Below are 57,671 nucleotides of genomic sequence, written 5' to 3' on the forward strand. Positions count from 1 at the left end.
TGAACGAGAGGAACGCGTCGTGACCACGTCCCTGTCCCGGTCGTCGCCGACCCTTCGCTCGCCCGCCGACATCAACGAGCCTTCGCGCAAGGGCCGCCGCCGGCGCGGGTGGTGGCTGCCCTACGCGCTCGTCGCACCGTTCTTCCTCGCGTTCTTGGTCTTCACCGTGGGCCCGCTACTGCTCGCCGCCTACAACTCTCTCTTCGAGGAGCGGCTCATCGGGGGCACCGCGTTCGTCGGGCTCGCCAATTACGCCGACGTCCTCCAGGACCCGAAGTTCTGGGACGGACTGGGCCGGATCGTGTACTACGGGCTCGTCTTCATCCCGCTGACGATCGGCTTCGCGATCTTCCTCGCGCTCGTCATCGACTCGGGGGTGCTGCGCCGCACAGCCGTGTACCGCACGCTGTACTTCGTCCCGTATGTGGTCCCCAGCGTGGTAGCCACCCTCATGTGGGGCTTCCTGTACGGGCCGACGATCAGCCCCTTCACCCAGATGGCAGCCTGGTTCGGCAGGCACCTAAACCTGCTCGACAACGACGTCGTCCTGTACTCGATCGGCAACATCGGGATCTGGGCGTTCACCGGCTACAACATCATGATCCTGCACGCCGCGCTGCGCTCGATCCCGGGCGAGGTCTACGAGGCGGCTGTGCTGGACGGCGCGGGCCGGTGGCGCACGGGCTGGTCGATCAAGCTGCCGATGGTGAAGCCGGTCATCACGATGATCGTGATCTTCTCGATCATCGGGACCCTGCAGCTTCTCACCGAGCCGCTCGTGCTGTCGGCGCTGGCGCCGCGCGCGATCAGCGCGTACTACACGCCAAACATGTACGCCTACGCGCTCGTCTCCACCGGCCAGCAGCTGAGCTACGTGTCAGCGCTCTCGTTCGTGCTGGGCGCGATCGTCGTGGCCTTCTCGCTCGCCTATGTGCGGTTCATCAACCGCGGGACGGAGGACTGACGTGAGGTCCACCCGGACTCCGCTGGGGACTGTGCTCGCCGTCCTCCCGCTCGCCGTCTTCGGCATCTACGTGCTCCTGCCGGTGTACTGGCTCCTGGTCAACGCCACCAAGTCCACGCCTGACTTGTTCTCCACGTTCGGGTTCTGGTTCTCCGACGACCCGCAGTTCTGGCAGAACGTGCGTGACGTCTTCTCGCAGGACGACGGGATCTTCGCCCGGTGGATGGTCAACACCGTCTGGTACGCCGCGGCGTCGGCGTTCTTGTCGACGCTGCTCGCCCTCATGGCCGGGTACGCCTTCGCCAAGTGGCGGTTTGTCGGCCGGGACGCCCTGTTCTGGGTCGTGCTGGCGGCCATCATGATTCCTGGCGCAGCACTCGCGGTACCCACATACCAGCTGGTGTCGGAGCTTGGGCTGATCAACACGTCGTGGGCAGTGATCCTGCCGTCGATCGTGAGTCCGTTCGCGCTGTACATGCTGCGTGTCTACATCGACGGCGCCGTCCCGGACGAGCTCATCGACGCCGGACGGATGGACGGCGCCGGAGAGATGCGCATCCTGCGCAGCGTGGTGCTGCGCATCGTGACGCCGGGGGTAGCCACGGTGGCGCTGGTCGCGTTCGTCGGCTCGTGGAACAACTATCTCCTTCCCCTGCTCGTGCTCTCCGATCCCGAGCTGTACCCGGTCACGCTCGGACTGACGAGCTGGAACCGCCAGTCGCTCTTCCCGAGCATCGGCTCCGAGGTCCTCTACAACGCCGTCGTCACCGGCTCATTGCTCTCGATACTTCCGCTCACGATCGCCTTCGTGTTCATGCAGCGCTACGTGCGCAGCGGACTCACGCTCGGCGCCGTCAAGTAACCCCAGGAGAAGGGCCCTCGCCCCATGCACGAGATCATCGACCTCGACGCGCCCGCACACATCCGCAACCATGCCGAGCTCGCCGCTGAGGTGGAGCGACTCCTCGCAAGCCTCGGCGACATCGGCGACGTCGGGCCATCGCCCGCCGGGCGTGCCGTGCTGACGGGCTGGACGGCGCGGGACGTCGAGCACCGCCCTGCGGCCCCTGCGAGCGTGCCGGACGACGAGCTGTTCCCGGTCTCCCTGCCGCACACGGTCGAGGCGGCGTTCGTGCACCTGAGGTGCCGTGTGCCGGCCGACCTGGTAGCCGGGGAGCGGCCGGTGCTCTGCGTCGGCGCCGCGGACTACGAGGCGTGGGTGTACGTCGATGGCGTGCTGCGCGCCGAGCACAGCGGATACTTCGCTCCGTTCGACGTCGCGCTGACAGCGGCCGACAGGTCCGGGTTCCAGCTCGACATCGTCACCCGGCGCGCCCGCGAGTCGTTCCGGTGGACCGGCGAGAGCGAGGCACCGAACCACGGCGACGCCCATGGCAAGGGCCTCGGCTCGGTGTGCGGCGACGCCGTCGCTGCCGGGGCAGGACTGCTGCAGCCGGTGTGGATCGAGCACCGCCCCGCGACGCGTATCGCTCAGCACCGCGTCGTGGCTGGGGCCGACGGCGTCGTCCGCGTGGAGGTCGACCTGGAGTCGGCAGACTCGGAGGACCCGGCCCCGGGCGCACTGCACCTCCTCGCCGAGATCCTCGAGGGCGACGACGTCGTCGGGTCGTCCGCGGTAACGGCTGCCCGCCAGGGGCGCACGGTGCTCGACGTGTCGGTGGTCGACCCGCATCCCTGGTCGCCGGCCGATCCCCACCTGTACCGGCTCCGGCTCGCTGTCGTCGTCGACGGCGAGCTCCGGGACGAGGTCAGCGGTGCCGTCGGCCTACGGACGATCGAACGCCGCGACGACGGGTCGCTGCTGCTCAACGGCGCACCTCTGTACCTGCGTGGCACGACGACGATCGGATGCTTCTGGGACGCCGCGTGGTCCGGCGACGCTGACGCCGTGCTCCGCCAGCTGCTGGTCGTCAAGGCACTCTTCGGGAACACGATCCGCGTTCACGTCAGCGTGCTCCCGGACCTCTTCTACGCCTGCGCGGACCGCGTGGGGATCCTGGTGTATCAGGACGCTCCGCTGCAGTGGCACTGCTTCGAGCCGCGTAAGGACGACCTCGACGCTGAGCTGGACCAGATCCGCGAGCTCGCCGTCGGGATCCGCAACCACCCGAGCGTGGCGCTCGTCTCGGTCCCGAACGAGATGCACATGGACATCCCGTTCCACGACTCCGACCTCGAGTTCGTTGCTCGCGCACATGCCGTGCTCGAGTCCGATGGTCCGCAGGCGGTTCTCCTGCAGGACTGGGGGGGAGAGGGTCGGGCACGGGTCGCGCACCAGGCGCTGCACGATTACCCGGGCTACTTCCACCACACCCCGGAAGCCGGGAGCGGCGTCACCGACTGGGGAGGCGCCCGGCTCGACCCGGGTGTGCGCGCGATCGTCTCCGAGTACGGCGGTGGGGCAGTCCCGTCGTGGGAGGCGATGCTCCAGTCTCGCGCGGCGGCCGAACGCCGCGGTGAGCCGTTCACGCTCCCGGACACCCCGGACGGCCCGTGGACAGCGGAGGAGGGTGTCTTCGCCCAGACCGGCGAGCTGCTCGACAACCACCAGCGGATGGTCGGCTGGCAGCCGTCGTTCGCCGCCTATCACGCGGCGTCGCAGGCGGTGCAGGCGCGGGTGCTGACGGCGCAGACCGGCCGGATCCGGCGCGATCGTGCGCGCACTTCCGGTGTGATCCACCACTACCTGCAGAATCCGGCGCCCCACTTCTACAACCCGTGGGTCGACCTTCACGTCATCGACAGCGCCGGACATCTCACAGGCGGCTTCGATGCGCTCCGGGAGGCGATGCGCCCGGTAGCACTCGACGTCCTGGGGTTGCCGTACCGCGCCTACGCCGACTCTGACCTGAGAGCGGAGCTGTGGGTCTACTCCGACCTCGCCGTCGCCACGGTCGGCCGGCTCGTCTGGTCCTGGAGCGCCGACGGTCACGTTGTCGACGCTGGAACCACCGACCTCACGATCGGGGCGGACTCCTCGACGCTCGTCGTCGAGCTCGCGCTGCGGGCGCCGTCGGCCGGCGGCGGCGCTCGGCTGAGCGTCGCCCTCGAGATTGAGGACGTGCGCTGGACCGAGAGCGAGGTCACCGTCGGCGTGCACAACCAGCCTGAGACGCTGCCCGAGCCGGTGGCGGTGCTCGGCGACGTCGCGGGTTTCGCGGAGCGCACAGCGTCGTGGCTCCCGAACGTGGAGACCTTCTCCACGGCGGGCGAGGCCACCAGCGTCGTCGTGACGCCGGACGTCGCGCTCGAGGACGAGGTTGTCGCGCAGCTGCGCGCGTTCGCCCGCACCGGCGGGCGGGTCGTGCTGCTGGAGCGTTCGGCGGCCGACGACCTGCGCTGGGTGAGCAGGCGTATCCCGGTCGGCGTCGCCGTCAACCAGATCGACGGTCTGGCCTCGGTCGACATGTCGATGGTCTCCACCGGCCTGACGAGCGAGGACCTGTCGCGCTGGGCGACGCCGGACGGCCGCGTCATCGACGCTCCGCTGGTGTCGACCGACCGTCGCGGCGCCCCGATCTGGGCGCGCAGCGGCCATCGCCTCCAACTGGCGGCGCTCCAGGAGTTCGACCAGGAACCGGGCACCGTCTTCCTGTGCCAGCTGCTCGTGTGGTCCACCCTCGGTCGCGAACCGAGTGCGGCGCGGGTATTGCGAGCGCTCCTCACCACGCCGTACCGCCCGCTGTGACGCACCCGTCCCCTGCCCCACCCTCACTACGAGAGGTTCAACCGTGAGCACCGTCATCGACTCGATCTCCGCCCGACTGGATCGCCGCGCCCGCCAGCACGTGCCCGGGGGAGTGAACTCGAACGTCCGCCTCGCCGCACCCCACACCTACTTCGAGCGCGGGGTGGGCGCTCGCCTGTTTGACGTCGACGGCCGTGACTATGTGGACTACCTGCTGGGACAGGGCCCCAACATCCTCGGCCACGCGCCGGAGAAGCTGCAGTCGGACGTGGCGCAGGCGGTCCGACGGGGCATGCTGTACGGCGCGCAGCACGAGGCCGAGGTTCTGGCCGCGGAGCAGGTGTGCGAGATCCTCGAGTGGCCGGAGATGGTCCGCTTCGGCGTCTCCGGCACAGAGAGCGTGCAGGCAGCGCTCCGCCTGGCCAGAGCCGAGACCGGAAGGCGGCGGTTCATCCGCTTCGAGGGCCACTATCACGGGTGGCTGGACACGACCCTCGCGTCGTGGTCGCCCGACGGCGAGTGCTCGCCCGCGAGTGCGGGCCAGCTGTCGGATCACCTCGCCGAGGCGATTCCTACGCCGTGGAACGATCTCGAAGCGGTTCGCCTTCAGCTCGAGCAGCACGATGACGTGGCGGCCATCATCACCGAGCCGGTGATGCTCAACGCCGGCTCGATCGTGCCCCGGGACGGGTACCTGGAAGGGCTGCGGGAGCTCGCCGACGCCTTCGGTGTGGTGCTCATCTTCGACGAGGTCATCACCGGCTTCCGCGTCGCCCTCGGCGGAGCAGCCCAGCGGTACGGCGTCACGCCGGACCTGGCGGTCTACGGGAAGGCCATGGCCGCCGGCTGGCCCGTCAGCATGCTCGCCGGTCGGGCCGACCTCATGGAGAGGTTCGGGTCCGGCGAGGTCAATCACTCGGGCACGTTCAACGCGTCGGTGATGGCGACTGCGGCGACGCTGAGCGCGACGACCATTCTGCGGGAGGACGACCCGTACGCCCGGATGGAGGCGTACGGCGAACGGCTCATGGACGAGGTCCGGGGCTCCGCGGCGCGGCACGGTCTTGGTCTGCACGTCCAGGGTCTGGGTATGGCGTTCCACGTCTCGTTCTCGGACGGGAAGGCGATCTGTGACTATCGCGACCTGGGCCGCACGGACACGGAGCGGTACGGGCGGCTCTCTCGTGTCCTCGCCGACCATGGCGTCTGGGTCGCGGGACGCGGGGTCTGGTACGTCAGTGCCGCACACGACGAGCGCGACATGGCCGACACCCTGACCCGCGTGGACCAGGCGTTCGCGGAGTTCGCCCGGCACGAACGATGACGCCGCGACCGCGGGTGGGAGTACTCGGGTTCTTCCACGAGTCGAACACGTTCGCGCCGACCCGTGTCACCGCCACGATGGTGCGGGACGCCGAGCTGCGCGGCGAGAGTCTTCGTCACGCGCACGGCGGAGCGGGCACGGTGATCGCCGGGTACCTCGACGCGGCCGACGCGCTCGATTGGGACGTGCTTCCGCTCCTGTACTGCGAGCTCGTCCCGTGCGGACCGCTGCTCCCCGAGGCCCGCGAACGCGTTCTGAGCGAGCTGATCGGAGCGGCGCGTGCTGCGCTGGCGGACGGCGGGCTCGATGCCCTGTTGGTGTGCGTGCACGGCGCGGCGGTCAGTACCGACTCCCACGACCTCGACGGCGAGATCCTCGAGGAGCTCCGGGACGCCGTCGGGCGCGACGTGCTCATCGCTGTCACGCTCGATCTGCACGCGAACGTGTCGGATCGGATGGTGGACGCGGTCGACGTCGTCGTCGGATACCGGACGAACCCGCACGTCGATGCACGGCAACGCGCGATGGACGCGACCCGGATCGTCGCCGGCTGCCTCGACGGCGCACCGCGCCCTGTGACGCTCGACGTCCCGGTCCCCGCGACAGTCAGCATCCTCGCGCAGGGCACGAACGACGAGCCGATGCGCTCGCTGATGGCCGCTGTCGAGAGGATCGCCGCGCTCGACGGCGTGCTCGACGCTTCCCTCTTCGAAGGCTTCCCGTGGTCGGACACGTCAGACGTGGGGATGCGCGTGGTGCTGCTCACCGAGCCCGGCTTCGGCGACGGACCCGCGCTCGCCGCCGGGCTGGCGCAGCGGGTGTGGGACGAACGCGGCGGCTTCCTGGCGAGCGCTCCCACGGCCGCAGAGGCGCTTGCGGACCTGCCCGCGGACGGGACGACTCTGCTCCTCGACGTCGGGGACAACGTCGGCGGCGGGGGCACGGGGGACAACACCGCGCTCCTCGCGGCCTCGATCCACGCCGGGGTCACCTCGACCCTCGGTGTCGTGCTCGACCCAGACGCGGCGGCCGCGGCCGCCGCCACCGGGGTCGGGAATTCTCTCGAGGTCGACCTGGGCGCACCCGCGTTGCGGGTCGAGGCGACCGTGCTGGCCCTCTCCGATGGCACGTACGAGGACACCGGACCGACGCACGTCGGCCATCGGTACTTCGACGCAGGGCCGTCGGCGGCGCTGTGGCTGGCCACCGGGCAGACGGTGGTCGTGTGCTCCCGGCGCGTCATGCCCTCCTCCGTGCGTCAGCTCGAGAACCTCGGTCTGCGCATCCGGGACTTCCGTGCCGTTTTGGCAAAGGGCGTGCACTCGCCGCTGGCCGGGTACTCATCGCACGTGGACGCCGTCGTCCAGGTCGACACGCCAGGCGTCACGCGCAACGACCTGACCAGGCTGTCCTACCGGCAGCGCCCGCGTCCCCTCTTCCCGTTCGACCCTTTCGACGCCGAACCCGAACTCCAGCCACGGAGGATCAGCTGATGAAGATCACAGCGCTCGAGACCATCCACTCCGGAGCGGAGGGAGCGATGCCGGCGCTCGTCTTCGTCCGCGTGCACACCGACGTGGGGCTGCACGGGACCGGGGACACGTTCTACCTCCCACAGACAGTCATCGCGGCGATCCACGAGCACATCGCACCAGTGCTGATCGGTCAGGACCCGACGGCGATCGAGCAGCTCTGGCGCGCGTTGTACAACGCCTACGCACGGTTCGGTGGACTGGGTGCCGAGATTCGTGCGCTCTCCGCCGTCGACGTCGCCCTCTGGGACCTCCTCGGCAAGAGCCTCGGGGCACCCGTCCACCAGCTGCTCGGGACGGCACAGTCCGAGATCCCCACGTACAACACGTGCGGCGGACCCTTGTACGCCTCGATCGCCGGGGGCTCCCAGGCCGGGTTCGGCAGCTCGCGGAAGGCCGGCGTCCTCGACGACTTCGACGCCTTCCTCCACGCGCCGGGAGACCTGGCGCGGGAGCTGGTGGCCGAAGGTGCGCGCGGGATGAAGCTGTGGCCCTTCGACAGGTTTGCCCAGGAGCACGGATCCCGGGCCATCGCGCCGGGGGACCTGGCCGAGGGCGTCCGGGTGGTCCGGGAGATCCGGGACGCCGTCGGCGACGCCATCGAGATCATGATCGACGGCCACGGGCTGTGGGACCTGACACCAGCGATCCGGATCGCCCGCGCGCTCGAGGAGTTCGACGTCGCCTGGGTCGAGGACCTCGTCCTCGCCGACAAGCCGCACGTGCTGGCCCGACTCCGAGCTGCTTCACGCGTGCCTGTGTCGGTGTCGGAGTACCTCGTGACTCGCGGCCAGTACCTTCCGGTCCTGCAGCAGGAGGCCGCCGACCTCGTGATGATCGACCCGACGTGGGCAGGAGGCATCACCGAGAGCCGCAAGATCGCCGTGCTGGCCGATACGTACGGCCTGCCGGTGACCTATCACGACTGCACTGGCCCGTTCACCCTGATGGCCGGGATACACCTGGCGGCTGCGACGCCGAACCTGCGGTACCAGGAGAGCGTCCGGGCGTACCTCCGCGTGGTCTACCCCGAGATGGTGACGGTCGTCCCGGAGGTCCACGCCGGGACATTCGAGGTCCCCCGCGCTCCCGGCTTGGGCACCGAGCTGCGTGACGACATCCTCGACCGGCCGGGCGCCGTGAGCCGGGTCAGCGGCACTCGGCCCCAGTGAAGGAGACGCTGATGCCCATCTCACGCAGTGTGACTGTCGTGGCAGCCCTGGCCGGCCTGGCGCTCCTGGCCGGCCCGGGGGCTGCCAAGGCGGGTGACCGGCCCCCGATCGATGTGCAGGTCCTCGCGATCAGTGACTTTCACGGCTACCTCTCCCCGCCTGCCGACGCCGCGAACGGCTCGATCGAGGCGCCCGGGGGCGGACGGCTCACGGTCGGCGGTGCCGCCTACCTCGCCACGCATCTGGACGCGGCGGCCGCGGGCCGGCCGAACTCGATCCGGGTCGCCAACGGTGACAGCTTCACCGGGTGGCAGTGGGAGGTCACGATGGCGCGGGACGAGCCGACGATCGAGCTGCTGGACCATCTCGGGATCGAGGCCTCGGCGGTGGGGAACCACGAGCTGGACGTCTCGCTGGAGTTCCTGCGCGACCACGTGATGGGAGGCGAGTGCTTCGGGCGAGTCGGCGTCGACATGTGCTTCGAGCGGTCCGACGGCGCGCCGTTCTCGGCGGTCGACTTCCCGTTCCTCGCGGCGAACCTCCATGACGCCAGCTCGGGGGACCGGCCGTTCGCGAGCACCTACGTGCGCGACGTCGTCGGGCCGGGGAACCAGGTCGCTCAGGTGGGCTTCATCGGGGTGACGACGCCGGCCGTCGAGCGGATCTTCGCCTCTTACCAGGTGGGTCGCCTCGTCGCCGAGGAGATGACTCAGGCGGTCGACGAGGCGGCGGCGGAGCTGCACCGTGACGGGGTGGACGCCATCGTCGTCCTCGCCCACGACGGTGCTGAGACCTCCGGGACGTACGACGAGTGCGGGGACGCGACGGGGCCGGTCGTCGACCTGGCCCGCGAGGCGTCGCCACTGGTGGACGTCGTCGTCGGCGGGCACTGGCACACGGCGTTCAGCTGTAGCGTGACCGATCCGGCGGGTCGGCCTCGGGCGGTCGTGTCGCCGGGCCACCACGGCCAGGTCTTCGCCGACCTCTCATTCCGGGTGAACCCCGGCACGGGAGAGATCGTGCGCGAGAGCGTCAGCGCCGTGAACGTCCCCGTGACGCGCAACGTCACGCCGGATCCGGAGGTGGCGGACCTGGTCGAGCACTGGGTCGGCACTGGTGGGGAGCTGTGGGCGCGACCGCTGGCGACGGTGACTGAGAACATCCCGAACGTCCCGGATGCTCTCGGTCAGAGCCCGGCTCGGAACCTGGTGGCGGACGCCTACCGTGACATCGGTTCAAGCCTCGGTGAGCCGGCGGACCTGGCACTTGTCGAGCCCTACCAGGTGCGCAACGGCGTGTCGTACGCGCGCGGTACGAATCCTCAGGACGCCGACGGCACCGTGCTGTACGGCGAGGGTTGGGTGGTCCAGGGCCGCGCCTCGTCAGTGGTCACGCTCGAGATCACGGGTGCCGACCTGCTGGACGCCCTCGAGCAGCAGTGGCGGGAGGACCCCGACGTCTCATATCTGCCGCTTTCACTCTCGGCTGGGGCACGCCTGACGATCGACGCCGAGCGAGACGCCGGCTCCCGCGTCGTGGAGCTCATGCTCGACGGCGTCCCGATCGATCAGGCGGCGCGCTACCGGGTGGCGATGTCCTCGCGGCTCGCCCTCGGGATGGACGGCTTCACGGTCCTTGCCAGCGGCACGGACCCGGTGCGCTCGGACATGGACTACTTCGCATTCACAGCCTGGATGGAGAGCCAGGGCACGTTGAGCGCTCCGGCGACCGATCGCGTCGTCGAGCTCTCGGGTGGGGCCTGAGGCTCTGCTCAGACCGGTACCGCACCGAGTTCGCCGGAGACCTCGACGAGCCGGCGGCCGATGCGGCCAATGACGTCAGCACTCATCCGGGTGGCCGGTCCCGAGACGCTCATCGCGTGCCGGGTGCCGTAGCCGAGGTGGGGAAGGGCGACGGCCACACAGACGGCACCGAGCTCGTTCTCCTCGTCGTCGATCGCGAACCCGCGGTCGCGGACCTGCGCCAGGTCCATCGTGAGGAGGCGGCGGTCGGCGAGCGTCTTCCGGGTGGCGGGCTGCAGGGGGTTGTGCCCGATCTGGCGCTCGAGGCTCTCCGGATCGAGCTCGGCGAGGGCGGCCTTGCCGAGGGCGGTGGCGTGCGCCGGATGGGTGCTCCCGACTTCCGCCGACATGCGCAAGCTGTGCGGGCTCTCGACGATCTCGAGGTACTCGATGTTCTGACCTGTGAGGACGCCGAGGTTGACGGTCTCGCCGAACTCGTCGCGCAGGCGGACCATCACCGGGCGGGCGACGCTCACGGCGTCGTGATCGCGCAAGAGGGCAGTTGCTGCGATGACGAGCCGCGGGCCCGGCGCGTACCGCTTGCTTCTCTCGTCCTTCGTGGCGAAACCGCGCTCCTCGAGCGTGTTGAGGATGCGGTAGACCGCTGCCTTCTCGATGCCTGTCTCGTCCGCGATCTCACGGATCGTCCGCGGCTCACCGAAAGTCAGGACCTCGATGACGTCGATGGCCTTGCCGAGGACGCCGACGGTGTGCCGGCGCAGGCTGGCGTCGGGGTCCGTCTGCGCAGTGTTCATGACGATGCTCCGTCCTGGGACATCAGGGGACATCGACCTGAGCCCCCGTTCCTGCTTGGGAACCCCTCGTCGACCTTCGATGGTACTTCACAATGCGCATCACCGGCTTGCACAACGAAACGCGTGTCGCTACTCCTGGACGCCGCTGTAGCGGACGAGCTGCGGCACGCGGACGGCGAGCAGCGCCATCGCCGCCACGAGCAGCAGGGCGCTGACGAACGACGTCGCGCCGACGCCGACCACCTCGGCGATCGCTCCGAGGGCGAGCGACGCGACCGGGATCGCACCGATCGCGAGCTCCTGCAGACCCAGGGCCCGGCCGTGGACGGCGGGCTCCGTGGTCATGAGCAAAAGCGTGGTCTGGAGGACGCCGAAGGCGGCGCTCGCGAGCCCGATGCCGGCCATGAGCGCGAACGACAGGCCGACCGAGTGTGACAGCGCGAACAGCGCCCACAGCGCCCCCCACACCCCGGTGCCGATCACGAAGAGCCCGCCCTTGAACCGGAAGTCGCCGAGGGCGGCGATGACGATCGAGCCCACGAGCCCGCCGATCCCGCTGCACGTGAGGAGCCAGCCGAGGCCGGAGGCGTCGAGGCTGAGGACCTCGCCGGCGAACACGGGCATGAACGACTGGAAGACCGGCCAGATGAGGATGTTTGCGGCGAGGGTGACGAGCAGGACGGCGGACGCGAGGCGGTTCGCGGCGATGGTGCGGAAGCCGCCGACAAGCATGCGCACCACTGCCTCGGGCGCTGCCCTGCGGGTGCGACCGACGCGTCGCAGCGGCCAGAGGAGCGCGAGCGAGACGGCGTACCACGCGGAGGAGATCCACAGGGCGGCCGGTGCCCCGAGGGTGCTGATCAGCGCACCGCCGATGGCCGGGCCGATGACCTGCGTCATGTTCATGGCCATCGAGTTGAGAGCGTTGGCGTTGCTGAGGTTGTCGCGGCCCACGAGGTCGAGCACGAGAGAGGAGCGCGCAGGCTGCGACGGCGACTGCGCGAGCCCGATCGCCAGGCCGCCGACGAGGAGCGCCCAGTAGGGCACCGTGGCAAGCGACACCGCCGCGGCCAGCGCGGCCACGGCCACGAACGCCCACGTCCCGGCGACCAGCAGGAGGCGCATGCGGTCGAACCGGTCCGAGAGGACGCCGGCCAGCGGGCCGAGCAGGAGCGGCGCGAGCCGGACGGCGGTGAAGACGGCGAGCAGGAACTCCGAGCCGGTGGTCTCGAACACGAGCCAGCCGAGGATCAGCGTCTGCGTCCAGGCGCCGCCGAAGAAGAAGAGGTTCGACAGCCAGAGCAGGAGGAAGGGCCGGTTGCCGCGGAGCGAGGCGATGGCCCGGCCGAGGCCGCGGGCGGGGCGTGGGGGAGCCGTCGGTCGGGCGGACGACGTCGCGTGGTCCAGGACGTCCTCCGGCGGCACGGCGTGGCTCCTCTCGCGGACTCGGTGGTGTGCCGGGCGGGGGCGCTGCCTGGCGGACGGCGCCGCTCATCGGGCGCCGATTCTCGTCGAATGGTATACCAAAGGAGGCGCACGTGGTGAGCGCCCACTCCTCGCTGGTCGGTCGGTCAGGCGCGCGGCACGGGCAGCTCGCGGAGCGGATCGCCGCCGTCGACGAACACGCGTCCCGTCGGGGATAGCGCGGCGGCGAGCGCCGACATGGCGACGTCGAACGCCTCCGGGTGACGGCCGTCGAGGGCACCGATGCGCAGCCCGAACGCGAGGTCGAACGGGGCCTCGCCGTCGTCGAGGCGGAAGTCCTCGACGGACGACTGGCGCACGTCGAGGGTGCCGGCCTCGATCTCGGCCGCCGACCCGGCCCGGGCCAGCCGCACCGCGGCGGCGGAGCGGTCGATCGCGACGACCGTCCCCGGGGCCACGATCCGCGCCAGGGCCCGGGCCGCCGCGCCGGGGCCGCACCCGATCTCCAGCACCCGCATCCCGGGCTCGAGCGGCAGGGCGGCGACGGCGTCGGCGAGCCGCCGCGACAGCTTCTCCGGCATGGCGGAGACGGTAGGGCAGGGAGCCGACGACGGCGAGAGATGCGTCGCGTACGGACGGTGCGTGCCGCCGTCGTCGATCTCCCTCCGGCGAGGGATCCGGCCCGCCCGCGGCGTCGGCACGCTTGTCGCATGAGCCTCGCCGACCGCATCATGCCCGTCGCAGAGTTCGCGGAGCAGCACGCGGCGGTCATCGACGCCCCGCGCGACGCCGTCTGGGACGCCGTCACCGAGTTCCGCTTCGGTGACCTGCGCCTCGCGGCCCCGCTGTTCGCGGCGCGGGCGGCGATCGGGATCGTCGCGAACGGGCGGCGGTACCGGTCGCCGTCGCCGAGCATGTTCGTCGAGCTCGCCGAGTATCCGGGCCGGGAGCGCGTGCTCGGTCTCCTCGGCAGGTGGTGGCGGTTCGGCGGGGCGGACGCGCGGGCCGACGTGCGCGATCTCGACGCCTTCAGCGAGTTCTGCGAACCGGGCTACGGCAAGGCGATCCTGGTCTTCCGGCTGGAGGACGCCGGGTCGGGCCGCACGCGCGTCGTGACACAGACGCGGGTCGTGACGACCGACGCCGCCGCGCACCGTGCGATGGCGCGCTACTGGGCGCTGATCAGACCGGGCAGCGGGTTCATCCGGCACCTCATGCTGCGTGCGGTGGGGCGCCGGGCACGCGCCACCGCGGCGGCGGTCTAGAGGTTCGCCGCGCGCGGGGACTCAGCCGAGCAGGGCGCGCAGGTCGTCCGCCGTGAGGTTCCCGCCGCCGACGGGACGCCGCCTCTCGGGCTGCGCCGCGCCGTCGTCGGCCCCGCCGTTCGTCCCGTTCTCCTCGACCCCGAGCACGCCGGCGACGAGCGCGCGCTTCGCGCCCTGCAGCGCCATCACCTTCTCCTCGATGGTGTCGGTGGCGACGAGCCGGTACACCATCACCGGCTTCGTCTGCCCGATGCGGTGCGCCCGGTCGACGGCCTGCTCCTCGGTCGCGGGGTTCCACCACGGGTCGGCGAGCACGGCGTAGTCCGCCATCGCGAGGTTGAGGCCGACGCCGCCCGCCTTGAGGCTGATGAGGAACACCGGATCGGTGCCCTCCGCGAAGCCGCGGATGACGGCGTCCCTGCGGCGGGTGGTGCCGTCGAGGTAGGAGTAAGCGAGCCCGGCGGCGTCGAGGCGTGCGCCGATCATCGCCAGGTAGCGCGTGAACTGGCTGAACACGAGCACGCGGTGACCCTCCGCGGCGGCCTCGGTGAGCAGTGGGAGCAGGGCGTCGAGCTTGGAGCCCGGGGCCGCGGAGTCGGCGTCCACGAGGGTCGGGTCGATCGCCAGCTGCCGCAGCCGGGTGAGGGCGCTGAGGACCTCGACGCGGTTGCGGTCGAGGTCGTCGGCCAGGCGCAGCACGCGCTGGCGCTCGCGGTGCAGGTGCCGGTCGTACACGCGCCGGTGCGCGGGGGAGAGCTCCACCTGGATCACCTGCTCCTGCTTCGGTGGCAGGTCGGTGGCGACCTCCTCCTTGGTGCGCCGCAGCAGGAACGGCGCGATCCGCCGTCGGAGCCGGGCGAGCAGCTTCGCGGTCGGAGCGTTCCCGCGCTCGATCGGCTTGCGGTACACCTCGCCGAACTGCGCCGGGCTGCCGAGCAGCCCCGGCGCGACGAGCGCGAACATCGACCACAGCTCCGCGAGGTTGTTCTCCATCGGCGTGCCGGTGATCGCGAACGTCACGGGGGCGCCGACCTTCTTCGCGCTCGCGAACGACTTCGACGCGTGGTTCTTGACGTTCTGCGCCTCGTCGAGCACGAGCCCGGCGACGCCGAGCGAGGCGTACTCCTCGACGTCCAGCCGCAGCAGGGCGTACGACGTGACGACGACGTCGGCCCCGGAGGTCAGCTCCGCGAGGGGTGTGCGGCGCTTCCGCCGCGTGGCGTCGACGACGGCGACCCGCAGGTCGGGAGCGAAGCGCGCCGCCTCCGCGGCCCAGTTGGGGACGACCGACGTGGGCGCGACGACGAGCCACGGCGCGTGGGCGCCGGCGTCGCTCGGGCCTGCCTCGGCCTCGGCGACAGCGCCGTCGGCCCGCTCCTCACGATCGTCCAGGATCATGGCGAGCGTCTGCACGGTCTTGCCGAGGCCCATGTCGTCGGCGAGCACGCCCCCGAGCCCGCTGCGGCGCAGCTGCGCGAGCCACTCGAACCCGAGGCGCTGGTAGGGCCGCAGGTCGGCGCGGAGCCCGCGCGGCACCGGCGGCGGCTCGGGCGGGTGCTCGGCCGCGCGTCGCAAGGCGTCGAACCACGCGTGCTCGGCCGTCTGCACCAGGCCGAGCGCGAGCAGCTCCTCCCACCACGACGTCTGGAGCTTGCTCACCCGCAGGCCGGTGCGGCGCTGGTCGACGAGCGCGCGGCCCTCCGCGATGAGCTCGCGCAGGCGCTGCAGCTCGGGGTCCGCGAGCGTGACGAAGCCGCCGTCCGGGAGGAAGAGCGCGTCGGCGCCCTGGGTCAGGGCCGTGATGACGTGGCCGATCGGCACGTCGTGCCCGCCGACCTGCATCGTGACCTCGAGGTCGAACCAGTCCCGCTCCTTCTCGGCCACGGAGACCCGGACCTGCGGCGCGCCGGCGTCGCGGAAGGTGGGCAGCTCCGTGTGGCCGAGGACCACGCCGAGCGCCCGGAGCTGCGGGACGACGTCGGTCACGAGCGTGACGACGTCGAGACCCCGCACGCTGCCTCTGGGACGCAACCGGGCGCCGTCGTCGTCGAGCAGCAGCGGGAGCGGCGCGAGGGCGTCGACGACGGCGGCGGTCAGGGCGGCCTCGGCGTCGGCGTCGCGCGGCGGATCGGACCCGCTCGCCGCGAGGTCCAGCGGGCCGTAGCCCTGGCCGGTCTCGTCGCGGTAGTGCCAGGACCACGCGAGGTGCGCGTGGGGGACGGCGCCCGCGTCGGCCCGCGTGACGTCCAGCTCGAGGTGGAGGGCGGGGGGCGGCGGCGGGGTCGGCGTGAAGCTCTCGTCCGGGGAGAGCCACTCCTGCCGCGTGATCCGCGGCAGCACGGTGTGCTCGAACGTGCCGCGGTCCGCGGCGGGGACGACGACGCCGTCGCGGTCGGCGGCGAGGGCGTGCCACGACGACGTGGCGGGTGGGTCGAGCGCGGCGAGGTGGACGCCGTCGTCGTCGCGCCACGCCAGTCCGTGCGGCGGTTCGCCGAGGAGGACGGCGCGGCTCGGGTCGGCGATCCCGGGGTGGCGCAGCTCGGCGCGCACGGACAGCGAGCCGTCGGCGTTCGCGCGGATCGTGACCGGGGCCGTGCCGGTGGCCTGCTCGAGCGTGACGCGCCGCCCGTTGCCCGGTTCGACGAGCGGCACGCCGGCGTCGACCAGGCGGCGCAGGGCCGGCCACAGCGACGGGCTCGGAACCTGCTCGAGCGCGAGCCAGGTGGGTTCGGCGTAGGCGTAGGGGTCGACGGCTTCGCCGAGGCGCCGGACGGCGTCGAGCGCCTCGACGTGGAGCCGGTCGGCGCCGTTGATCCAGCCGCCGCGGACGGACGACCACGCCGCCCCGGAGCTGACCCAGCGGGCGCGCTTGCCGCGGCGGAGCGGTCGGGCGCGGACCGAGCCGGGGGAGCCGTGGTCGCGCCAGCGGCCGTAGCGCTCGGGGCGCGCCTCGCCGTCGTCGGGCAGGCGCGGTGGCGTGAGCTCGAGGGCGAGCGCGAGGGGGAGGGCGTCGCGCTGCGGGGGCGGGAAGACGTCGTCTAGCGTGGTCTGCCACCGCGGCGTCGCCCCGGCCCGCGGCGCGGCGTCGGTGCGCGCGCTCGCCAGGGCGGTGAGGAGCAGGGCGACGCAGTGCTTGCAGTTCTCGGACACGGGGCACGAGCACTGGCCGACGACGTCGTCGATCACCCCGTAGCGGCTCGTCTCGTACCGGACGACGAGGTTGTAGACGCGTCCGCCGGAGCCGCGGCAGCTGCCGAAGACGACGCCGTCGTCGGGGTCGTGGGCGAGCACCCGGGCGCGATCGGCCCGGGCGTACTCGCGCCCGGCCTCGAAGGCGTGCCGACCCACGATCGCGATGAGCTCGACCGGGCTGTGCACGATTCGAGGTTACGTTGCGGCGCCCACACTCGTGCCGCGCCGTCCACAGGCAGGCGCGCTATGCGCGGGCCCCGAGATACGACGGCACCGTCAGCGGAGAACCTCCGGCCATGGCCGATTCGTGCGCCACGATCCCGACCGCCGTCCAGGCCGCCGCTCGTCGATGATCCACGTACGGCGCCCGCTCCTCGACGATGCTCGAGACGAACTCGTGCACGAGGTGCGGATGGGATCCGCCGTGACCCCCGCCCTGGACCACGGACAGGTGGTCCTCGGAGTCGTGGACCAGCGCCCGGGTGTAGCGGTGCAGAGGTTCGGGAAGGAGGTCGAGGCGGTCCGGCGGTTCCGGTCGCTCCGCCTCGACCGGCCGTCCCCGGTCCAGCTCCGGCTCGCCCATCGAGAACACGACCGGGAGCTCGCCCTCGAGCTGCGGCCACTCGAAGCTCCGACGATCCCCGTACACCGAGAACGACTCGGTGTACCCACGGGCGGTCGAGACGAGCGAGCGCGTGAGGTCGACGACGACGTCACGCCCGGCGAGCTCCACCAGCGCCGTCTCCAGCGGGAAGGGGTTCTCGTACCGGCCACGCTGGTCCGCGCGCAGGCGACCGGAACCGAGCGCCTGGACGCGCGAGGCCTCGGTGTCGAGGAGCGCGAGGATCGGGGATATCGCGTGCGTGGCGTACGCCATCGGTGGGAGCCCGTGCCAGTAGGCGGGCCAGCCCGTCATGTCCTGGAAGTGCGTCCCGCGAGCATGCACCACGGTCCCGAACGCCCCGCGCTCCATCATCGAGCGGGCGAGGAAGAACTCGCGGCCGTACACCGCGGTCTCCATCATCATGTAGCGCCGGCCGGTGCGCTCGCAGGCGTCGACGACGGCGTCCAGCTCGGCGAGCGTCAGGGCCATCGGCACGGTGCAGGCCACGTGCTTGCCCGCCTCGAGGGCGCGGACCGTCAGCTCGGCGTGGCTCGGGATCCCGGTGACGAGGTGGACGGCGTCGATCGCCGGGTCCTCGAGCACGTCGTCGAGCCGGGTGGTGGCACGATCCGGCCGCGCCGCGGTGGCCACCTCGCTCAGGAGCGCGCCATCGGCGTCGCAGGCGACGAGGTTGCCCACGTGCGGGTGGTCCCGGTAGATCGGCACGAACTCCGCGCCGAAGCCCAACCCGACGACGGCCACCCCGATCCCGGCGGATCGATCCATCGCGCTCTCCTCCTCATCCGTGCAGCACACATCGAGCGATGTCGAACGACCGCAAGGCATTGCGAACGTTTCGAATCGCTTGCTGCGTGCTAGATCGTATCGTTGCGATCCGGCGTTGACGCAACCCTTTGCGATCGCTACGGTGGCGACTCGCGGCTCTTGCCGCTCGATCCTCGCGACGACGAAAGGACGGGACCGATGGCCGTTCCCAGACTCACCCGCCCCACCCGAGCGCAGCTGTCGAGGCGTGGTTTCCTCGCGGCGGGCGCGGGGACAGCAGGGCTGACCGGGCTGGCACTCGCAGGCTGCCGGGGGCCGGGCGCCTCGGACTCCGCAGCGTTCGACTACATGACGTGGGGGTCGTCGTTCGAGGCCGACGGCGTCAACGCGGCGCTCGACGCGTTCGCGGACGAGAAGGGCATCGACGCGAAGCCCCTGAACGTGCCGTACGACGAGTACGCCGCGAAGCTGAACTCGCTCATCGCCGCGGGCACGCCGCCGGACGCCGGGTATGTCCAGGAGGGCATGGCCATGCAGCTCGGCGAGCAGGGCAAGGTGGTCAGCATCGCCGATCGCGACGAGTTCGCCGGATGGCTGCCGATCGCCAAGCACTACTGGGACGAGGAGAACGCGGTCGGCGTCATCGCGCTCGAGGTCATCACGATGTTCCACTCCGTCGAGGCGGTGCAGGCGGCCGGCGTCGCGCCGCCCGCCACGATGGACACGTCCTGGGACTGGGACACGTTCGTCGAGCAGGCCGACGCTCTCACGAAGGACGCGAGCGGCCGGTCGCCGTCGGAGTCGGGCTTCGACGCGGGCGACGTGCGCCAGTACGGCGTCGCTGTGCCGACCGACCTGCCCACGCTGCACTCGCTCTTCGCCTCGAACGGGCTCTCGCTGTTCAACGAGGACGGCACCGAGTGCCTCATCGCGAGCCCCGAGGCCATCGAGGTCGTGCAGGCACTGTCCGACCTCATCTACACGCACCGGGTCGCCCCGACCCCCGCTCAGGCGAGTGCCATGGGCAGCGGCTCGGCGCTGCTGCTGGAGAGCGGGCGCGTCGCGATGGTGATGGGCGGTCAGTGGAGCCTCATCGACCTCGCCGCCGGGGATCTCGAGTACGGCCTCGGGGTCCACCCGACGTTCGGCGTGCCGGCGATCTGCGTGGTGGGTGGCGCGAACGCCGCGTTCGTCGACTCCGGCAACGAGGACCTCGCGCTCGAGTGGATGGCCTACGAGGCCAGTCCCGAGACCGTCTCCCTCTACCGGGACGGGCTCTGGATGCCGATGGAGGAGAAGTACTACACGGACGACGAGCTCATCAGCACCTGGGTCAACGACGACGTCCACACGCCCGCGTACCGGACGGCGTGCGTCGATCCGCTCGTCCAGCACGGCGTTCCGTACTTCTCGTTCAAGATCAAGAACTTCCCCGAGATCGAGGGTGTCCTGGGTGGCGGGATCGCGCCGATCTTCGCGGAACAGACGGACGTGGCGGCGGCCCTGGAGGCGCTCGCCGCGGAGGTGGCACCGCTGATGCAGGGCGCCTACCCGGACCTCGTCGAGGGTTGAGCGTGGCCACACACGCCCCGGCCGCCCCCCGGTCGCCGAGTGGTGCCGGGGCACCCCGGCGTCGCCTCGGCGGACTCGCTCGCCAGCAGCGCCGGTGGGGCATGGCGCTCGCGGTCCCGGCGGTCGCGGGCTACCTGGTGTTCACGGCCGCTCCGATGGCCGCGTCGCTCTACTTCAGCCTGACCGACTGGACGATCGGCTCCTCGCCTGCGTTCGTCGGCCTCGACAACGTCCGGGAGATGCTCGCCGACGCGCAGTTCCACAAGGCGCTCCGCGCGACGGGTCTGTACGTCCTCCTGGCGGTCCCGGCCTCGCTCGTCTCGGCGCTGTTCGCCGCGCTGCTCCTGAATCGCGCGGGCAGGTCCGAGGGCGCGTACCGGACGCTCTTCTACCTCCCCGTGCTCGTCCCTCCGGTCGCGAGCTCTGTGCTCTGGCTCTGGATGTTCAACCCGGATCTCGGCCTGCTCAACACCGCCCTGCGGGCCGTCGGGCTGCCGTCGTCGAGCTGGATCTACGCCGAGTCCAGCGTGATGCCGTCCCTCGCGCTCATGGCAGCCTGGGGATTCGGCAACACGGCGATCATCTTCCTCGCCGGCCTCAAGGGCGTCCCGCGGGAGCTCTACGAGGCCGCGCAGTGCGACGGCGCGGGCGCGTTCCGGCAGTTCTGGAGCGTCACGCTTCCGCAGCTGACGCCGATCGTCCTGTTCAACCTCGTCATGGGGATGATCGCCGGGCTCCAGGTCTTCGATCAGGCCTACATCATGACGAACGGCGGACCGAACGGCGCCACGAACTTCATCGTCTTCTACCTGTACAACAAGGCGTTCAAGTCCGGGGACTTCGGGTACGCCAGCGCGCTCGCGTGGGTTCTCTTCCTCGTCATCCTGCTCGTCACGCTCGTGATCTTCCGGTCCGCGCGCCGCTGGGTGTTCTACGAGGGAGGGAAACGATGAGCGCTCCGGCCTCGATGACGACGGCGAGCCTCGCCGAACCGAGCGGTACCGCCGAACCTGCCCTGCGCCGTCGTCGTCATGCTCCGACGCGCCTGGCCGCGCGGATCGCCGTCCACGTGCTGCTCGCGGCCGTCGGGCTCGCGTCGGTCGTCCCGCTGCTCTGGCTGCTGCGCAGCGCGTTCATGGACCAGGGTCAGATCTTCCGGATCCCACCACAGTGGCTCCCGGACCCGGTGGTGTGGGACAACTTCTCCCGGGCGCTCGCTGCAGAGTCCTTCGGTCGCTACTTCCTCAACACTCTGCTGCTCGTGGTGCTGATCGTGCCCGGGACCGTGCTGAGCTGCTCGTTCGCGGCGTTCTCGTTCTCGCGGTTGGAGTGGCGCGGGCGTGGCGTGGCGTTCGGCCTGATCATGACGGGCCTGATGCTGCCGTACGCCGTCACGCTCATCCCGACGTTCGTGGCATGGCAGCGGCTGGGCTGGGTCGGGACGTACGTGCCGCTCGTGGTGCCGGCCTGGTTCGCCGCCGGCGGGGCGTTCTACGTGTTCCTGCTGCGCCAGTTCTTCCTCACGCTCCCGAGCGACCTCGACCACGCCGTGTACGTCGACGGCGGGTCGCCCCTCACCGTCTACCGAGTGGTCGCGTTGCCGCTCACGAAGGGACCGATGATCCTCGTCGCCGTCTTCTCGACGATCGCCGTCTGGAACGACCTGCTCAATCCGCTCATCTACCTCAACGACCCGAGCATGTACACGCTGTCGCTCGGGCTCGCCGCGTTCACGGGCATGTACAGCACGCAGTGGGCGCTGCTCATGGCGGCGTCGGTCATCACCGTCGCGCCGATGATCGTGCTCTTCGCCTTCGCGCAGCGGTACATCGTGCAGGGCATCGCACTGACGGGGGTGAAGGGATGACGACGCTCCGGTGGTTCCTGGGTCTCGGCGGGGAGCCGACGCGCCGGGTCTCGCACACGCTGCGAGCGGGCGGGCTCGCTGTCCTGGCGGTCGTCGGCTCGTTGGGCGGCCTCTGCCTGATGCCCGCGCTCGCGGCGACGGTGCGGACCGAACCCGACGGCCGGCACCTCGTCCGGCGGTGGTGGGCCTCGATGCGCGCCGTGACGCCGGCCCTGTGGCGCTGGCAGGCGGCGTTCGTCGTCGCCGTCACGCTCGGTCTGCTCGACGTCGCATATGCGTCGGGGTTCGACGGCGGCGCGGCGCCGTTGCCGGCGCAGGCGGCGATGATCGCCGGGGTCGTGCTCGTCCTCGTGCCGGCGGTGCTCGCGCCCCTGCTCGCCTCGGTCGTGGCTGCGGCCCCGGAGCTGCGGCCCGCGGGGCGTGTGCTCGCCGCGGCGTGCTCCCTCGCTCTTGCGACGCCGTGGCGCACGCTCGGCGTCGTCGCGCTCACGCTGCTGACGGGCCTCCTGGCCGCCACCGCGTGGCCGCTCGCCCCCCTGGCGCTCGGCGCGCTCGCCGTCGTGCTGCGGACGCAGCGCGTCGCACTCGCCCGGTGGGCGGCGGCGGGGGTGCCCGCATGACGCCGGATCGCCACTCCCGTGCTCTCGGTGCGCTCGTCGGACAGGCGGTCGGCGACGCGCTGGGTGCGCCGACGGAGAACATGACGCCGCAGCAGATTCGGGCCAGGTACGGCTGGGTGGAGGGGTTCGTGAGCGACGACCCGGCAGGTACGGACGACACGGAGTACGCCGTCCTGACGTCGTGGACGGTCCTGCGGTTCGGGCGCGCGCTGACGCACGCGGACGTGAGCTCGATGTGGCGCGAGCACGTCGTGTCGCAGCGCGGCGGGTTCCACGGCGGGGGCTTCTCCGAGATGGGGGCGATCGCGAACCTGCGCCGCGGCATCGACGCCCCCCAGTCCGGCACGGACAACCACGAGTCGTGGAGCGACGGGTGCGCGATGCGCGTCGTCGGGATCGGAGTGTTCTGCGCGGGCGACCCGTCGGAGGCGGCCCGGTTGGCCGAGATCGACGGCGCCGTCAGCCACGCGGCCGACGGTCTCTGGTGCGGGATGGCGATGGCGGCGGGGGTCGCGGCGGCGATGGTGGCCGACGACTGGCGGGACGTCGTCGACGCCGCGATCGCCGCCACGCCGGAGGGCTCGTGGACCCGGCGGGCGATGACGCGCGCCGTGGAGATCGGGCGGCGGCACGAGGACCTGGGTGAGGCGCTCGTCGAGCTGCACGAGCGGTGCACGCTGCCGCACTACCCGTGGCCCGACGTCGCCCCCGAGGCAGCCGCGCTGGCGCTCGGGATCTTCACGGCCACGAAGGGGGAGTACGTGCCGAGCGTGCTGGGCGGGACGAACATCGGGCGCGACGCCGACACGATCGCCGCCATGGCGGGTGCGCTCGCTGGCGCGCTCCACGGGATCGAGGCCGTCCCGGCGGCGTGGGCGGACGCCGTCCAGGAGATCCGGGGGCACTGCATCCACGCGACGGCGGGCACGCGGCTCGACGAGCTCGCCCGCGAGCTCGTGACCGCGGGAGCCGCAGCATGAGCGCCGTCGCGGCGCCGGTCTCTCGCGCACGCGGCGCGCTGCTGGGCCTCGCGGTCGGTGACGCGGTCGGCTTCCCGTCGCTCTACCACCGCGGGATCCGGGCAGGCGGGCGCCGGGCGTGGTCGATGGGTGTGACGGCGGACGAGCAGCGGGTGACACGGTTCGGGACGCCGTTCTCGATGCGGGGCGGGTTCGCGCCGTGGGCGCCGACCGACGACGCCGAGGCCGCCGCCGTCGGAGCGTTGCTCGTGCTCGGTCTCGGGGACGACGACCGCGGGCCGGCCGCGCGGTGGGCGGCGCTCATGTCGCAGGAGGCGTGGGGGAGCGTCGCGGAGCGCGGTGCCCTCGCGAACCTTGCGAACGGGCTCGTGCCGCCGGCGAGCGGGACGGACAACCCGCACGCCGAGGACGACTCCGCGGTCCCGCGGGTCGTCCCCGCCGGGATCCGCCACGCAGGCGACCCGGACGCGGCGGCCGCGCTCGCCGTCGTCCTCGCCGAGGTCACGAACGGGCGCGACGGCGTCTGGGCCGCCTCGGCCGTGGCCGCTGCGGTGGCCGTGGCGGTGGGCGGCGGCGGCATGTCTGAGGCTGTCGCGGCGGGGGCCGCGCGCATGGAGCCTGACTCCTGGATCCGGCGGAACCTTGACCGGGCTCGCGTGGTGGTCGCTCGGCATCAGGACCTCCCGACGGCGCTTCCCGAGCTGGTGGAGGAGGTCGCGCCGGCGACGTACAGCCACGGATCGATCGCTCCCGAGACCGTCCCGCTCGCGTTCGTCATCGCTGAGGCGTGCGAGGGCGACGTGCTTGGGGCGGTGACCTTGGCGGCGGCGGTGCACCGGCAGGCGGACAGCATGCCGGCGATCGTGGGCGCGCTCGTCGGGGCCGTCGCCGGTGCGGAGGCGATCCCGACGACCTGGCGGGAGCGGGTGGACGAGCTCGCGGGGACGTGCGTCCCGGCGGTCGGCGGTCAGCGTCTCACCGAGCTGGCGGACCGGCTCGCCGCCTCATGGCCCGCCGTGCCGGACGGCGGGGGCGCTGCAGCTCTGGCGCCGGCACACGTCGCGAGCGACTCCTGACCGGCACGGTCGCGCTCCGCCCACCTAGGATCACGGCACACCGCCTTCGGTGTGACGCGACGGTGAGGAGAGCGACGCATGGGTGACGCGGGCGTGCCGGCCGCCGACGCCGCCGCGGGGCGGCGGGCGTCGACGCTCAAGGACGTCGCCCGGCTCGCCGGTGTCTCCGTGGGAACGGCGTCACGCGCGCTCAACGACCGGGCCGAGGTGAGCGCGGCGACGAAGCAGAAGGTGCGCTCGGCGGCCGAGCGGCTGTCGTTCTACCCCAACGCGCTCGCGACGGGGCTGCTCCGCGGCCGGACCAAGTCGATCGGGCTGCTGACCGGCGACGTCAACGGCCGGTTCTCGATCCCGATCCTCATGGGCCTGGAGGATGCGTTCGGGGTCGGCGAGATGTCGGTGCTGATGTGCGAGGGTCGGGGCGACCCCGAGCGCGAGGCGGCGCACGTGCGGACGCTGCTCGCGCACCGGGTCGACGGGCTCATCGTGGTGGGCGCGATCCCGGATGCGCGGCCGTCGATCGGACAGCACCTGCCGGTGCCCGTCGTGTACGCGTTGTCGCCGTCGACGGATCCGCGGGACACGTCGGTGATCAGCGATGACGCGCACGGCGGCCGGCTCGCGGCGGAGCACGTCGTCGCGGCCGGACGACGGCGGATCGCGTACGTGACGGGGAACCCGAGCGATCGCGTGGTCCACGATCGGATCCGCGGTTCGCGCGAGGTCCTGCTCGAGCACGGGCTGGACTTCGTGGCCGGCACGCCGGTGTTCGGCGACTGGGCGGAGCGATGGGGGCGCGAGGTGGCGCGCCGGCTCCTGCCGTCGATGGGCGAGATCGACGCCGTCATCTGCGGCAACGACACGCTCGCCCGCGGCGTGCAGGACGTGTTGCGAGCCGAGGGGATCCGGGTGCCGGAGGACGTGTCGGTGGTGGGGTTCGACAACTGGGAGATCGTCGCGGCGAACGCCGACCCGGCGATCACCTCGGTGGACATGAACCTGGTGGAGATCGGTCGGCGGAGTGCCCACGCGCTCGATCGCGCGGGAGGGGCCACGGGGAGTGGGGTCGAGCTGGTGCCGTGCCGGCTGGAGGTGCGGGCGTCGAGCCTGGCCTGAGCCTGGAGTACGCGAGGGCGAGCTTGTCGGCCGGCAACGGGTTGCGTGGGCGGTTGGTGTGCGCTCGCTAGGGTGCGGACCGTGAGCGACTTCGACGACCTCGTCGCGGCGGTCCGCGCGTTCTCCGAGGCCCGCGACTGGGAGCAGTTCCACACGCCCAAGAACCTGGCGATGGCGATCGCGGGGGAGGCGGGCGAGCTCGCGGCGGAGCTGCAGTGGGTGGACGGCGAGGCGAGCCGTTCGCTCGTTCAGCGGACGCTGCGCTTCACGACCGCGTGGCGTTCGAGATGGCGGACGTGCTGATCTACCTGGCGCGGCTGTCCGACGTCGCGGGGGTCGATCTGCTCGCCGTGGCGCACGAGAAGCTGCGGCGCAACGAGGAGAGGTTCCCGCCCGAGGCGCGGCCCTCGCGCGGCTGAGGCGTTACGCCGACATTCTTTCTACCGAGCCCGGCCGATCCTCCGCTCAGGTCCACCAGAGCCGCAGGTACGCCCGCTCCGGGCGGACGTCGCACTGCATGGCGACCTCGGTGGGCGGCCTCTCCGCGCCGAGGAGGTAGGCCTGCAGACGGTGGTCGCTGGTCTCGAGGAGGGTTCGGTCGACGGTCATCGGCTCTGAGACGTTGACGACCGTGTCCTTCGACAATCCGGACGCTGAGGCGGCCACGACGCTGAGGCGGCCACGACGACGTGGCCGGGGTGACGGGCAAGGTCAGTGTTCGAGGAGAGCGGGAGAACCACCGCCGTCGAGAGCAGCGACTGGTTGTAGCGGTCGGACTGGATGATCACCGCCGGCCGCCGGAGTGCGGGCGCACTACCTCCGAGCGCGTCATGCCGTGCTTGCGAGCTGCGCGGTCGATGCGCTCGAACGTGCTGCCGGGAAGGGAGATCGCGGCCTTCATCGCCCGAGTATGACTCTTCCTACCCTCCGCGCGTCGTTCGCCCAGGCGTCGCCGCGGGGGGAAGCGAGTGTTCTCCGGGAACGTGGTCGTTTTGATCGTTTCGCGGTGAGCCGACGGCGCGGTTCGGCTTGGTGGGTTGGTGTCCTGGCTCAGCCGGTGGGGTCGGGGACGAGGTGTGCGGGTGCGTCGCGGACGCCGACCTGCACCGAGGCCAACAGGTCGTAATCGAAGCTGCCAGCCTCGCCGCCGCCGACGAGCTCCCATTCGATCCCCCAGTACGAGACCGCGGTGACGGTGTACGCGCCGCCGGGCTCGTCGGTGGAGGTGTGCTCGTAGTAGTGGCCGCACACCGGCTCATCCCAGCCCATGTCCTCAGTCCAGGCTTGGCCGAGCAGGGCGTCTCCTTCGCACGTGACGACGGTGCCGTCGCCCATGTCCCACTCGATGCGCTCGAGGGTGGCGGTGGCGGTCACGGTGAGCCCGGAGTCGGAGGCGGTCTCTGTACTCGGGCCGGTCGTGGCCTCGCCCGGATTCTCCACGTACAGGTGCGTGGGTGCGTTGATGAGGATGCTGGGCGGTTCCACGGTTGGTGCTGGGCTCATCCCGATGGCGATCGGCTGGAGCTGCATCTGGACGACAGCCCGGCGCGCCAGCTCCTCCGCCGACGGCGCCGTGCCCGGTGCTCCCGGCACCCAGTACTTACTGATCCATGGGTCGCAACCGCCCAGGGCGTCGCACTCCATGTGATCGGGCTCGGGGCCGAATGGCGTGCATTGCGCGATATAGCCGTCTGTGCGCCCCTCCCACAGTGGGTCCTCAAACGGCGGCTGTGGCTCGACAGGCTTCTCGTAGCACGTGCCCTTCCAGCGGCCCTGCTCGGTAACGCACTCGATTTCGTCAGGTACGCCGTCCTTGTCGGTATCCCAATAGCAAACCCATTCGCCGTTTTCGCCAGGGTCCCCTGGATTTCCCGCCGAGCCATCGTCGCGGCAATCCATGGTTTTGGTTATCTCGTTGATATAGCAGATCTGTCGCGCCTCGGCGGCAGGCACGTTTCCGAGCGCGCTCCAGCCGATCCCGAAGACGAGGGCCGATACAAGGAGGAGAGCCACGCGGTGAGGTGTCAGCACGATCGATCCGGATGGGACTCCAGGGTGTTCAAGGTCCACCCGCTGCCCTCGCCCTGGCGCTGGAGCAGAACCGAAACGATGAAGCGCGGGTCATCCCCCACTTGAGGGACCACATCTCCGCTCGCCTCAAGCAGGGTCACGTCACTGGTGTCACTGCAGTACTCGAAATGAATCTGCTCATGGCCCGCACCGGTCGGGTCCTCGACGTAGTCGGTAACCAAGATCTGAGAAACGGAACTCGAGCCCTCAGTGTGCCGTCCCTGTTCGATCATCGACAGATAGGTACTCGTGTACCTCTCGGCCAGGTCGGGCGTTCCCCACCAACGAGAAAGGTCCTGCCAGCCTTCACCGCCAGCGTTCATTACTTCGTTGCTCAGGCGCACATACTCCGTGAGTGCCGCCTTCGCCTGCTCGATATTCGCCTCACGGGGGTCCAGGGTCGGGGAGGGTGACGGGCTCGGGCTTGGCGTCGTGGTCTCGGTTACATCTGCGGTCGACGTCGGCTCCTCGCCGCCGCCGCCGTTGCAGGCAACCAGCCCAACAGCAACAAGCGCCGCAACTCCGGCCATCACCGCGGCTCGCGCCGCGCCTACCCCGATCCGCACGTTCGCCTCCCTCGTGTGGCTGCGAGCAACGTAACCCAACGACGGACCGCCGTGGCAGGGAATGGCTCTCCACTGTGGATAACTCTGGTCGGATCACTGGGGCGTTCGCGGCGCTAGACGCTGGACGGTCCCGCGGCCACCTCCGAGGGCGCTGCCCCTCGCCGTCGTCATCCGTAGGTGCACGCGTGTCGGCGGCTGTGGCGGGCCGCACGGTGCGGACATCCTGCACTCGGTACGTCGAAGCCGCTCCTGCCCTCGGTGAGCCGCGGCTAGCATCGGACCGGCCGAGGCGGGGGAGGACGTACTCATGAAGCGGGGCGGACGGACGACGGCGTTGCTCGCGATCGTCGGGCTCGCTCTTACCGGATGCGCTTCCGACAGCGGTGCGCAGGAGCCCACGACCCCCGCGTCGCAAGGCATCGACGCTGAGCAGTCGACGGCGGCGCCCCAGCCCACCGATGCCGAGCCTGTCGAGCCCGAGATCCCTGTCGCGCCGCCCGCTCAACCGGTGCCGGAGTTCTGCCTCGAGTTGACTCTGGAGATCGGCGCGGTGCTTCACGGCGAAGACCTCACCACGTGCATCCTCACCGCGCAGGCGACCGCGGAGACCGGGAGGATGGTGACTTCCGACGGCGGCGATGACGTCTGGTCCACGTTCGACTTCGACATGGTTCCGGAGCTGACCGCATACTCGCCCGAGAGCCAGGCAGGCTTCGCGTACGTGCTGACCCCGGAAGGCGACTGGATCAACGTCCGTGGCACCGGATGGACCCAGACGACCGGCGACCCCACTTGGGCAGGCTTGACCGACACAGCGCGGATCATGTCCCACCGGATCTATCTGACCTGGATGGAGGACACCGACTGGGAGGTCAGGACCTACGCCGAAGTCCCGACCGACGGTGACCCGTTCGTCACGGCGGGGTGGCGGCTGGCTCCCGAGGGTGGCACAGGCCCTGTGAACGAGGTCTGGCTGGACTCGTCATTCCTCCCGATTTACGTCCACGAGCCGGGCAGGGTACGCCTGCGGACCGTCTTCCAGGACTGGGGCGGCCCTGTCGAGTTCCCGGCGGTCAGTTGAGGCGCGCGCCCCGACAGCAAGCACATCCCGGCATTCGCGGTCAGACCGGCTCGGTGCGTTGTCAGGGCGGGGGAGCGCTAACAGGCTGAGGCGCCCCCGTGCGTGCGGATCACGACGCAGTCGGCATCCGGGCTGTCCAGGTCCCGCCGCACCGTGGCCGCAGCGCCGGTCGAGCAGTTCGGTCGATGACCGACCGAACTGCGCTAGCATGCCTCCGGCCACAGTCGTCCCGGAAGGAATGCCCCGTGTACTTCATGCGCCTCGGTCCCCACGGAGCCGAGATCCCCGTCGTCGTCTCCGACGGCGTCACCTACCGCCTCGATGACGTGACGGACGACCTCGACGGCGCCTTCTTCGCCTCCGACGGACTCGCCCGCACCGGCGACGCCCTCGCCCGGCAGGCACTCCGCGTCCTGACCGAGTCCGGCCTGCGGATCGGGGCACCCATCGCACGCCCCCAGGCCGTGCTGTGCATCGGCCAGAACTACGCGGCGCACGCCCGGGAGTCCGGCGCGGAGCCACCCACCGTCCCGATCCTGTTCCACAAGCACCCCGCAACTGTCGTGGGACCGGATGACGACGTCGTCGTCCCCCGGGGCGCCACGAAGGTCGACTGGGAGGCAGAGCTTGGCATCGTGATCGGAGCGCGGGCGCGATACCTGGCCTCGCCCGACGAGGCGCGGCACCACATCGCCGGCTACGTCGTCAGCAACGACGTCTCAGAGCGGGCGTTCCAGCTCGAGCAGTCGGGTGGCCAGTGGTCCAAGGGCAAGAACGCGGAGACGTTCAATCCACTTGGACCCTGGCTCGTCCCGGCCGACGAGGTGGACCCGCAGAGCTTGCGCATCTGGTCGCGGGTGAATGACGAGCCGCGGCAGGACTCGACGACGGCCGACATGATCTTCGGCGTCGCCGAGATCGTGCACCACCTCTCTCAGTACATGGTTCTCGAGCCCGGAGACCTCATCAACACCGGTACCCCGGAGGGAGTCGCACTGTCCGGCCGCTTCCCGTACCTCGGGGCAGGCGACACGATGGAGATCGGTATCGAGTCGCTCGGGCAGCAGCGTCAGCGGCTCGTCGCGGCCAGCGTCTGAGCCTGAGAACCCCGCCAACCGGCAACGTCGCCCACCCCTCTGGAGTCCCCGCACATGGCTTCGCCCTCCTTCCTCCCCGCCGGATCCATCACGCCGCACGGCTGGATCGCAGCCCAGGCACGACAGAACCTCGACGGCTTCCTCGGCGCGATGCCGGGGATCTGCGTCGAGGTCGGGTCCGAGGTCTTCTCTCACGGCCGGCTGGGGCGGGGGAGCGCAGCCGAGAACGTCGCGGCCGTGCCGTGGTGGAACGGGGAGAGCGAGGGGAACTGGCTCTGGGGGTGGAGTGCTCACGTCCGCCTGGTGGGGACGGACGCCGAACGCGCCGAGGCCGACCGCCGGATGCGGGACGTCGTCAGCGCCGGTGCCGACGACGGCTACCTCGGGATGTTCGATTCCGAGCTGCGCGAGACCGGCGCCATCCCCGGCGACTGCTGGACCCAGAGCCGCGTCCTCGGAGCCCTCGCTGACTGGGCGGCGGCCACCGGTGACGCCGGGCTGCAGGACGCCTGGCAGCGCGCCGTGACGGAGCTGGCGGACCGGCTCCCGGACCAGCTGGGCGGCGTCTTCGGCGAGCCGGTGGCGGAGTCCCTCGTGCGCGGCCACGACCTCCAGATCGTGGACGTCCTCGCGGCGGCCGCGCGGCGTGGTGACGAGAGGCTGGCCCGCCTCGCGGACGCCGTCTACCGCCACTTCGACGACGCCGAGCTGAGTTGGATCGAGGACGACGCCCAGCTGGACCAGCTCCGCGAGGAGCCGGACTTCCGCGGCCACGGGCCGCACGTCGTCGAGAATCTCCGGATCCCGCTCCGGGTGGCCGAGCTCGTGGGGGAGACGGATCCGGAGCGGGCCGCCGACCTCCGGGCGGCCGCAGCAGCGGGTTGGGCGAAGCTCGGCCGCGCGCTCGGCGTCACGGGAGCGATCCGGAGCGACGAGGCGGTCGGCGTCCCGCACGAGCCGGCGCGTCCGGTGCCGGAGGCAGGGCAGGAGTACTGCGCGATCACCGAGCTGGCGCTGACGGCGCTGCACTTCGCTCGGATCGCGGACGCGGAGGGCGCACTCGACCTCGTGGAGCGCCTGTGGCTGAACGCCGCGCAGGCCGGCCGGGCGAAGGATGCGGGCGGGGCGGCGTACTTCACCGCGGAGAACCAGGTCGCGGCGACGGCGTCCATGGGCCCGCGGTGGGACCTCTCGCCCACCCACGACGACGCCGCTGTCTGCTGCGTTCCGAACGCGGGGCGGATCCTGCCGATCGTCGTGGATGCGAGCGTGGTGGCCGACGACGCCGGTGCGCAGGTCTGGTTGTACGGTCCGGTCGAAGCTCGGGTGCCGTGGCGCGGCGTGGAGATCCGCATCCGGCAGGAGACGGCGTACCCGTTCGAGGACCAGGTCCGAGTGCAGGTCACCGGAGCGCCCGAGGGATTCGCGCTGCGTCTGCGGCGACCCTCGTGGCTGCCGGAGCTGCCCATGGAGGCGTTCGCCGGCGCGACGGTCACGGTCGACGACGACGGCGTCACCGTCGCCGGCCGGTGGCCCGAGAACGCCGAGCTGACGCTCGACCTCGCCGCCCCGGTGCGCGCCGAGCGATCGGTCGACGGACGGACGGCGCTCGCTCGAGGGCCGCTGGTGTTCGCCGTCGACGTCCCCGCGGACGTCCGGTCCACCCGGCAGTACCCGGGATCCGACCTGGCGGATCGCGACGTCGTCCCCCGGGATCCCGCCCGCGTCCTCGCTCCGTATCTGCTGCCGGACTCCGTCGCGAGCACGCAGGTGTCGGTGCTCGAGGTCACCGCCGACCCCTGGGCCGAACCACCCGTGCGGCTCCAGACCGTCGCCGTGGATCCGAACCCGCGCGCGGAGTCGCTCGGCGGCAGCGGCCGGCGAACGATCGATCTCGTCCCCATCGGGTCGACCACTCTCCGCCACACGTGCCTGCCGAGCCTGCCGCGCTAGCGGGGGCTGCGGTTCGGGTCTGCGGACAGCGCGCGCAGCCTGTCGTTGCGGATCGCTGAGGCGACCCGCTACGGTTTTACCGGGAAGCGAACGAACTGGATCAACCGACGTCGAAGGAGACTCTCGTTGAGGCACGCGTTCCGCAAGGTGACCCCTGTCCTCGTCAGCGCGGCGGGGCTCGCGCTGCTCGTGCCGACCGCCGTCGCGGCGCCTGCCGAGTCCGCCCCGGCCGCCTCGGGCCACGGCCACGCTCGCCCGCCCGTGACCGAACCGTGGCGCTCGCCGATCGACGGCGAGCAGTTCTACTTCGCCATGACCGACCGGTTCGCCGACGGCGACCCCAGCAACAACCTCGGCGGCTACGCGCCGGAGGAGTCCGGGTACGACCCGACGAACCCGAACTTCTACCACGGTGGTGACCTGGCGGGCCTCGAGGCGGGACTCGACTACATCGCCGGGCTCGGCACGGATGCGATCTGGGTGACGCCGCCGATGACGAACAAGCCGATGATGGTGTTCTGGGGCTTCTATGAGCTCGCGGCCTATCACGGCTACTGGACGCTCGACCTCACGACCATCGACCCGCACCTCGGCGGGGACGAGGCCATGCGGTCGTTCATCGCCGCAGCGCACGACCGCGGTATCAAGGTGTACTTCGACATCGAGATCAACACGACCGCCGACATCATTCAGTACGCCGACGGTGACGCGACCTATGTGCCGATCGCCGAGCGGCCGTGGCGGGACGCCGACGGAAACCCGATCGACATCGCCGAGCTGGCAGGGGAGGAGTTCCCGGAGCTGGATCCGGCCGTCTCCTTCCCCCACGAACCGGTGATCCCGGCGGGCCAGGAGGACGCGAAGACGCCAGCGTGGCTCAACGACCCCACGCTCTACCACAACCGCGGTGACTCGACCTTTACCGGCGAGTCCGTGACGTACGGCGACTTCCTCGGCCTCGACGACCTGATGACCGAGCACCCGCGCGTCGTCGAGGGAATGATCGACGTCTACACGGACTGGATCGACTTCGGCGCCGACGGCTTCCGCATCGACACGGCCAAGCACGTGAACTTCGAGTTCTGGCAGGAATGGTCAGCGGCGATCATGGATCACGGCCACAGCGTGGGGCGCGAGGACTTCTACATGTTCGGTGAGGTGCTGGAGTTCGAGCAGCAGGTGCTCGCCCCGTACGTCCGCGACACCGACATCGGCGGGATCCTGGACTTCCCGTTCGCCGGCAGCGTCATCGACTTCACGCGCGGCGGTGCGCCGTCCGAGCTCGGCGAGTTCTTCGGCGAGGACGACCGCTATCTCACGCCGGCATCCTCTGCGGCCGGTCTGCAGACCTTCGTCTCCAACCACGACATCGGACGTATCGGGCAGCAGCTCGCGGGGACTGACCACGCCGCCGACCGCACCCGGCTCGCGCAGGACATCCTCATGCTCAGCCGCGGCAACCCGATCGTGTACTACGGCGACGAGCAGGGCTTCACGGGTGGCGGGACCGACGACGCCGGAAACCCGTTGGCCGCCGACGTCGCCGGGCGGCAGGACATGTTCGGCACCCAGGTCTCCGGGTATCGCAGCCAGCTGCTCGTCGACGGGACGCTGATGGGTGACGGCGCGCACGTCGACACCGACGTCCCGCTGTACGAGCGCATCAGCGAGCTTGCGGACCTGCGCTCCGAGTACCCGGCGCTCGCCACAGGGGCGCAGGTCGAGCTTCCCGTCACGCAGGACGAGAGCGGGATCGCGTTCGCCCGGATCGATCGCGACGAAGAACGCGAGTACGTGGTGCTGTTCAACAACAGCACGACGAGTCAGACGCTCGAGGTGGATGCCTTCACCCAGCGGAGCCGGTTCCGGTATCTGCTCGGGGACGGGCGCGCGCCGCGTTCCGACGCCGACGGCGTGCTGCAGGTGAGCGTCCCGGCGCTGGGCACCGTCGTGCTTCGCGCGGACCGGCCCCTGCGAGCACCGGCACGGCCTGAGGCCGTGACGCTGGACGCCGTCGCCGCGGACGAGCAGTACGTGCAGGTGAGCGCGCAGGTCGACCAGGACCACTGGTACGAGACGTCGTTCTCGTGGCGGGAGGGGTGCACGGGCGAGTGGCAGCCGCTCGGTACTCACGACCGCAACCACCCTCGCGTGTTCCACGACGTCCGGGCCCTGGCCGCGGGCACCACGGTGGAGTACGCGGCGGTCACGACCGACGTGCGAGGCCGCCACTCGGAGGCGCGGACCGAGCTCGTGATCCCGGGAGGGGACGCCTCGGCCACCGGCTCCTGTCGGTGACGCCCGCGAGGGCACCCGGGGTGCTCGTCCAGGAGCAGCTCGTCCGAATCTCCGACGGCACGCTGCTCGCGACGGACGTGTTCCGGGCCGCGGACGAGCGCCCGCGGCCGGTGCTGCTCGTGCAGACGCCGTACGGGCGCGCAGGCCTCCGCCAAGGGCTGGATCCGGTGTCGCTCGTGCGCAGCGGGTGGGCGGTCGTCCTGCAGGACATCCGGGGTCGGTGGGACTCGGGCGGCAGCTACCGGCCGTGGCATCACGACGCCGCCGACGGCGCCGACGTGATCGCGTGGTGCCGCGACCAGCCCTGGTCCGACGGGTCGGTGGTCATGCAGGGAGCCTCCTACGACGGCATCACGGCATGGCTCGCGGCGAGCACGCTGCCGCCCGGGCTGGCCGCGATCTCGCCGGTCGTGTCCTCCGCCGACGTCTACGACCCGATGATCACGTCGGGCGGCACGCTCAACCTGGGCTTCCTCGCGAACTGGGGTCTGGGCCACGTGACGGTCGGGGACCCGGGCACGAGCGCGGAGGTGGCCGGCCGCGCGGCCGACCTGCTGGCGAGCTGGGAGCGAACCGTCGAGCGCGCCGACGTCGTCGAGCAGATCGCGGCGTGCTTTCCGCCGGCCCAGGAGTGGTTCGGGATCTGGCGTGGAGACGAACGACGCACCTGGGTCGAGCCGCTGGAGGGCACGCCGCTGCAGCGCGACGGGCTGCCCGCGTTCCACCTGACCGGCTGGTTCGACACGTTCGTCGAAGGCGCCCTCCGCGCCTACTCCGTGCTGCGCGCGACCCCGGCGGGCGGCGCCCAGCGCCTCGTCGTCGGGCCCTGGGCGCACGCCTCCGTCTTCGCCACCTCGTGCGGTGACCTCGAGTTCGGACCGCGAGCCAGCGGATGGGACCGATTCCCGGGCGAACAGCAGGAATTCCTGCGACGGGCGGCCGCCGGGCAGGACACCGGCGGCGGCGCCACGATCTGGGTCATCGGTGCACAGGACTGGGCGGAGCTCGACCACTGGCCCCCGCCCACGAGCGCCACGTCCCTGTACGCCGACCTCGCCGGCCGGCGCACCGCCCAGTGGCGCCGCGAGCCCGTCGACAGCGCCGGGCGGCTGGAGTGGGAGCACGACCCGGCGCGTCCCGTCCCCACGACCGGCGGGCGGATCCTGCATCCCGATCCGCCACACGGCCCCGGGCCCCGCGACAGGGGCACGCTCCACGCGCGGGACGACGTCGCCGTCGTCACCTCGCCGGCCCTCGACGCCGATCTGCTCATCATGGGCGAACCGGAGCTCGACCTGACGCTCACGAGCTCGACGGCGCTCACGGACCTCCACGTCCAGCTCGTGCAGCGCACCCCGGACGGCCGGGCCGTCGGGCTCGTCGGACGCGCGCACCGGCTCGCGCTGACACCGCACGAACCGACGCGCGTCCGGGTCGGCCTCGGCACCATCGCCGCCCTGATCCCCGCCGGTCACGAGATCGCCGTCGAGCTCGCGTCCAGCAACTTCCCCGCGCACGACGTCTTGCCGGAAGCGGGCTCCAGGCGGGTGGACGTCGCCGCCGGGCGACAGCTGCGCCTGACCCTGCCGCTGTGGGACGGCAGGGCAGGCCGCGCCGCGCCGGCTACCCCTTGACGGCTCCGGCGGTCAGGCCGGAGACGATGTAGCGCTGCAGGAACAGGAACAGGATCACGATCGGCGTGGCGGCGATGACCGAGCCGATCGCGAAGACCCCCCAGTTCGAGTTGTTCGTCTCCGACACGAACTGGAACAGCCCGACGGCGATCGTCCACTTCTCCTGCGACTGGAGGATCACCTTCGGCAGCACGAAGTCCGAGACGGTCCCGATGATCGACAGCAGGCCGACGACGACGAGGATCGGCGCCGTCAACCGGAGGATCAGCGCCCAGAAGATCTGGGCGTGCGTCGCGCCGTCGATCTTCGCCGCCTCGTCGATCTCGCGGGGCACGGTGTTGAAGAACCCGTACATGAGGAACGTGTTCACGCCGAGCGCACCGCCCAGGTAGACCATGACGAGGCCCAGGTGGCTGTTCAGCCCCAGGATCGGCACCACCTTGCCGAGCGCCGTGAGCAGCAGGAACAGGGCCACGAACGCGAGGATCTGGGGAAACATCTGGATGATGAGCAGCGAGATGAGCGTTCCTCGGCGGCCCCGGAACCGGAACCGGGAGAACGCGTAGGCCGCCGCGGCGCCGAGGAGAACCGTGCCGATGGCCGTCACGACGGCGATTCCGATGGTGTTCCGGACCCAGGTCCAGAACATCGTGGAGTTGAGGTCCGCGAGATTGTTCAGCGACACGCTCTCGAAGAGGCGGTTGCTCCCGACAAGCGTGCCGGAGTCGCGGAACGCCGCGGAGACGATGACGACGATCGGGAAGATCGCGTACAGACACACGAGCACGGCGAACACGTGGCGCCAGCCCACGTCACGGAACCGGTGCATCGGCGACGGCGTCGCGGCGGGGCGGGACAGCGCAGTCATCAGGCGATCTCCTCGAGCTGGCGAGTCCGGCGGAAGGTGAGTAGCGAGATCACTCCGACGAAGATGAAGATGAGGATCGACATGGCGCTGGCCAGGGCGTACTCACGGGCGCCGGTGCCAGACAGTCCCGAGATCTGATACACCATCGAGATGAGGATGTCCGTCTGGCCGATGGGCAGGCCGGACCCCGGGAAGGGCGGACCTCCCCGCGTCAGCATGTAGATCAGCGAGAAGTTGTTGAAGTTGAAGGCGAACCCGGCGATCAGCAGCGGCGCCACTGCCACGAGCAGGAGCGGCAGCGTGATGCGATACCAGACCTGGGTTCCCGAGGCGCCGTCGATCCTGGCGGCCTCCGTGAGCTCGTCCGGGATCGCCTGGAGCGCGCCGGTGCAGATCAGGAACATGTACGGGAAGCCGAGCCAGAGGTTGACGCCGATGAGCGCGACCTTGGCGAGCAGGGGATCGGTGAGCCACGGGATCTCCGCCCCGCCGAGGAACACCTGGTTGATGAATCCGTACTTCGTGTTGAGCATCCCGGCCCAGAGCAGCGCCGACATGAAACCCGGGAACGCATACGGAAGGATCATCACGGAGCGGTAGTAGCGCTGCCCGCGCAACCGGGGGCTGTTCATCACCACGGCCACGACGAGCCCGAACAGGAACGAGAGCACGACCGAGCTCAGCGCGAAGACGACCGACCACACGAAGACCTGAAGGACCACCGGAGCGAGCCGCGCGTCGGTGAACGGCTTCGCGAAGTTGTCCCACCCGATCACGGTGACCCAGCCGGTCTGGAGCGTCTCGCCGTCGTCGTCGGCGAAGTTGCCCCGCCCGTTGTCGTGGTAGACGACGCCGGTGGTCGTGTCCGTGAGCGTGTCGGTGGCCGCGTCGTAGACCATCGTCGACTGGTACAGGTACGCCGTCCGGCCGTCAGGGGTGCGCAACGACCCGTCCTCGACGTCGTCGCTCACCGGCACGCGAAGCTCGGTGACCTCGGTCTGACGCTCCAGCAGGTCGGCGAAGCCGAGTACCTGCCATCCGGGGACGGCGGTGATCGTCGTGCCGTCGACACTCGCCTCGGGAACCTCTTCGAGAGGCTCGGTGGCGGTGCCGACCTGGACCTCGTCGTCGACGACGACGGCCAGGCCGAGCTCGTCGTCGTCGAGGACGACGACGGTCGGCAACGCCTCGGACCCCTCGACCCGGCGCTCGTGCTGGGCGAGCGCGGCGTCGATGGCGCCCTGCTTGTCGGTGTAGTGCCCGTCGCCGTAGTTCGTGAACGCGATGTACCCGTTGTAGGCGATCCCGAAGACGTTGTAGGCCAGGAGGAGCAGGATCCCGGGCAGGAGGTACTTGAGCGCGCGGGAACGATTCGTGAAGTACGCGTAGTTGAGGGCGGCGAGCGCCGCCGTGAGCGCTCCCGCGATGATCCAGCTCTCCTGCATCACCGCGGAGACGAGGCAGAACAGGAGCGCCGCGTCCAGGAGCGCCATCAGGGCGATCTTGACGAACCACCCGGGCCGCAGGACGTCACCGGCGGAGCGCCCGCGGCGCCGGGCGGGGGAGAGGCCCCCGTCCGGCGGCAGCGAGCCGCTGGCGTCCTTGGAGTCGAGGACGTTGACCACGACTCAGCTCTCGTCGATCGCCTGTTGGATGTTGTCCGCCATCGTCTGCCACGTCGCGCGCGGGTCTGCCCCGTTCATGATGTCGACCTGCGCCCGACCCCAGGGGACCCAGACCAGGCCCATCTCGGGGATCGAGGGCATCGGCACGCCGTCCGCGCCAGCGGCGGCGAACCCGGCGTTGAGCGGGTCGTCGGTCACCTCGGGCGACTCCGCCGCCTCGGTGAGCGCCGGCGTCCCGGGGCCGTAGCGGAAGAGCTCGAGCTGACCCTCGACCGAGCCGACGTAGCTGGTGAGGAACTCGTTCGCGAGGAGCTGGTTCTCGCTCTCGGCGGAGACGACGAAGCCCTGCACGCCCACGAACGGTCGCGACGGCTCACCGCCGGCCGACGGCACGGGGAGGACGTCGACGTCGAGCCCCGCCTCCCGGATGTCGGCACCCTGCCACGGCCCGCTGAGGAAGTACGGCGCGCGGCCGTCGAGGAAGGCCTGCTTGGCGATGTCGTCGGTCATCGCCGGGTCGAAGGCGCCGGTTCCGCCGGGGCCCTGCGTGCCGAGCCACTCCGCGAACGCGAAGCCCTCCTCGTTCCCGAGCGTGAGCTCGGGCAGGTAGTTGCCCTGGTCGTCGCGCGCGAAGATCTCCGACCCGAACGACGTCTCGACGGGGTACATGTTGTAGGGGTTGCCGGCCTCGGTGACGGCTGTGACCATGCCGAACTCGGCGCCGACGGCGTCCGTCGAGGCGAGCATCTCGTCCCACGTCTCCGGGGCGTCGGTCGTGAGCGCGTTGTTCCGGATGAGGCCGATGTTCTCGAGCGCGTACGGGACTCCGTACGCCTGGCCGTCCACGGAGAAGGCCTCCACGGCGACGGGGTTGAGCGCGTCGGCGAGCGCACCGAGTTCGACCGGCGCGATGAGGCCGGCCTTGACGAAGTTCCCGATCGCGTCGTGCGGCGTGACGATGATGTCCGGGCCCTCGCCCGTGGGCACCTGGGTGGTGAAGTCGTTGCCGATGTCCGAGAAGTTCTTCTGGACGAGCTCGACGTCGACGCCGGGGTAGTCGGCCTCGAACGTGGCGATGATCGCCTCGACGGCGGGGAACTTCGTCCCGTCGGTCCAGATCTCGAGCGAGCCGGTCAGGTCGCTCGGCGCCTCCGACTCCTCGGCGCTCGGCGTGGGGCTCTCGTCGTCCTCGGCCCCCGATGCCCCGCCCGAGCAGGCGGTGAGAGCGAGCGCCGCGGACGCCGCGAGGGCTGTCGCGAGGGTCAGACGTTGCTTCATGGTGTCTCCTCCTTGAGAAACGGGTAGGCCCCGCGGGCGTGCGGGGTCTATCGAGCGGTCAGGCCCCCGTCGAGCACGATGTCCGTGCCGGTGATGAAGCGTGCGGCGTCCGACGCGAGGTAGACCGCGGCTGCTGCGATCTCCGCCGGCTCGCCGAGGCGTCCCATCGGCTGCCGGGCGACGAGCTGGCTGCGCAGCTCTTCCGGATCGGGATGCCCGTCCAGCAGCCTGCCCACCCAGGGCGAGTCGACGGTGCCCGGGTTGAGCCAGTTGCAGCGCACGCCGGTGCCCGCGTACTGCGAGGCGACCTGGCGGCTGAACGCGATGACCGCGCCCTTGCTGGCGCTGTACGACGCCCGGTCCGTCACGCCCACGAGAGCGGCGGCCGACGCGGTGTTGATGATGACGCCGTCCTTGCGGGGCAGCATGTGGCGCAGGGCGTGCTTCGTGCCGAGGAAGACGCCGCGGGCGTTCACGGCCATGACGGCGTCCCACTCCTCGACGGTGCAGTCCAGCACCGACGTGGTGGACCCGATGCCGGCGTTGTTGCAGACCACGTCGAGCCGCCCGCTCCCCGCGACGACCCCGTCGAACAGGGCGCCGACCCTGTTCTCGTCGCGCACGTCGAGGACGTGGGGAGTGACGCCGTCGAGCGCCTCGTTCGGCTCGTGCACGTCGCACAGGTGCACGTCGTCGCCGAGGGCCGCGAACGCGCGACACATCTCCAGCCCGATGCCGGACGCGCCTCCGGTGACGATGACGGTGCGGCTCACGATGCGGTCTCCTCGGTTCTCGATGGCCAGGGGTGCTGCAGCTCAGTGGACTCGGTGGCCTCCAGCTCGAGCACCCTGTTCCACTTCGCGGTGCGCTCGGAGCGTTGCGTGGACCCGACCTTGAGCTGGCCGGCGGACCAGCCGACGGCGAGGTCGGCCACCCACGAGTCCTCGGTCTCGCCCGAGCGGGCGGAGACGACTGTGCGATAGCCGGCGGCTCGGGCGGCGCGCAGCACGTCGCCGGCGCGGCTGACGAGCCCGTTCTGGTTGACCTTCACGAGGATCGACGTGGCGCAGCCCTCGGCGATGCCGCGCTGCAGCCGGTCGGACTGGGTGACGAACAGGTCGTCGCCCACGAGGTCGATCCGGCCGCCGAGCTCGCGGGTGGCGAGTGCCCAGCCGTCCCAGTCGTCCTCGGCGAGCGGGTCCTCGATCGACCGGATGGGGTAGCGGGCCACCCACTCGGCGTACAGCTCGACCATCTCCTCGGCGCTGAGGGCGCGGTCCTCCGCCGCCAGGGCGTAGCGCCCGTCGCTGGCGAACTCGGTGGCGGCGGCGTCGATCGCGATCGTCACGTCGGTGCCGAGCCCGAGCCCGGCGGCGTCGACCGCCTCCGCGACCAGCTGGAGCGCTGCCTCGTTCGTGCCGAGCCGCAGACCGAGGCCGCCCTCGTCGGCCACGAGCGCCGCCTCCGCGAACCCTCGGCCGCTCGCCACGGCGGCGGCAGCGGCGCGCACGCGCGCGGCCCACTCGACGGCCTCGGCGAACGTCGAGGCGCCTTCGGGGATCACGAGGACGTCCTGGATGTCGATGGCACCGGCGGCATGCGCGCCCCCGGACACGATGTTCACCATCGGCATGGGCAGCGGCAGCGGGCCCTCGGGATGCAGCATCCGGGCGAGCGGCTCGTCCCGGGAGGCCGCTGCGGCGAGCAGGGCGGCCAGGGAGACGGCGAGCGTGGCGTTGGCGCCCACCTCCTGCTGCCCGTGGCGGGCGTAGGCGTCGGCGAGGGCCCGGTCGACGGCGGCTGTCTCGTCCGCCGGCAGGCCGACGACGGCGGGAGCCAGGTGGTCTCGCAGACCCGCCACGGCGGTGCGGACGCCGAAGCCGCCGTAACGCGTCCCGCCGTCGCGCAGCTCGGGCGCCTCGTGGCTGCCGGTGGAGGCACCGGAGGGCACCCGCGCGACCGCACGGGCGCCGTCGGCCAGGTCGACGCGGCACGCCACGGTGGGCCGGCCGCGCGAGTCCAGCGCCTCCCACGCCGTCACGGTCCGGATGCTCATGTCAGTCACGACGTCACCGCCTTCTCCTGGAACGTGCGGACGAGCTCGGCGAGAGTGGCCGGCGGGTGGACGACGGCGTCGCTCGCGGTCTCGCGGACGAGGTCGCGTTGGTCACGGGTCAGGTAGTCCACCTGCGAGACGCCGGCGACGCGCGCGAGCATCAGCGCGGCGACGTGCGCCGTCAGGTGGTGCTGAGGGAACGGCGCCTGGGTTCCGGCGTAGGCGCTCCACAGCCGCTCGACCGTGCTGCTCAGGAACGAGCGGTCCGGGTCGAGGCTCTTGAGCGTCAGGTGCGCCAGCACGAACGCGACGTCGAAGACGGGGTCGGACAGCACCGCGCACTCCGCGTCGACCAGCCACCAGCCGTCCGACGGCGCCCGCCCCACGAGCACGTTCTTCGGTGAGAGGTCGCCGTGCACGAGGCACTCCTGGCTCCTCGCCAGCTGAGCGGCGAGCTCCCGCAGACCGGCCGCCACGGAGCCTCCGACGTCGTCGGCGACGCGGTGGTAGAACGGCTCGAGGCGCAGGTCGGTGAAGTCCTGCTTCGGGGCGAACCGCTCCCTCGCCCCGAGCTCGGGCGCTGCCCAGCTGGCGGCGCGGGTGGCGTCGTGCCAGCCGCGCACCGTGGCGCCCAGCTCGGCGGCGAGGAGGTCGGCGTCGGACGGGTCCTGCCCGGCGAGGAGCCGCTCCTTCCACGTCCGCCAGTCGGCGGGCGCGCTGGCCATGACGAGGAGGAGCTGCTCGGGGTCGCAGTCGAGCACCTCGGGCACGCGTGCGGGGTTCAGCGCGTGCAGGGTCGTCAGCGCGGCCGCCTCGGTGAGGAGGCGACGCGGGTCGGACTCCCACGGAGCCGGCACGGCCAGGCGTGCGAGCGCCTGCTTCACGACGGCGCTGCCCGCGGGACCGTCCACGCGGACGACAGTGCCGGACACGCCGCCGGCGAGGACGGTGCGCTCGAGGGGTGAGCCCAGGTCGATGCCGCGACGCTCGAGGTGGCGGGCCAGGTCCTCGGACGACCACTCGGCGAGAGGCGTGGACGGGGTCACGACGGCACCTTCGAGTCCGGGACCACGACGATCTTGATCTGATCGCTGCCGCCGCGCGCCAGCACATCCATGCCGTCGGCGACGGTGCGCGAGAGCGGGATGACGGACGTGACGAGCGGCGCGGCCGTGACGGCGCCGCTGGAGAGCAGGCGGATCGCCTCCGGGAAGTCCTCGTCCCACACGTGCGAGACGCTGGCCGTGATCGTGCGCTCGTCGAGCACGAGTCGCAGCATGTTCACGGGGATCGGCGCGTCGTGGACGCCGACGAGCACGGCTGTCCCGCCGCGGCGCACGAGGCCCAGTGCTGTCTCGGCGGCGGCGGTGGACCCGGCGCACTCGAGCGCCCAGTCGGGTCCGCCCGCGGGATACCGGTCCGCGAGCAGGTGCACCTCGTCGACGTCGAGCGCGGCGTCCGCGCCGAGCGTCAGGGCGAGCGCTCGGCGGCCGGGCTGTGGGTCGATGGCGACGACGTCCCGCGCTCCCATGGCCTTGGCCGCCTGCACCGCCAGGAGGCCGAGCGTCCCGGCGCCGACGACGGCGATCGAGCCGTCGGCGATGCGGGCGCGCCGCCGCAGGGCACGCACGACCACGGAGAGGGGTTCGACGAGGGTGGCCTCGGCCGCCGGGAGACCGGCCGGCAGCGGCACGCACATGTAGCCCGGCGCCGCCAGGTAGTCGGCGAGACCGCCGTCGCCCATCTGCCCCAGGGAACCGAGCATCCGGCACAGCGGGAACTCGCGGCGCAGGCACCAGAAGCATTCGCCGCAGAAGCGGTTGCCCTCGACGGCGACGAGCGTGCCGACCGGCGGCGCGTCCGGGTCGTTGCTGCGCACGATCCGGCCGACGGTCTCGTGCCCCAGCGTCACGGGCACCTGGGCACCGGTGAGCGGATGTGGTTCGACGGGGGAGACGATCGGGCCGTGGAGGTACTCCTCCAGGTCCGTGCCGCAGATGCCGCACGCCTCGACCTCGACGAGCACCCAGCCGGTCTCGAGGTCTCCCGGCACGGCGACCGAGTCCACCCGGACGTCTCCGCGGGCCCACCAGCGCACGGCCGTCATCACCTCGGGCAGGGGTGTGTCGGTCCGTGTCGCTGTCGCGGTGCTGAGATCGCCCATGATCCTCCGTACGTTCGGCCGCCGGAAAAACTAGGCTGTCGGGACGACTGTTGTCAAGGTAGGTTGGCCCCGCCCTCCGGGGCTCCGCGGATCACGACGAAGAGGAACTCCCGCATGACGTTGCGCAGCCAGCTCGCCCGGGCCTCGGCGCCGGAGGCCGACGCCCTCCGGCTGGGGATCGGTTGGCAGGAGGACGATCTCGCGAAGCCGTACGTGCTCGTGGAGTCGGTCGCGGGTGACTCCCATCCCGGTTCGCACCACCTGCGCGAGCTCAGCGAGGCGGTGCGGGACGGCGTCGTCCCCGGCGGCGCCGCCGCCCAGTACACGTGCACGGACATGTGCGACGGGATCGCCCAGGGGACCGACGGCATGGACTACTCGCTGCCGTCGCGCGACCTCATCGCCGCGGCCGTGGAGATGCACGCGGAGAGCGCGTACTACGACGCCGTCGCGCTGATCTCCGGATGCGACAAGGCTGTCCCGGCGCACCTGATGGCGGCGGCACGGCTCGATCTTCCCACCGTGCACGTGCCCGGCGGCGTCATGCTCCCCGGGCACGACGACGTCACGATCGACGGCATCGGTGAGCTCGCCGCTCGGTTGCGGCGTGGCGAGCTCGATCCGGCCGAGTACCGGACCTGGGTGCGCGACGCGGTGCCGTCGTGCGGGTCCTGCGCGTTCATGGGGACGGCGCTGACGTCCCAGGTGCTGAGCGAGGTGCTCGGCTTCGCGCTGCCGCACTCCGCCGTGATGCCCGCCGGCTCGGCGTTCTCGCTCGACGTCGCTGCGGCGTCGGGCCGGCAGCTGTTGGATCGACTGGCCGCCGGAAGAACTGCGCGCCGCTACCTGACGCCGTCGTCCATCCGTAACGCGATGGTGGTGCACGCCGCGATCGGCGGATCGACGAACTTCGTCATCCACCTCGCGGCGATCGTGGCCGAGGCGGGCGGGGCGCTCGATCTGGAAGAGCTGCAGCGCATCAACGACTCCACGCCGTACGTGGCGGACATCCGGCCGGCGGGGCGCTTCCCGGCGAACCTGTTCTGGCACGCCGGCGGGGTTCCCACGCTGATGCGGCTCCTGCGGGAGCACCTCGACCTCGACGCACCGTGCGGGTGGGACGTGCCGTGGGGCGACCTTCTCGAACGCGAGAGCGCGGAGCCGTTCACGGCCGGGGATGCGGAGCTGGCCCGGCGGGGTCTGACGCCGTCGGACATCCTGCGGCCCACGGCGAGCCCGTTGTCGGAGCGTGGCGCGCTGGCCGTGGTGCGGGGCAACCTGGCGCCGGAGGGCGCGGTCGTGAAGCGCACGGCGGTGCACCCGGACGCGCGGCGCGTCGTCGGGCCGGCGCGCGTGTTCGAGGATCAGGAGACCGCGCTGGAGGCGGTCTCGACGCGCAGCATCCGGCCGGGCGACGTGCTCGTGATCCGCGGCGAGGGCCCGCGTGGGAGCGGGATGCCGGAGCAGTACTACCTGACGTCGGCGATCGCGAGCGACCCCGAGCTCGTCACGTCGGTGGCGCTCATCACCGACGGACGCTTCTCGGGTGCGAGCCTCGGGCCGTGCATCGGGCACGTGTCCCCGGAGGCCGCGGCGGGCGGGCCGATCGGGCAGATCCGGGAGGGCGACGTCCTCGAGGTCGACATCGACGAGCGGCGGCTGAACCTGCTCGACCCGGACGCCGCGGGCGGGGCGTCGACGCTCGCGGAGCGTGCCGCCTCCCATCCGTACGCGGCGCCACCACCTGGGCGCGGCTATCTCGGGATCTTCCAGTCGCTCGCGGGCTCGGCGATGTCCGGCGCGCGCATGACGGCTGGCGGAAGATAGTGGCCATGGCGCAGCTGAAGCAGGGGACGACGGCGGCACGGGTTTTCGGGGAGATCTGGCACCACGGGCCGTTGTCGCGCAGCGAGCTGGTCGCGCTGACGGGGCTGACGAAGTCCACGGTGTTCCAGCTGACTGAGGATCTGCAGCGGGACGGGCTGGTCGTCGAGACCGGGCTGCGCACGAGCGGCTCGCAGGGTGGCAGGCGGGCGACGCTGCTGCAGGCGAACCCGGACGCGGTCCGGGTGGTCGGCGTGCACCTGGGCGGGACCCGGACGTCCGTGGCGATCACCGACACGTTCGGGCGGGTGCTGGACGCGCGGTCCCGGCCCACGGTGCGCCGCCGTCCGGACGAATCCGTCGCCCGCGTGGCGGAGATGATCGGGGAGCTGAGCGCCGAGCACGGGGCGCCCTCCGCCGTCGGCGTGGCTGTGCCGGGCCTGATCGACCGGGACACGGGGCTGTGCCTGGTGGCGCCGAACTTGGGCTGGCGCGACGTGCCGGTGGCCACGCTGATCGGGGAGGCCGTCCAGGCGCCGACGATCGCGCTGAACACCGTGCAGGCCATGGCGGTGGCGGAGATGGCGCAGCTGCGGCCCGACGAGCGGATGACGCTGGCGATGCTGTACGTCGGTACGGGGGTCGGCACAGCCCTCATCACCGACGGCAACCTGCTGCGCGGCGCGCGCGGACTCGCCGGCGAGCTCGGGCACCTGCAGGTACGGGATCCGGGCGACCCCGAGGCCGTGAAGTGCGCGTGCGGCCGGGTCGGGTGCCTGGAGTCGCTCGTGGGGGCGGACGCGATCGTGCGCCGCGCGACGCAACGGGGGATCGCTGCGGCCGGCCGCCGGCTCACGCCCGAGCTGGTGGGCGAGCTCGCGTCCGACGGCGATGCGGCGGCCCGGTCCCTGATCCAGGACATCGCCGTGGAGATGGGGGAGGCGGCGGCCGCGCTGGTGCAGCTGACGAACCCTGACACGGTGGTCGTGGCGGGTTCGGTCGCGTCGATGGGCGACATGCTGCTGGATCCGCTGCGCGAGACGGTGGTCCGTCGCACGCAGCCCGAGCTGCGGGAGAGTCTCGACGTGCGGCGCTCGCTGCTCGACAACCAGGGCAAGCTGCGGGGCGCCATCACGCTGGCGCTGCAGGCGCTGGGGGTGCCGGTGCGGGGGTTGTCAGGGTCGGCGTGGCGGAGCCAGGTGCTGCCCGTGGGGGAGGCGGCCGTCGCCGCGGGCGATTGATCTTGTCGCTTCTGAGGTTTCGCCGTCAGGTGGACGATTAAGACGGCGTCTGCTTGACGCCGTCGTCGGGCATCTGACAGATGGTGTGGCTCGAGCTGGCGCCGGCCACCTTCGCCGACGTCGTCTGGCTCCGCGGGGAGTCCCTCACCTCGGGCGAGGCGAGCGTCGCCGTCGTCGGCCCGTCGCGGGGCCGGTGCTGTGGTGGTGTTGAGTGCGGCGGGAGGAGGATCGAGACTCAGGCGGACGACGACGGCGCCGCCTCCCCGGTCATCCCGGTCGCCTCTCCAGGGCTATGGTCGCCCGACGACCCGCACCTATACGACGTCGTGGTCGAGCGAAGGTCGGCGGACGGCGTCGATCGGGTGACGTCGGCAGTCGGTCTGCGGCGGGTCGAGCACGGTGTTGACGGGCTTCGGCTGAACGGGGAGCGGATCTATGTGCGCGGCGTGCTGGACCAGGGCTACCGGCCGGGTTCGGGCATCACCGCGCCTTCCGACGAGGCGCTCCGGCGCGATATCGAGCTTGCATGACCGCTGACGCACTGGGTGCCGTAAGTTCCCGCCATGGAGACTCAGCGCCCGTCGTTCATCCAGTTCTCGCTGAACGGACACGACTACCAGCTGGCGAGTAGGGACTTGGAGAGTCGGCTGGTCGACGTCGCGCCTGAGGTGATCCGCAAGCACGCCGTGAAAGTGAACGATGTCTGGTTCCCCGTCGTCCAGGCGTTCCAGGTCGCCACTGGTATCCCGCGATCTGCCTTCAGGTCGAACACGGCTCGTCGGCACCTGGCCGCGCTAGGGTTCGAGATCGTTGGAAACGCAGAGCCTCGCAGCTCGCGGGACCTCGAGGCGCCGAGAGTGTCAGCATCTGAGGGGCACACCGAGGCGAACGTTCAGGCGTCTCTTGTAACGGCGCTCGCGGCGAAGCGGTGGCGGATCCTGTCGGTCGCCAACACCGCGACCAAGGAGCCTGGCATCGACGTGATCGCCTCCCGAGACGGTCAGACGGTCGGCGTCGAGGTGAAGGGTTTCCCGAGCCGCAACTACGCCGATCCGGCGCGCGCCGAGGAACGGAAGCGCACCAGCCCGAGTACCCAAGCCGGCCACTGGTACTCCCAGGCAGTGCTTGCAGCGATGCGGCGGCGCGGCAGGGAGCCGTCATGGCGCAGCGCAATCGCCCTACCCGACTTCCCGCGCTTTCGCGACCTGCACGGGGAGACGGCCGGATCCCTGGCTGCCGCGCAAATCGAGGTGTGGTGGGTCGATCAGGAGGGCGCGGTACGCGGTCCGTAGGCACGGCTGGCCGAGCTACCGCGCAGGCCTCGGCTTCCGCTTCGTACGCCCGGCCTCCAGACGAGCACGGAGGTCGGAAGCTCTACCTCAGAGACGGCTGGATGAGGATTCCCGGCGTAGTAGGTCCGGATCACTCAGCCGCGGCGTCGTCAAGGTCAAAATGGCGTGCAAGCCGCTCCAGCGTGAACTCTTGGCGCAGCTTGCACGCGCTGTTCTGATTGGCGAACATGCCCTTCTCCCAGTACGCCCCGCTACGGGGTGAGCTGCGCAGCCAGTGCACGGGAACCACGAACTCCGAGTTGTCGTCCGTGACCGGCGCGCCCTCGGCAGCGTGGCGGTAGGTGGCGTGGAGAGGTAGTGCAGCGAGCGGCTGCCACCCATCGTCAAGGCGGACCTGGGCCTCGTCGAAGCGCGTTGCGGTCGCCAGCGTCTCGCCGACGGCTACGTAGCCCGCCTTAGGAATGTGGACGAACACCCGCGCTCCCACGGGAAGCGAACGCAGTGTCCTCGAGTACCACGCGTCGCCGCCTGCCGAGACGAAGCCGTACCGTTCCCCGTCCTCCCATGACCGGCCGAGGCCGTCCCCGAACGATACGAACCAGTCGCGCCCGTTCCAGTCCGCGCGCTTGCCGGACCGTTTTCCCGCCGGGCGCGACGTCGGCTCGTCTCCCGCGACCAGCCAGCTGCGGGCGAGGTAGCGGCGCTCATCGTCCTCCAGGTAGGAGAAGAAGACGGCGTTGATCGGGACACCGAAGCCTCGGAGGTAGGTCACGATGCGCTCGGAGCTGGGATCGAGGTTCGTGGCGACGATCGTCAGTGTCAGCTCGGCGTTCAGTTCGTCAGGTGGAGAGCTGTCGAAGAGGCTGTCGAAGGCCGTCTCGAACGGCTCATCCAGGTGACGGTTGGCCAAGTCGATGACCTGGTCTCGATCGAGCCCAGCCACCCATGACGCGTAGTCGAGGATTTGGGCCACGACCTCTCGCGGCGTGCGATCGCGCTTGAGTTCGAGGACGTGGAGGTTGCCATCGCCGTCTATGGCCAGCAAGTCGATGTACTTGCCGTAGGCCGTCGGGACCTGCCGACCGATCACCAACAGCGGCTCGCCAAGCAGGGACGGGTCGGTCGCCAGGTAGGACTCCAACGTCTGTTCCGTCGGCAGCACACCGGCCGTGAGGCGACGCGGCCGTGCGCCATCGATCCGCCACAGACCCATCTCGACCGGCACGGACGCCATCCTCCCTGATGCGGTCGGATGTCGCAGCGGAGGCATCGCAGATCACCGCGGCGCCGGGGAGCGATAGGCCGTTGCGGGACGGCCTGGCGACCGGGCAAAGCGGCCCGCTCTGCCAGCGCAGCGGGGCTTTCGAGGATCCTGACGTGTAGGTCGGAGCCGCGGGGAGAGGGCACGCGGGTAGGGTCCGGGACAGGGATGATGCCTTGACGGGGCCGATGCTCTTCAAGGGCTAACGACGAGCACGAGCGTTGCCGCGCGGGCAAGGAGGCGTCTTGAGTCAGCTGAGCAGTTTCGTGTGGTCGATCGCGGACCTGCTGCGGGGGCCGTTCAAGCCGCACCAGTACGGCACCGTCGTGCTGCCGTTCACGATCCTGCGGCGGCTGGAGGGCGTGATGGCGCCGCACCGGGAGGCGATGGTGACGGCTGTCGCGAAGGCCGACGATGCGACCATGCGTCGTGCGCTGGTGCGCCGGGCGACGGGGCTGCCGTTCTACACGACGTCGTCGTACACGCTCGCCACCGCACTGGAGGATCCGGACAACCTGGCCGCGAACCTGGTCGACTACGTGAACGGGTTCTCGGCCGAGGTCGACGTGTTCAAGCACTTCGACTTCGAGGCTCGCATCCACCAGCTCGACGCGGCCGACCGGCTCATCCCCGTCACGCAGGGGTTCGCGCGGGTCGACCTGTCGACGGACCACGTGTCGAACGCCGGCATGGGCGACCTGTTCGAGCACCTGATCTTCAAGGACTTCGAGGCGTCGAACGCCGAGGCCGGCGACTTCTACACTCCGCGCGACGCGATCCGCCTGCTCGTGGACCTGGTCTTCGCCGAGGACACCTCCGCGCTCGCCGCGCCGGGCATCACGCGCTCCGTGTACGACCCGGCTGCAGGAACCGGCGGCATGCTCTCGGTGGCCGAGGAGCACCTGCACGAGCTGAACCCGAAGGCGAACCTGGCGTTGTTCGCCCAGGAGATCAACCCGGCGTCGTATGCCATCGCCAAGTCGGACATGTTGATCAAGGGTCAGAACATCGAGAACGTCCGTCTCGGCGACACCCTCGCCGAGGACCTGTTCGACGGCGAGACGTTCGACTTCGCTCTGTCGAACCCACCGTACGGGGTTGACTGGAAGGCCGCGGAGAAGGCGGTCCGTGCCGAGCACGTGCGCGGCACGGGCGGCCGCTTCGCCCCCGGACTGCCGTCCGTGGGTGACGGGTCGATGCTGTTCCTGCTGCACCTGGTCGCCAAGATGCGTCCCGTTGACGCCAGGGGAAACGGCGGCCGCGGCGGCATCGTGCTGAACGGGTCGCCGCTGTTCAACGGCGGCGCCGGGTCGGGCCCGTCCGAGATCCGTGGGCACCTGCTGGAGCACGACCTGGTCGACGCGATCGTCGCGCTGCCGAACGACATGTTCTACAACACCGGTATCGCGACGTACCTGTGGATCCTGGACAACAGCAAGCAGCCCGAACGCCGGCGCAAGGTGCAGCTGATCGACGCGACCAAGCTCGGCACGAAGATGCGCAAGTCCCTGGGCTCCAAGCGGGTGGAGATCTCGACGGCGGACCGCGGGCGGATCGTGCAGGCGTACGACCGGTTCGACGGCGTAGCGGCCGACGGCGACGCGTCGGGTCCGCGGTCGAAGGTGTTCGACACCCTCGACTTCGCGTACTGGTCCGTGACCGTCGAGCGGCCGCTGCGGTTGAACTTCCAGGTCACGCCGGAGCGGCTCGAGAACGTGATGGCGTCGAAGCCGCTCAGCAAGGTCGAGGGGTTGGTCGGGGTGCTGTCCGCATTCGGCGACGAGCTCTACCTCAACCGCGACGAGTTCATGGGGCGGCTCGGCACGCACCTCGGCGCCCACCGCGTCGGGCTGACGACGCCGCAGCGCAAGGCGCTGTGGCAGGCGCTCGGCGAGCGCGACGAGACCGCCGACACCTGCACCGACTCGAAGGGCCGCCCCGAACCCGACACCGGCCTGCGCGACACCGAGATCGTCCCCTTCGGCTGGAGCGACCACCCCAAGGCCGACGACGCCGAGAGAGACACCATCCAGGCGTACTTCGACGCCGAGGTCGCACCCCACGTCCCCGACGCCTGGATCGACTGGACCAAGACCCGCGTCGGGTACGAGATCCCGTTCACCCGGCACTTCTACGAGTACGTCCCGCCCAGGCCGCTCGCCGAGATCGACGCCGACCTCGAGGCGTCCGTCAGCCGGATCCTGGACCTCCTCCGCGAGGTCGAAGCATGACCAGGATGGCGACGATTGCCGCAACTGCGCCCCGTGGCGGCTTCCACGATGGCGACTGGGTCGAGAGCAAGGATCAGGACCCCGATGGTGACATTCGCCTGTTGCAACTCGCTGACGTCGGCGACGGCAAGTTTAAGGATAAATCGGATCGATGGATCAACGAGGAGACATTTCGGCGCTTGCGCTGCTCTTGGGTGCATCCTGGCGACATCCTGATCGCACGGATGCCAGACCCGCTGGGACGCGCGTGCGTAGTGCCAGAAGGTCTCGGCAAGACGATCACTGTCGTGGATGTGGCAGTGCTCCGACCCGATCCTGATCAGGCTGATGCCGGGTACTTGACGTACGCAATCAACAGCGCAAAGACACGTTCGGAGGTCGAGAGGCAGCAAGACGGGGCAACCCGTCAACGGATCCCGCGCAAGCGACTCGGACGGGTGTCGATCCCCCTGCCACCCCTGGAGGAGCAGCGGCGGATCGCGGACTTCCTGGACGCTGAGACCACTCAGATCGACGCGCTCATCGCCGAGCAGGAACGGTTGATCGGGCTCCTCAAGGAGCGTCGAGCGTCCGGGATCCTGCAGGCGGTCACTCGTGGTCTACGCGACGTGGACCTGAAGCCGAGCACGCTGACCTGGGTGGATGCGGTTCCGCTGCACTGGACGGTCGCCAACATTCGTCGATTCGCGGCGATGAAGACCGGTCACACACCCTCTCGGAGCAACCCCGAGTACTGGGTCGATACGCACATCCCCTGGTTCACGCTCGCGGACGTGTGGCAGGTCCGCGATGGTCGGCGAACCCATCTCGGAGAGACCGAAAACACGATCAGCGACCTAGGGCTTGCCAACTCTGCCGCCGAACTACTTCCCGCGGGCACGGTCGTGCTGTCGCGGACAGCGTCTGTGGGCTTCTCTGGTGTGATGCCGCGACCGATGGCGACGAGTCAGGACTTCTGGAACTGGGTATGCGGCCCCGAGCTCGTGCCCGAGTACCTGATGTACCTGTTCCGAGCGATGCGTGGCGAGTTCAACGCCCTCATGATCGGGTCGACGCACAAGACCATCTACCAGCCTGTTGCCGCGGCGATCCGCGTACCCGTGCCGCCGCTGGAAGAGCAGCATGAAATCGTCGCCCGCATCGACGAGCGAACCCGCAAGACCGACGCTCTCATCAATGAGGCGGAGCACAACATCGCGCTGTCGAAGGAGCGCCGGGCGGCCCTGATCACGGCCGCGGTCACCGGCCAGATCGACGTCACGACAGGTGGGTCCGCATGAGGCCAGGCACCCTGCGCGCCGGGATCGGCGCGGGCGCGGGTCATGCACTGCGAATCTGCGAGCAGGGTGCTGCGACTCGGCGAGACGCGTGGTGCGAATCCGCGAGTTGCTGCACCGGCACCACCCCGGACGGGAGGCACGATGTCTGACTCATCTGCCGAGCTGGCGCTCGAGGTCGAGATCGCGGAGTACCTGGCCGCGCACGGCTGGTTGTACTCGCCGAGCGGGCAGGGGTACGACGCGGGTCTCGCGCTGTTCCCGGACGACGTCTTCGCGTGGTTGGAGGCGACGCAGCCGGCGGAGCTTGCGAAGGTCGTGACCGCCGGGTCGGCGTCGGAGGCGAAGCAGCGCCAGCAGCTCGTGGCGGCGCTGTCCAAGCGGTTGGACGCCCCGATGTCGCACGGCGGTGGGACGCTCAACGTGCTGCGGCGTCCGTTCGCGCACGTGAACGCGCACCTGAACATGTGTCAGTTCCGGCCGGCGACGACGTTGAACCCGAAGACCACCGCGGACTATGCGGCGGTGCGGCTGCGGGTGGTGCGGCAGGTGTACTTCTCGCCGGTCAAGGGCGACAACCGCGCGATCGACCTGGTGTTCTTCGTCAACGGCATCCCGGTCGCGACGGCGGAGCTGAAGACGTTCTTCAAGCAGCACGTCACGTCCGCGATCGACCAGTACAAGCACGACCGGAACCCGGCCGGTCAGCCGCTGCTGGGCCATGGGAACCGGGCGCTGGTGCACTTCGCCGTCGACGACGACGAGGTCTGGATGACCACCAGGCTCGCCGGCCCTAGGACGTACTTCCTGCCGTTCAACCGAGGCACTCTCGACGGCGGCGCCGGCAACCCTCCCAACCCGGCCGGTCCGGCGTCGTCGTACCTGTGGGAGCGGGTCCTGCAACGGGACGCCTGGTTGAACATCCTGGGTGTGCTGATGTTCGTGCGCCACGAGGAACACGTCGACCCGATCAGCGGGAAGAAGTCGAGGTCTTCGACGATCCTGTTCCCGCGGTTCCACCAGTGGGAGGTCGTCACCCGGCTCGTGGACGCCGCCCGCACCGAAGGGCCTGGCGGACGCTACCTCGTGCAGCACTCGGCCGGGTCGGGCAAGACCAACTCGATCGCGTGGACGGCGCACCGCCTGGCCCGGCTGCACAACGATGCGAACGAGAAGGTCTTCGACACCGTGCTGGTCATCACCGACCGCACAGTCCTCGACAACCAGCTGCAGGCCGCCGTCCGGCAGATCGACGACCGCAAGGACCTGGTCGTTACGATCGACGACACCGAGGTTCGCCGCGCAGGGGGATCGAAGTCCAAGGCCCTGGCTCAGGCGCTCACGGACAAGCGACTGATCGTCGTGGTGACGATCCAGACGTTCCCGTTCGTGATGGAGCAGCTGGCCGAGAACGCGGCTCTGCGTGAGAACCGGTTCGCGATCATCGTCGACGAGGCGCACACCTCCCAGACTGGGGCTACCGCCTCCGAGGTTCGCAAAGTCCTGTCCGCCGGCGGCGTCGAGGTGCCCGAGGGGGAGGAGATCGACGCGGAGGATCTGCTCAACTCCGCCGTCGAGCAACAGATCGCGGACGCGGTGACGCAGCGAGCCACGCCGTCGAACCTGTCGTACCTCGCGTTCACCGCGACCCCGAAGGCCAAGACGCTCGAGCTGTTCGGCCGGCCCGACCCGGACGACCCGGACGGGCTCCCGCGGGCGTTCCACCTGTACTCGATGAGGCAGGCGATCGAGGAGGGGTTCATCCTCGACGTTCTGCGGGGGTACCAGACCTACTCGACGGCCTACGAGATCGAACGCACCGCCGTCGAGCACGGCGTGGACGCCTCGGCCGGGTTCACCGACGGCGACGGGGACCTGGTCGACGAGAAGGCCGCGTCCCGGGCGATCATGGAGTACGTCCGGCTGCACCCGTCGAACATCGGGCAGAAGGTGCGGATCGTCGTCGAGCACTTCCGGGCCAACGTGGCCTACCTGCTCGACGGGCACGCCAAGGCGATGGTCGTGACGTCCTCGCGCAAGGCCGCGGTGCGGTACAAGCTGGAGATTGACGCTTACCTGCGCACCCAGGGGTACGCGGACATGCAGGCGCTGGTCGCGTTCTCCGGGTCCCTCGACGACGAGGAGTACCTGATCGAGAACGCCAGCGAAGCGACGATGAACCCCGGTCTGGCGTCCCTGGACTTGGCCGAAGAGTTCAAGGCTCCGCGGTACCGGGTGATGATCGTGGCGGACAAGTTCCAGACCGGGTTCGACCAGCCGCTGTTGTGCGCGATGTACGTCGACAAGCGGCTCGACGGCATCGCCGCCGTGCAGACCCTGTCCCGGCTGAACCGCACCTACCGGGCGCCGTCAGGCGAGGTGAAGGCGACGACCTTCGTCCTGGACTTCGTCAACGACCCGCTGGAGGTGCAGGCGTCGTTCGAGCCGTACTTCACCGAGGCGCGGATCGAGACCAGGACGGACCCGAACCTCGTTCACGAGGTTGCCGCAAAGCTCGCCGAGGCGGACATCTACACCGCCGACGACGTCGAGACGTTTACACACGCGTGGTTCACCCGGGCCGGACATGGCGCGTTGTCCGCGGCGATCAAGGGGCCCAAGGACACCTTCGCCACGCTGTACGCCTCGGCCAAGACCCGGCAGGACACCGCCGAGCTCGAGCGCCTGGAGCTGTTCCGCAAGGACGCCGGGACGTTCGTGCGGCTCTACGACTTCATGTCGCAGGTCATCGACTATGGGAGCACGGAGCTGGAGAAGCTGTCGGTGTTCTTGCGCCATCTCGTGCGCGTCATCGCCGTCGACCGGCTCAGCAGCGACGTAGACCTGTCTGACGTCGTGCTCAAGCGCGTGAAGCAGATCGACCGTGGACGCCTGGATCTCGGTCTCACCGGCGACGCCGTCCTTTCTCCCGCAACGGGCGCGGGCTCCGGGGCGGCATCGCGCGACCCGAAGCTCATCGCACTGAACGAGATCATCCAGCGCATCAACACCCTGTTCGCCGGAGAGTTCGAGCCCGGGACGGTCGAGGGGTTCGTGCGCTCCGCGGCCACCGAGGTGTCCAAGGACCCGCAGGTCGTCGCGGAGATCGAGGCCAACGAGATCGACCAGTTCCGCAAGTCGCCCACCGTGCCGCACAAGGTCATCGACGCCGTCCTCGACGTCCCCGGCCTGATGGAGAAGATGACCGGCGAGGCCATCGGCAACCCCGCCATCATCGCGGCCATCGCCGAAGCGGCGTACCTGCTGCACCAGATCCAGCGCGCCAGAGTCCTGGAGTAGCCCTTCTGCCCGGCACACGCCGAGGCGCGGACCCAACCGTTCGCCGTGCGAGGCGAGGGGCCTGGCGCGCCCGGCCCTCGAGCGATCTCACCGAGCCCGGACCCGGATAGTCGTGGCTCGGTCACGTACTGCGCGGCCATCATGCGGGTGCTGCCCAACGGCTGACGGCCCCCGAGTCGACGTCCCCGGACGGTCTCGAGTCCGCGCAAGGTGGCCCCTCTCCGGTACTCAGTCAGGAGCGGCCGGACGTGACTCTGCCTTGCGCCGTGCGGGGCGAGCGTACGAGGCGGAACCTCGGCGTCGACTTCGTAGGCGCTGGTCCCCGCCAAGTCGGCGTGACCCTCGCTCACCCCCGACACGTCGTTGGCGTTCGGACGGAGCATGGCCGCTGGATGTCGGTGGACGGCTCTACGCTCAGGCGTGGGACGAGAGCTGCTCGCCCGTGCTGAGTTAGGAGCCAAAGGTGGCGACCAAGACGGTGTTCTACTCCTTCCACTACGAGCGCGACGTGAACCGCGTGCAGCTCGTCCGCAACATCAACGCACTCGAGGGTCAGCCGCTGCTCAACGCCCAGGGCTGGGAGGCGGTGCGCCGGCGTGGCCAGCAGGCCGTCGTCGACTGGATCGACGACCAGATGCGCTACAAGCGCGCCGTCGTGGTTCTCATCGGGCAGGATACCGCTGGACGGCCGTGGGTCATCTATGAGATCGAGAAGGCATGGGAGGACAAGAAGCCGCTGGTCGGGGTCCGCATCCACGGACTCTCGTCGTTCGGCAGCGCCGATCGCGCCGGCC

General features: G+C 70.7%; 49 protein-coding genes (1 of these 49 only partly in view). 30 read left to right on the top strand and 19 right to left on the bottom strand.

Annotated elements, in window-relative coordinates:
- Window positions 1-19: 19 nt before the first annotated feature.
- Genes BCAV_RS07325 through BCAV_RS07355 form a run of 7 tightly spaced genes read left to right on the top strand, consistent with a single transcriptional unit; the run spans window position 20 to window position 10,464 of the window.
- A complete protein-coding gene (locus tag BCAV_RS07325; protein WP_015881953.1) occupies window positions 20-964 on the top strand; it encodes a carbohydrate ABC transporter permease in 945 nt (314 codons plus the stop codon).
- Window position 965: 1 nt separating this feature from the next.
- A complete protein-coding gene (locus BCAV_RS07330) occupies window positions 966-1,826 on the top strand; it encodes a carbohydrate ABC transporter permease (protein WP_015881954.1) in 861 nt (286 codons plus the stop codon).
- Window positions 1,827-1,850: 24 nt separating this feature from the next.
- Window positions 1,851-4,673, top strand: a complete 2,823-nt coding sequence (locus tag BCAV_RS07335; RefSeq protein WP_015881955.1) for a glycoside hydrolase — start codon at window positions 1,851-1,853, stop codon at window positions 4,671-4,673.
- Between the two features lie 43 nt (window positions 4,674-4,716).
- On the top strand, window positions 4,717-5,997 hold the full coding sequence (locus tag BCAV_RS07340) for an aspartate aminotransferase family protein (protein ID WP_015881956.1): 1,281 nt from the start codon (window positions 4,717-4,719) through the stop codon (window positions 5,995-5,997).
- The gene (locus tag BCAV_RS07345; RefSeq protein ID WP_015881957.1) at window positions 5,994-7,490 is read left to right on the top strand and encodes a M81 family metallopeptidase; all 1,497 of its coding nucleotides are present in this window, start codon (window positions 5,994-5,996) and stop codon (window positions 7,488-7,490) included. Before BCAV_RS07340 ends, BCAV_RS07345 begins: the two co-directional genes overlap by 4 nt.
- Window positions 7,490-8,701 (top strand): mandelate racemase/muconate lactonizing enzyme family protein, encoded by a 1,212-nt coding sequence (locus BCAV_RS07350; RefSeq protein ID WP_015881958.1) that lies wholly within the window; start codon window positions 7,490-7,492, stop codon window positions 8,699-8,701. The genes BCAV_RS07345 and BCAV_RS07350 overlap by 1 nt, the downstream gene beginning before the upstream one ends.
- Before the next feature lie 11 nt (window positions 8,702-8,712).
- Complete coding sequence (locus BCAV_RS07355; RefSeq protein WP_015881959.1) at window positions 8,713-10,464, top strand: bifunctional metallophosphatase/5'-nucleotidase; 1,752 nt, start codon at window positions 8,713-8,715, stop codon at window positions 10,462-10,464.
- A gap of 8 nt (window positions 10,465-10,472) precedes the next feature.
- Here BCAV_RS07355 and BCAV_RS07360 read toward each other — a convergent pair whose 3' ends face one another.
- From BCAV_RS07360 to BCAV_RS07370, 3 genes are all read right to left on the bottom strand, one after another.
- Window positions 10,473-11,258 (bottom strand): IclR family transcriptional regulator, encoded by a 786-nt coding sequence (locus BCAV_RS07360; protein WP_015881960.1) that lies wholly within the window; start codon window positions 11,256-11,258, stop codon window positions 10,473-10,475.
- 129 nt (window positions 11,259-11,387) lie between these two features.
- Window positions 11,388-12,683 carry an MFS transporter gene (locus tag BCAV_RS07365; RefSeq protein WP_015881961.1) on the bottom strand — a complete coding sequence of 432 codons (1,296 nt, stop codon included), beginning with the start codon at window positions 12,681-12,683 and terminating at the stop codon, window positions 11,388-11,390.
- A 146-nt stretch (window positions 12,684-12,829) separates the two neighbouring features.
- Window positions 12,830-13,264, bottom strand: coding sequence for an SAM-dependent methyltransferase (locus tag BCAV_RS07370; RefSeq protein WP_015881962.1), 435 nt, complete (start codon window positions 13,262-13,264; stop codon window positions 12,830-12,832).
- A 129-nt stretch (window positions 13,265-13,393) separates the two neighbouring features.
- On the opposite strand from BCAV_RS07370, the gene BCAV_RS21565 reads away from it, so the two are divergent.
- Window positions 13,394-13,948 (top strand): hypothetical protein, encoded by a 555-nt coding sequence (locus BCAV_RS21565; RefSeq protein WP_015881963.1) that lies wholly within the window; start codon window positions 13,394-13,396, stop codon window positions 13,946-13,948.
- 21 nt (window positions 13,949-13,969) lie between these two features.
- Here the strand turns inward: BCAV_RS21565 and BCAV_RS07380 are convergent, their stop codons facing one another.
- The gene (locus BCAV_RS07380) at window positions 13,970-17,326 is read right to left on the bottom strand and encodes a DEAD/DEAH box helicase (protein ID WP_015881964.1); all 3,357 of its coding nucleotides are present in this window, start codon (window positions 17,324-17,326) and stop codon (window positions 13,970-13,972) included.
- A gap of 58 nt (window positions 17,327-17,384) precedes the next feature.
- Window positions 17,385-18,530, bottom strand: coding sequence for a Gfo/Idh/MocA family protein (locus tag BCAV_RS07385; RefSeq protein ID WP_015881965.1), 1,146 nt, complete (start codon window positions 18,528-18,530; stop codon window positions 17,385-17,387).
- Window positions 18,531-18,728: 198 nt separating this feature from the next.
- Between BCAV_RS07385 and BCAV_RS07390 the strand changes: the two genes are divergently transcribed.
- The 9 genes from BCAV_RS07390 (at window position 18,729) to BCAV_RS23530 (ending at window position 26,180) form a co-directional block, all read left to right on the top strand.
- Complete coding sequence (locus BCAV_RS07390) at window positions 18,729-20,102, top strand: extracellular solute-binding protein (RefSeq protein ID WP_015881966.1); 1,374 nt, start codon at window positions 18,729-18,731, stop codon at window positions 20,100-20,102.
- Window positions 20,103-20,104: 2 nt separating this feature from the next.
- Window positions 20,105-21,055 (top strand): carbohydrate ABC transporter permease, encoded by a 951-nt coding sequence (locus BCAV_RS07395; RefSeq protein WP_245528971.1) that lies wholly within the window; start codon window positions 20,105-20,107, stop codon window positions 21,053-21,055.
- Entirely contained in the window at window positions 21,052-21,969 is a 918-nt protein-coding gene (locus BCAV_RS07400) for a carbohydrate ABC transporter permease (RefSeq protein WP_015881968.1), read from the top strand. Before BCAV_RS07395 ends, BCAV_RS07400 begins: the two co-directional genes overlap by 4 nt.
- Entirely contained in the window at window positions 21,966-22,589 is a 624-nt protein-coding gene (locus tag BCAV_RS07405) for a hypothetical protein (RefSeq protein ID WP_015881969.1), read from the top strand. The genes BCAV_RS07400 and BCAV_RS07405 overlap by 4 nt, the downstream gene beginning before the upstream one ends.
- Window positions 22,586-23,569 (top strand): ADP-ribosylglycohydrolase family protein, encoded by a 984-nt coding sequence (locus BCAV_RS07410; protein ID WP_015881970.1) that lies wholly within the window; start codon window positions 22,586-22,588, stop codon window positions 23,567-23,569. Before BCAV_RS07405 ends, BCAV_RS07410 begins: the two co-directional genes overlap by 4 nt.
- Window positions 23,566-24,645: an ADP-ribosylglycohydrolase family protein gene (locus tag BCAV_RS07415; protein WP_015881971.1), complete on the top strand. Its 1,080-nt coding sequence runs from the start codon at window positions 23,566-23,568 to the stop codon at window positions 24,643-24,645. The genes BCAV_RS07410 and BCAV_RS07415 overlap by 4 nt, the downstream gene beginning before the upstream one ends.
- Window positions 24,646-24,723: 78 nt before the next feature.
- On the top strand, window positions 24,724-25,761 hold the full coding sequence (locus BCAV_RS07420; RefSeq protein WP_015881972.1) for a LacI family DNA-binding transcriptional regulator: 1,038 nt from the start codon (window positions 24,724-24,726) through the stop codon (window positions 25,759-25,761).
- Between the two features lie 81 nt (window positions 25,762-25,842).
- Window positions 25,843-26,064, top strand: a complete 222-nt coding sequence (locus BCAV_RS07425; RefSeq protein ID WP_222836676.1) for a nucleoside triphosphate pyrophosphohydrolase family protein — start codon at window positions 25,843-25,845, stop codon at window positions 26,062-26,064.
- A complete protein-coding gene (locus tag BCAV_RS23530; RefSeq protein ID WP_280956289.1) occupies window positions 26,058-26,180 on the top strand; it encodes a hypothetical protein in 123 nt (40 codons plus the stop codon). The genes BCAV_RS07425 and BCAV_RS23530 overlap by 7 nt, the downstream gene beginning before the upstream one ends.
- A 46-nt stretch (window positions 26,181-26,226) precedes the next feature.
- Here BCAV_RS23530 and BCAV_RS23380 read toward each other — a convergent pair whose 3' ends face one another.
- From BCAV_RS23380 to BCAV_RS07435, 5 genes are all read right to left on the bottom strand, one after another.
- Window positions 26,227-26,370, bottom strand: a complete 144-nt coding sequence (locus BCAV_RS23380) for a hypothetical protein (RefSeq protein WP_245528973.1) — start codon at window positions 26,368-26,370, stop codon at window positions 26,227-26,229.
- Window positions 26,367-26,549: a type II toxin-antitoxin system PemK/MazF family toxin gene (locus BCAV_RS23385; RefSeq protein WP_245528975.1), complete on the bottom strand. Its 183-nt coding sequence runs from the start codon at window positions 26,547-26,549 to the stop codon at window positions 26,367-26,369. The genes BCAV_RS23380 and BCAV_RS23385 overlap by 4 nt, the downstream gene beginning before the upstream one ends.
- Entirely contained in the window at window positions 26,546-26,662 is a 117-nt protein-coding gene (locus BCAV_RS22715; protein ID WP_187292859.1) for a ribbon-helix-helix protein, CopG family, read from the bottom strand. The genes BCAV_RS23385 and BCAV_RS22715 overlap by 4 nt, the downstream gene beginning before the upstream one ends.
- A 149-nt stretch (window positions 26,663-26,811) precedes the next feature.
- On the bottom strand, window positions 26,812-27,792 hold the full coding sequence (locus tag BCAV_RS21570; RefSeq protein ID WP_015881973.1) for a hypothetical protein: 981 nt from the start codon (window positions 27,790-27,792) through the stop codon (window positions 26,812-26,814).
- A complete protein-coding gene (locus BCAV_RS07435) occupies window positions 27,786-28,397 on the bottom strand; it encodes a hypothetical protein (protein ID WP_043346779.1) in 612 nt (203 codons plus the stop codon). The genes BCAV_RS21570 and BCAV_RS07435 overlap by 7 nt, the downstream gene beginning before the upstream one ends.
- Window positions 28,398-28,704: 307 nt before the next feature.
- Here BCAV_RS07435 and BCAV_RS07440 point away from each other — a divergent pair, with 307 nt between their 5' ends.
- The gene (locus BCAV_RS07440) at window positions 28,705-29,478 is read left to right on the top strand and encodes a hypothetical protein (protein WP_015881974.1); all 774 of its coding nucleotides are present in this window, start codon (window positions 28,705-28,707) and stop codon (window positions 29,476-29,478) included.
- Window positions 29,479-29,555: 77 nt separating this feature from the next.
- On the opposite strand, the gene BCAV_RS23610 is transcribed toward BCAV_RS07440, so the two are convergent.
- On the bottom strand, window positions 29,556-29,630 hold the full coding sequence (locus tag BCAV_RS23610) for a DeoR family transcriptional regulator (RefSeq protein WP_083770150.1): 75 nt from the start codon (window positions 29,628-29,630) through the stop codon (window positions 29,556-29,558).
- Window positions 29,631-29,723: 93 nt separating this feature from the next.
- Here BCAV_RS23610 and BCAV_RS07445 point away from each other — a divergent pair, with 93 nt between their 5' ends.
- From BCAV_RS07445 to BCAV_RS07460, 4 genes are all read left to right on the top strand, one after another.
- On the top strand, window positions 29,724-30,575 hold the full coding sequence (locus BCAV_RS07445) for a fumarylacetoacetate hydrolase family protein (protein ID WP_015881975.1): 852 nt from the start codon (window positions 29,724-29,726) through the stop codon (window positions 30,573-30,575).
- A gap of 54 nt (window positions 30,576-30,629) precedes the next feature.
- A complete protein-coding gene (locus BCAV_RS07450) occupies window positions 30,630-32,528 on the top strand; it encodes a beta-L-arabinofuranosidase domain-containing protein (RefSeq protein WP_015881976.1) in 1,899 nt (632 codons plus the stop codon).
- 126 nt (window positions 32,529-32,654) lie between these two features.
- Window positions 32,655-34,826, top strand: a complete 2,172-nt coding sequence (locus tag BCAV_RS07455) for an alpha-amylase family glycosyl hydrolase (RefSeq protein ID WP_015881977.1) — start codon at window positions 32,655-32,657, stop codon at window positions 34,824-34,826.
- Window positions 34,823-36,460 (top strand): CocE/NonD family hydrolase, encoded by a 1,638-nt coding sequence (locus BCAV_RS07460; protein WP_187292860.1) that lies wholly within the window; start codon window positions 34,823-34,825, stop codon window positions 36,458-36,460. Before BCAV_RS07455 ends, BCAV_RS07460 begins: the two co-directional genes overlap by 4 nt.
- Here BCAV_RS07460 and BCAV_RS07465 read toward each other — a convergent pair.
- Genes BCAV_RS07465 through BCAV_RS22720 form a run of 7 tightly spaced genes read right to left on the bottom strand, consistent with a single transcriptional unit; the run spans window position 36,450 to window position 44,451 of the window.
- Window positions 36,450-37,328: a sugar ABC transporter permease gene (locus BCAV_RS07465; RefSeq protein WP_015881979.1), complete on the bottom strand. Its 879-nt coding sequence runs from the start codon at window positions 37,326-37,328 to the stop codon at window positions 36,450-36,452. The two genes, BCAV_RS07460 and BCAV_RS07465, sit on opposite strands and share 11 nt — an antisense overlap.
- On the bottom strand, window positions 37,328-38,953 hold the full coding sequence (locus BCAV_RS07470; RefSeq protein WP_015881980.1) for an ABC transporter permease subunit: 1,626 nt from the start codon (window positions 38,951-38,953) through the stop codon (window positions 37,328-37,330). Before BCAV_RS07470 ends, BCAV_RS07465 begins: the two co-directional genes overlap by 1 nt.
- 3 nt (window positions 38,954-38,956) lie before the next feature.
- Window positions 38,957-40,231: a sugar ABC transporter substrate-binding protein gene (locus tag BCAV_RS07475; protein ID WP_015881981.1), complete on the bottom strand. Its 1,275-nt coding sequence runs from the start codon at window positions 40,229-40,231 to the stop codon at window positions 38,957-38,959.
- Between the two features lie 47 nt (window positions 40,232-40,278).
- A complete protein-coding gene (locus BCAV_RS07480; protein ID WP_015881982.1) occupies window positions 40,279-41,004 on the bottom strand; it encodes an SDR family NAD(P)-dependent oxidoreductase in 726 nt (241 codons plus the stop codon).
- Window positions 41,001-42,287, bottom strand: coding sequence for a phosphopyruvate hydratase (eno, locus tag BCAV_RS07485; RefSeq protein WP_043346785.1), 1,287 nt, complete (start codon window positions 42,285-42,287; stop codon window positions 41,001-41,003). The genes BCAV_RS07480 and eno overlap by 4 nt, the downstream gene beginning before the upstream one ends.
- A 5-nt stretch (window positions 42,288-42,292) precedes the next feature.
- Window positions 42,293-43,333, bottom strand: a complete 1,041-nt coding sequence (locus tag BCAV_RS07490; RefSeq protein ID WP_015881984.1) for a phosphotransferase family protein — start codon at window positions 43,331-43,333, stop codon at window positions 42,293-42,295.
- Window positions 43,330-44,451 carry a 2,3-butanediol dehydrogenase gene (locus tag BCAV_RS22720; RefSeq protein ID WP_015881985.1) on the bottom strand — a complete coding sequence of 374 codons (1,122 nt, stop codon included), beginning with the start codon at window positions 44,449-44,451 and terminating at the stop codon, window positions 43,330-43,332. Before BCAV_RS22720 ends, BCAV_RS07490 begins: the two co-directional genes overlap by 4 nt.
- Before the next feature lie 114 nt (window positions 44,452-44,565).
- Here BCAV_RS22720 and ilvD point away from each other — a divergent pair, with 114 nt between their 5' ends.
- The 4 genes from ilvD to BCAV_RS07515 all read left to right on the top strand — a co-directional run bounded on the left by ilvD (window position 44,566) and on the right by BCAV_RS07515 (window position 48,808).
- On the top strand, window positions 44,566-46,278 hold the full coding sequence (gene ilvD, locus BCAV_RS22090; protein ID WP_015881986.1) for a dihydroxy-acid dehydratase: 1,713 nt from the start codon (window positions 44,566-44,568) through the stop codon (window positions 46,276-46,278).
- Window positions 46,279-46,283: 5 nt separating this feature from the next.
- Window positions 46,284-47,516: an ROK family transcriptional regulator gene (locus tag BCAV_RS07505; RefSeq protein WP_015881987.1), complete on the top strand. Its 1,233-nt coding sequence runs from the start codon at window positions 46,284-46,286 to the stop codon at window positions 47,514-47,516.
- A gap of 80 nt (window positions 47,517-47,596) precedes the next feature.
- Entirely contained in the window at window positions 47,597-48,046 is a 450-nt protein-coding gene (locus tag BCAV_RS07510; RefSeq protein ID WP_015881988.1) for a glycoside hydrolase family 2 protein, read from the top strand.
- A 33-nt stretch (window positions 48,047-48,079) separates the two neighbouring features.
- A complete protein-coding gene (locus BCAV_RS07515) occupies window positions 48,080-48,808 on the top strand; it encodes a hypothetical protein (RefSeq protein ID WP_015881989.1) in 729 nt (242 codons plus the stop codon).
- Window positions 48,809-48,938: 130 nt separating this feature from the next.
- Here the strand turns inward: BCAV_RS07515 and BCAV_RS07520 are convergent, their stop codons facing one another.
- On the bottom strand, window positions 48,939-50,033 hold the full coding sequence (locus BCAV_RS07520; protein WP_015881990.1) for an endonuclease NucS: 1,095 nt from the start codon (window positions 50,031-50,033) through the stop codon (window positions 48,939-48,941).
- A gap of 281 nt (window positions 50,034-50,314) precedes the next feature.
- On the opposite strand from BCAV_RS07520, the gene BCAV_RS07525 reads away from it, so the two are divergent.
- The 4 genes from BCAV_RS07525 to BCAV_RS07540 form a co-directional block, all read left to right on the top strand.
- Window positions 50,315-52,300, top strand: a complete 1,986-nt coding sequence (locus tag BCAV_RS07525; RefSeq protein WP_015881991.1) for a type I restriction-modification system subunit M — start codon at window positions 50,315-50,317, stop codon at window positions 52,298-52,300.
- The gene (locus BCAV_RS07530) at window positions 52,297-53,580 is read left to right on the top strand and encodes a restriction endonuclease subunit S (protein WP_015881992.1); all 1,284 of its coding nucleotides are present in this window, start codon (window positions 52,297-52,299) and stop codon (window positions 53,578-53,580) included. The genes BCAV_RS07525 and BCAV_RS07530 overlap by 4 nt, the downstream gene beginning before the upstream one ends.
- A 141-nt stretch (window positions 53,581-53,721) precedes the next feature.
- On the top strand, window positions 53,722-56,877 hold the full coding sequence (locus BCAV_RS07535) for a type I restriction endonuclease subunit R (RefSeq protein WP_015881993.1): 3,156 nt from the start codon (window positions 53,722-53,724) through the stop codon (window positions 56,875-56,877).
- A 463-nt stretch (window positions 56,878-57,340) separates the two neighbouring features.
- Window positions 57,341-57,671: the 5' portion of a TIR domain-containing protein gene (locus BCAV_RS07540; protein WP_015881994.1), read on the top strand. 158 nt of this gene lie beyond the right edge of the window; the window shows 331 of its 489 coding nt (coding positions 1-331); its start codon is at window positions 57,341-57,343; the stop codon falls past the right edge of the window.

Origin of the sequence: Beutenbergia cavernae DSM 12333, assembly GCF_000023105.1 — a bacterium.
Lineage (GTDB): Bacteria > Actinomycetota > Actinomycetes > Actinomycetales > Beutenbergiaceae > Beutenbergia > Beutenbergia cavernae.

Coding starts and splice junctions, on each gene's coding strand:
- BCAV_RS07335 (WP_015881955.1), top strand. CDS start 1,851: ATGCACGAGATCATCGACCTCGACGCGCCCGCACACATCCGCAACCAT.
- BCAV_RS07345 (WP_015881957.1), top strand. CDS start 5,994: ATGACGCCGCGACCGCGGGTGGGAGTACTCGGGTTCTTCCACGAGTCG.
- BCAV_RS07350 (WP_015881958.1), top strand. CDS start 7,490: ATGAAGATCACAGCGCTCGAGACCATCCACTCCGGAGCGGAGGGAGCG.
- BCAV_RS07355 (WP_015881959.1), top strand. CDS start 8,713: ATGCCCATCTCACGCAGTGTGACTGTCGTGGCAGCCCTGGCCGGCCTG.
- BCAV_RS07360 (WP_015881960.1), bottom strand. CDS start 11,258: ATGAACACTGCGCAGACGGACCCCGACGCCAGCCTGCGCCGGCACACC.
- BCAV_RS07370 (WP_015881962.1), bottom strand. CDS start 13,264: ATGCCGGAGAAGCTGTCGCGGCGGCTCGCCGACGCCGTCGCCGCCCTG.
- BCAV_RS21565 (WP_015881963.1), top strand. CDS start 13,394: ATGAGCCTCGCCGACCGCATCATGCCCGTCGCAGAGTTCGCGGAGCAG.
- BCAV_RS07385 (WP_015881965.1), bottom strand. CDS start 18,530: ATGGATCGATCCGCCGGGATCGGGGTGGCCGTCGTCGGGTTGGGCTTC.
- BCAV_RS07390 (WP_015881966.1), top strand. CDS start 18,729: ATGGCCGTTCCCAGACTCACCCGCCCCACCCGAGCGCAGCTGTCGAGG.
- BCAV_RS07400 (WP_015881968.1), top strand. CDS start 21,052: ATGAGCGCTCCGGCCTCGATGACGACGGCGAGCCTCGCCGAACCGAGC.
- BCAV_RS07405 (WP_015881969.1), top strand. CDS start 21,966: ATGACGACGCTCCGGTGGTTCCTGGGTCTCGGCGGGGAGCCGACGCGC.
- BCAV_RS07410 (WP_015881970.1), top strand. CDS start 22,586: ATGACGCCGGATCGCCACTCCCGTGCTCTCGGTGCGCTCGTCGGACAG.
- BCAV_RS07415 (WP_015881971.1), top strand. CDS start 23,566: ATGAGCGCCGTCGCGGCGCCGGTCTCTCGCGCACGCGGCGCGCTGCTG.
- BCAV_RS07420 (WP_015881972.1), top strand. CDS start 24,724: ATGGGTGACGCGGGCGTGCCGGCCGCCGACGCCGCCGCGGGGCGGCGG.
- BCAV_RS23380 (WP_245528973.1), bottom strand. CDS start 26,370: ATGACCGTCGACCGAACCCTCCTCGAGACCAGCGACCACCGTCTGCAG.
- BCAV_RS22715 (WP_187292859.1), bottom strand. CDS start 26,662: ATGAAGGCCGCGATCTCCCTTCCCGGCAGCACGTTCGAGCGCATCGAC.
- BCAV_RS07440 (WP_015881974.1), top strand. CDS start 28,705: ATGAAGCGGGGCGGACGGACGACGGCGTTGCTCGCGATCGTCGGGCTC.
- BCAV_RS07450 (WP_015881976.1), top strand. CDS start 30,630: ATGGCTTCGCCCTCCTTCCTCCCCGCCGGATCCATCACGCCGCACGGC.
- BCAV_RS07465 (WP_015881979.1), bottom strand. CDS start 37,328: ATGACTGCGCTGTCCCGCCCCGCCGCGACGCCGTCGCCGATGCACCGG.
- BCAV_RS07475 (WP_015881981.1), bottom strand. CDS start 40,231: ATGAAGCAACGTCTGACCCTCGCGACAGCCCTCGCGGCGTCCGCGGCG.
- eno (WP_043346785.1), bottom strand. CDS start 42,287: ATGAGCATCCGGACCGTGACGGCGTGGGAGGCGCTGGACTCGCGCGGC.
- BCAV_RS22720 (WP_015881985.1), bottom strand. CDS start 44,451: ATGGGCGATCTCAGCACCGCGACAGCGACACGGACCGACACACCCCTG.
- ilvD (WP_015881986.1), top strand. CDS start 44,566: ATGACGTTGCGCAGCCAGCTCGCCCGGGCCTCGGCGCCGGAGGCCGAC.
- BCAV_RS07505 (WP_015881987.1), top strand. CDS start 46,284: ATGGCGCAGCTGAAGCAGGGGACGACGGCGGCACGGGTTTTCGGGGAG.
- BCAV_RS07510 (WP_015881988.1), top strand. CDS start 47,597: ATGGTGTGGCTCGAGCTGGCGCCGGCCACCTTCGCCGACGTCGTCTGG.
- BCAV_RS07515 (WP_015881989.1), top strand. CDS start 48,080: ATGGAGACTCAGCGCCCGTCGTTCATCCAGTTCTCGCTGAACGGACAC.
- BCAV_RS07530 (WP_015881992.1), top strand. CDS start 52,297: ATGACCAGGATGGCGACGATTGCCGCAACTGCGCCCCGTGGCGGCTTC.
- BCAV_RS07535 (WP_015881993.1), top strand. CDS start 53,722: ATGTCTGACTCATCTGCCGAGCTGGCGCTCGAGGTCGAGATCGCGGAG.